The organism is Leucobacter fengyongliangi (assembly GCF_052386045.1).
On the sequence record NZ_CM126356.1, the window covers coordinates 2,176,586 to 2,233,675 of the forward strand.

Sequence of the window (57,090 nt, forward strand, 5' to 3'; positions counted from 1 at the left end):
TACCCCTGGTAGGCGGCGTCGATCGTGCCGCGCATGGCGAGCCCGCGTGCGCGACCGAGCTCGCGAGGAGTGGTGCCCGCCAGCTCGAAGTGAGCGCGCGAATGGCGCGTGTTAGCGGGGGCAGCGGTACCGGGTGATGAGTCAGTCATAGTCTGGTGGCTGGCTTTCCGATCAAATCGAGGGTGGATCACCCCACGCTCTCACACTCAGCCGACTGATCAGCGGAGCTACTGCGTGCGCTGCAAGATTCAGCCCCTACGGAACGCTACGCACATGTCGACAAACCGATCGAACAAGCCCTGATCCTGCGCGTTCTCAGCCGCATCGTCCTCCGGATGCCACTGCACAGCGAGAACGGGTGCCTCCTCGTGACTCACTGCCTCGATACAACCGTCATCCGCACGCCCTACTACTGCAAGTCCTGCACCGAGTCTACCGAGTGCCTGATGGTGATAAGTGGAGACCGAAATGCGCGACCCTCCCACTGCTCGCGCCACCAACGACCCCTCGTCTAGGGTCACATCGTGGTAGCCCTTTCGATACGGTACCACGTTCACGGGGAGGTCTCCGACGAGGTCTCCTCCCAATGCAACATTGAGCACCTGCATCCCCCGGCAAATCGCGAACACCGGAATGCGCTCTCCGATGGCCCTCTGGAGCAGTTCAATCTCAAAAATGTCTTGCACGCGGTTTGGGGTCCCGTGCGCCAACGCAGGGTCTCCGCCGTACAGGCTCGGATCGATGTCGCCGCCACCGGGAACCACGAGCCCGCTGAAGCGCTCGAGGGGAAACTGCTCGGCGGCGCTGACCGACGTGATCAACACGGGGACTGCACCGGTTCGAGCAATTGCTTGGAGGACAGCGGCAGACACCGCGTGCCCCCCGAAACGCAGCCCTTCGATGCGTTCGGAGGCCATCGCGGTGACCGCAATGAGCGGCAAGGTCACGGAAGGAAGTCCAGGTACTGCTCACGTTCCCAGTCGGTGACAGCCCCGCAAAACCGAGACCACTCATCAGTTCGAAGGTCACGAATGAGTTCGGACATTTCTGTCGGGAACGCGCCCCACACCACGTCGTCCTCGGTGAACTTCTTCACCGCTTCCCCGAGATTGAGCGGTAGTTGCGTTGCCTCCACCGCATCGGGATCAATCTGCCGATCCAGACCATCCTTCATGGCGGCAAGGAGGAGCGTGTGTGAGAGGTAGGGGTTGACTGCGGCATCGGGGAGTTTGTATTCGACGCGTCCCACCGAGGGCACGCGCACTGAGCATGTGCGGTCGTCAAAACCGTAATTCACTTTCGTGGGCGCGAACTGACCCGGATCCCAGTAGCGCTTGTAGCTATTAACGGTGGATCCCATGACTGCCATGGAGTTGGAGGCGTGCGTGAGGATACCGCCCAATGCATGACGTGCTACTTCGGTGAGATGGAAATCCTTGCGGCCCGGCTCTGCAAATTGGTTTACTCCGTCGCGCCACAGGCTGAGGTTGTGGTGACAGCCAGACCCCATCGAACCCTGCATCGGCTTCGGCATGAATGATGCCTTAATTCCCAGTTCCCGGGCAACCTGGGCACAAATGGTCCGATAGGTGACGAGCCGATCCGCGGTAATTTCGGCCCGGTCAAACATCCAATTCAACTCAATCTGGCCGGCATCCTCATAGTCCCCCTCGACCATTTCGAAACCCATGGCGGTCGCGTAGCCCATCACCCGGGTGTAGATTTCACGAACCCGCTCGAGTTCGTTGTAGAGGTACGAGGGTCCGGTTCCAGCACGGGATTTCACCTCTGTTTGTGGTCCAAACCAGGTCATCTCGGGTTCACAGCCCGTCTTGAGCTCATAGCCGGTCGACTGGGTGAAAGCTGCATGCGTTCGCTTCAGGTGCCCTCGAGCATCAGCGGCGAAGGTTCGCCCTCCGATTTCTGGACGGTGATCCGGCTCATAGATCGTGCACATGAAACGAGCAATTCGCGTATCCCACGGGAGCACGGCGAACGTGTCGAGATCGGGCATCGCGACGAACTCGGTTGCCTGGGCTCCGCCCCCGAGCATGACCCCGCCAACGGTCTCCTGGAAGTCCGCAGCGGCGGATCGATGCATGAAGACCCCACGATCGAGATTGCGCTCTAGTTGAGCGGCTGGCACAACTTTTGCCATGATGCGCCCATTGAGGGTCACTGTCTGGTAGTAGATGTACTCCACACCTTGGTCTCGAATCTGTTCGCGGATCTGCTCCGGCACCACACTGTTTGCTTCGCGGTGGAGGTCTAGTTCAGTCATTTGCCTGTTCTTTCAAAATATGTACGTGTCTCACGGTGATGCGGTCGCATCGTTGCAACCAGGAGACGTGAGGGGGTGGGTTCTGGAATTACACGATCCGAATGAGCTTCTTGTTGGCGAATTCGTCCATGCCGCGGGGCCCAAGTTCCCGGCCGAAGCCTGAAAGCTTGATGCCACCAAAAGGAAGTTCTGGTTCGGAGTCGGTGTTACCGCCGATAAAGACCATTCCAGCCTCCAGACGCTCGGCGACATAGCGCGCAGTTTCGGAATCTCCACCGAAGATTGCCGCGCCAAGCCCATACGGTGAGTCGTTTGCGAGTTCAATCGCGTGATCGGGGCTCGCGACTTTGTGCACGATTCCCACCGGACCGAACAGCTCTTCGGACCACGCGCGCATTCCCGGTGCCACATCAGCGAGCAGAGTCGGCATGAGGAAGGAGCCTTCGCCAATTCCTTCTGTGCCACCGTGGATGAGCGTGGCTCCACGGGTGACGGCATCGCCGATCTGTTCCAGGAGATCGGCCCGTGCACCCTCGGTCGACACTGGGCCCATTTTTGTCTCAGGTCTCATTGGATCGCCCGGCTCGAACTCGAGGAGGCCTTGCGCGACAGCGGAAACAAATCGCTCGTACACAGACTCGTGCACGATGAAGCGTTTTGGTGAGGTGCACGCTTGCCCAGCATTCGACATGCGGCCGGAAACTGCGGCCTTCACCGTCTCGTCGAAGTCGCGATCGTCGAGCACGATGAAAGGGTCATTGCCACCCAGCTCAAGCACTACCTTCTTCAGGTGACGGCCCGCCTGTTCGGCGATGATCGAACCCGCTCGCTCGCTGCCGGTTAGTGAGACACCTTGCAACCGTTGATCTGCGATGATCGTGGCGGTCTGCTCATGCGTGGCAAAGAGATTCCGATATCCACCGCTGGGTAGGCCAGCATCGAGGAAGAGCTGCTCAATCGACTGTGCTGACTGCGGACAGTTCGCGGCATGTTTCACGAGGATCGTGTTTCCCAGCACCAAGTTCGGCCCGGCAAATCGCGCGACCTGGTAGTGCGGGTAGTTCCACGGCATGACGCCGAGAAGCACACCAACTGGCTCCGATCGGACGTAGGCGGAGCCGCTCTCCACCGGAATTGGTTCATCCGCCAGAAAGTTCTCTGCATTCTGCGCGTAGTAGTCCAGGATTCGTGCTGAAACCCGGATCTCTCCCCGGGCCTGTTGGATGGGCTTGCCCATTTCGAGGGTGATGAGATGCGCGAGTTCGTCTTCGCGTTCGCGATACAGCTGAGCGGCCTTTGCCACGACCGCGGCACGTTCGGAGAGCGGCCGCGAACGCCAGTCTCGATAGCATGACTCCGCCGTGTCAAGTGCTTCGGCTATCTCCTCGTTTGTGGCATCATGGAACGAGGCCACGACTTCTCCGGTGGCTGGATTTATCGTGTTGTACCGGTGTGTCATTTTCACTCCTTTGTGTGTGCTGGATGGCGTGGCTAATGCCCGGTCTACACGCTGACATTTTCAGATAGTGCGGCCTCGACCACGGGCGGGAACCAGGCCAGCGCCACATCGCTCGGGGCTTCCCAGGTGGATGCGTCATGCCGACCGTATTCACCCACACGAAGCGCTCCGAGACTGCGCAAGAGCCGATCAAGTGCTTCGGACCCCTGACTGTAGGTTTCTTCGTAAAAGGTGTCGCCCAGCCCAAACATGGCATATCTCAACCCGGTGAGGTCGGGCGAGACCTCTACGAGCTTCTCTGCAAATGGAACTGCCGAATTGGGGAGGTCACCTTCGCCGTAGGTCGAGCACACGATGACGTAGAAGGCCCCTAGGTCGAGCTCGGATACGGGGTAATCGCGGAGGTCCGAGAGTTCTGATTCATGTTCAGCGTTGAGCGCCAGACGAAGGTCCTCAGCCACCATCTCGCTGTTCCCTGACTCGGTGCCATACAAAAAAACAAACTTCATCGCCATTCCTTCAATCGTTGGTGAGGGCGAGCGCACGCATCGCCCCATGGTCGGGAAACTTTCGTCGGACTCGTTGCGGTCGCGCGGCAGAGATTTCTGCATGATCGAGCCGCACCCACGCCTGGAAGTCGGTGGCCCGGTCCGTGACTGATTTGGGGAGCATTTCGAGCCCGCGCTGACTCGGCTCCGGCCGCACTTTGCCGGTCGAGAGATCGGCAATGATGGTGGCCGCGACCTCTTGCGCACAGCGCCGATTTTCGGGGATTCCGCCATCCGACCCACGCCGCAGCCAACCGGTGCAGTACAGGCCATCTCGGACCTTGCCCGAGGCAGCACCCGCACCCAGCACGTGCTGCGATTCCGCGTCGAGAAATCCAGAGTGATCGATTCCGTGCTGGAAGCCGATGGCAGTGACCACGGAATCAACCGTGAGCGTGCGGATCTCACCACCAGATGCCTGAATCCCAACCTGCGTACCCGCGAGATTGCGTCCGTAGGAGATCGGGGCCCACCCGAAAAGGAACTCAACCTGCAGGCGAATTGGCTCGGGAACCTCCCGATCACACAGCAGGTCCATTGCTTCGCGTCGGGATTTCGCGCGCGCGGAACTGTCGCTGACCCGGCCGAGTTCGCCGGCGAAAGAAAAACGAACGCCCGGGATCTGCCCCAGTTCAGTGAGCATCACGGGATCGAATTTAGCTGCATCCAGGCCCGAACGACTCACCACTGTTATGGTGTGCGCTGGTCGATCGAAGTACGACCCAAGCGCCTCATCGCAGATATCACTACCGACCAAATCGGCCGGTCGCTTGGCAAGGATCCTCAGGATGTCCATCGACACGTTTCCGGCCCCGACCACAACAACACGTTCCCCGAGATGCTCGCTCTTCGGTGCGGATCCGGGGTAACCGTTCCACTGGCGGATGAGATCTCCTGCGCCAATCGCCGGAAGCGGCTGCGACCCAGGAAGCATAAGCGTCCGGTCTTGGGTGAGTCCAGTCGCCAACACTACGAGGGTGAACGCTTCCTGGAGCTCGGCGAGGCTCACGTCAACCCCCAGTTCCACGTTCCCGACAAGCCCGACTCCCTGATAGGTGAAGAGTCGTTCGAACTGGCGGACGATGCTCTTGGTGTGCTGATGATCGGGGGCCACGCCGTAACGAATGAGACCGAATGGCGACACCAGCTTCTCAAAAATCTGAATCTCCGCATCCGGAGACGCTCGACGTAACGCCTGCGCCATATAACAGCCGCTCGGACCACTGCCAACGATGGCCACGCGAAGCGGTGATGTGAGCGACACGGTACTCCTTTGCACGGGATCGATTCATTGAACATTATCTTAGAAACTTTAGTTTGTATAGGTTTATATTTCAAAAAACATCTTTTCTCGCATTACACGGCACTAAATCGCGGTCCGTCCACCGTCGACCATCAGGCAGTGGCCGGCGATCATCTCGGCCCCTTTTGCGGATGCCAGAAGCAGCATCGCGGCATCAAGCTCGTGAACCTGGCCGGGCCTGCCGACTGGGATTACCGCTTTCGCCCATTCGAGGTAGTCGGGGTCGCTAAGCACCGCACTCGTGAGTGGTGTCTCAAAATCCGTGGGTCCCAGTGCATTGACCCGAACCCCACTACTCGACCATTCAGCGGCGAGCGCGCGCGTCAGTTGCAGTACCCCGCCCTTTGACGCGCAATAGGCGGCTTCCTCACTCACTCCGACCTGCGCGTCCGTGGACGCGAGGTTAATAATCCTCCCGTATCCATTCGCGCACATCGCACGCCCAAAGGCCTGACACGCGAGGAATGTCCCGGTCAGGTTCACCGAGACCATTTCCTCCCACTCGGCCAGCGAGAGGTCGAAGGTAGGCTTCATGTGGAAGATGCCAGCAGAATTGATGAGAATCTCCGCTTGCCCTAGGCGCTCTTCCACCCGTTCCACGAGGGAGTGCACCGAGGATTCTGAGGTGATATCGACCTGCTCGGCTACAGCATGCCCTCCCTCCGCAAGGATCTGTCCCACAACTTCGTCAGCGCGCCTCGCGTCTCTGCCAGCAACGCACACCCGCGCGCCAGCGCGAGCGAGCGTCAATGCTCCGCGAGCCCCAATACCGCTCGTTCCGCCGATGACCACCGCAGTTCGACCCGTGAGATCGAACAGATCTCGGATAATGTCGAATCCAACGGCTGTCGATTGTCTTGATGACATATGTGTCGACTTTCAGTTCGTTTCATATGGACTACTAGCGCCCGTCGCGCGAGAAGTCCCCCTGAGCTTCGAGCAGTGGCATGTGTTTTACCGCCGGATCTGTGCCACTTGCCAGTGTGTGCCGACGGCGCTCGAGGCACCCACTTCATCCGCGTTGAGGGCGATACGATCCCCGGGGCCATAGTCGGCCGATGTCGACGCAACGACCCGGCGATCATCGCCGAACAACACCAATTCCCCAACGAAAGCCCGCAAGATAGGCATGAGGGTTCGCTCCATTGTCGGGACAATCACGTCTGCACCGTACACTCCGATAAATCGATCTCCTGCCACCACTGGCACTGCGAGGGTGAACACGAACTTGTCAGCTCCAGTGAAATCCAAATATGGCCCGACGATGACTTCGGCACCTCGCGAGGCGCCCGCAAAATACGGCATAGTCGTGTAGTCGTATTCGCGGTTCACCGAGAGCCGTCTAGGCACTCCGTCCTCGCTGCGGAGCCACCACTCCTCATAGAGTTTTGCATCCGCAAGCGCTGAGGGATCCGCAACGAACCCCGTGCCATAAAAGGCCGGGATATTCTCAAGGCGACGGAAGATCTCTGGCTGGAGCGCATTGAGCTCATCCGCCATAACACGCCCGTCTATCTGAACTCGATCGAACAACAGTGAGGCGGTCCGGGCACCCTCGCGAAGCGGCGTGAATGCTTGCTCCTGCACATTCACCAGAGATTCAACGATGCTCCGCAATTCTTGTCCTTTCCCCATCAGCTCACCTCCTTTGGTGCAAACATGTTCGTTGCAGAAGTGGATTCAACTTCCGCCGAAGCTCTCCCAGCGATCAGGCGAGTATTGAACTGTACATGTTCCTCCGCCAGTTTCCGCGCGAGCGCTTCGTCTTCATTCGCCACCGCGTCCACGAGCGCAAGATGAGCAGCACGCACCGAGGACACCTCGAGTTGTTCTTCCCCGCAAAACCAGACGAGCTCGGTCGATTCCGCCTGCAGCCTCACCTCGATTTGGAGCAGCCGTTCAGACTGTGCGGCAACCGCGAGCGCGACATGAAACCGACTGTCCGCGCGTTGACGCTGAGCGCGGCTCACCGATCCATCGAGTTCAGCCGCAAGGTTTCTGAGACGCTCTACCTCGCTGGGCGTGGCTCGCCGCGCGGCGAGCCACGCGATCCGCCCACTGATCGCTATGTGTTCTTCCCCGAAGTCCCTCCACTCCGCGGAAGAGCGCTCACGAAGCCGCTGCAGGAGATCTGCCGGCGATTGGTCGTCGACGAACCGCACGAAACTTCCACCGTTGCGGCCGCGTCGAGTCTCGATGATTCCGCGTTGCCGCAATCGACCGAGTGCCTCCCGCAAGGTGACCGTCGAGACGTTGAGCTGCCCTGCAAGATCCGTCTCATTAGGGAGTTGCTCACCGTCAACCATGAGCCCCAGGCGAACCGCCGCAGACAGCCGTTCAACGACCGTGTCTGATCGGACGCCTGCGGCCAATGGCATCAGCAGAGCAGCTTTACGCAGGTCTCTTGGTTGTTCCATAATATGTAGCATTCCATAGGTATCACGCGTACCGACAAGATGACCTAAAACAGACGGGTACGGAGCTACATCGCGACTACCCGGTGAGACCAACCAGTGCGTCACGTTCAGTGATCGCACGAGTGAAGACTTCAAGCCCTTCACGAAGGAGATCCTCGGGGATTACCAGGGGTGGCAGGAGGCGAATGACGTTTCCGTAGGTGCCCGCAACAAGCACCACCACTCCGGCGGAATGACAGGCCTGCGCTACCGCTGCGGCGTGCTCCGGTGCGGGTACCTGCGTGACAGGATCCACGAATTCGATCGCTTGCATCGCTCCGATTCCGCGAACATCACCAACAATCCCGAGCGTCTCCTGCAGATGTTCGAGTTGAGGGCGGATCACGGATCCAATCCAGGCCGCACGGTCGAGCAGCCCCTCGCTCCGGATCGTCTCAAACACGCCGAGCGCGGCCTCGCAGGCGAGGGGGTTGCCGGCGTAGGTTCCGCCGATCCCGCCCTTTTGCGGCGCGTCCATGATTTCCGCGCGCCCGGTGACGGCAGAGAGCGGAAGCCCACCCGCTAAGCCTTTGGCAGTGACGACCAGGTCGGGCTCGATCCCGAAATGCTCGCTGGCAAACATCTTTCCTGTTCGGGCAAAGCCTGCCTGGATCTCGTCAACGACAAACACCACTCCGTGCTCATTGCACCATTGCTGCAGTCGAGGAAGGAACCCCTCTGCAGGCACGATAAAGCCTCCCTCACCCTGAATCGGTTCAATGACAAGTGCGGCGACGTTCGGTCCACCGATCTGCTTGTCGAGGTATGCAATGGTTCGCTCTGCGGCTGCCACCCCATCCGTCTGACCGTCACGATAAGGATAGGACAGCGGCGCGCGGTAGACCTCCGGCGCAAACGGCCCAAACCCGGATTTGTAGGGATCATATTTTGCAGTGAGTGCCATCGTCAGATTCGTGCGGCCGTGGAATGCGTGCTCGAAGGCCACCACCGCATTACGTCCTGTAAACGAACGCGCAAACTTTACGGCGTTCTCAACCGCCTCAGCGCCCGAGTTGAAGAGTGCAGTGCGCTTGACGAAGTCGCCCGGGGTCGCCTGATTGAGTTCTTCGCACACGGCGACATAGCTCTCGTATGGTGCGAGCAGGAAGCATGTGTGAGTGAGCTTCGCAGCCTGCTCCTGCACGCGTCTCACAACGGCCGGAGCAGCATTCCCGACATTTGTGACGGCGATTCCCGAGCCAAAATCGATCAAGTGGTTCCCGTCAACGTCAACGAGAATTCCTTGCCCTCCTGATTCAATAAAGACCGGGAGAGTCGGGGTAACCGCGTGGGCCACCGCCTCAAGGCGACGCCGATCGAGTTCCGCAGAGCGGCTACCCGGCATCTCGGTGACGAGCCTTCGCTGCTGCTCCGGCGTTGTGTGATTGAGCAAGTGAGATTCTCCTTTACAGGTGGGTTTTCGGAGCGACTACCTCGCTCCGTTTACTCTCCGATGACCGGGATAGCGTCGGTGTACGGTGCGGTGCTGCGCTCAGCTCGACCAGAGATCAGCATGTAGACGGTGCCACCAAGGACAACGATCGCGACTAACAGGAGCACGATGTAGTTATCCCACCACGGCGCATCGGGTGTGCGCGGCCACACGATATTCACAATCGCTGCGACACCCCAGACGAGTGCGGCAATATTTACGAGTGTTCCCCAACGCCCCATCGTGAATTCGCCCTTGGGCTTCCAGCCCTTGACACGCGCCCGAAGAGCGGCAAGAACCACCATTTGGAAACCGATGTAGATTCCAGCAGTCGCGAAGGAAACGATCTTGAATAGGCCGTCTTCAGAGAACAGAGCAATGAAGGTAATCAGCGCAGGCACGATACCCGCCACGAGGATCGCAGCCACTGGCACGCCGTGACGCTCAGAGAACTTCGACAGGATTTTGCTTCCAAAGATCATGTTGTCGCGAGCGTAAGAGTAGAGTAGCCGACTGGTTGCAGCCTGGAGGCTCAGTCCTCCGGAAATGAAGGAGATAACCACAATGCCGAGCACGATGGGTGCGAACGGTCCGAATGCGTCAGCGAGAATCGTGTTGATCGGGTCTGCGTTTTCACCACTGATCACCGCACCGAAGTCACTCACCGAGAGGATTAGCGCTAGCGTAATGAATATCGCTGCGCTTCCGCCTACATAGATCGTCATGCGCATCGTCTTCGGAATGACACGACTCGGGTTCTTGATCTCTTCCGCCACATCACCACACGCCTCAAAGCCGTAGTACTGGTAGACACCAATCAAACCAGCGGCGAGAAATGCCGCCACGTATGAACCAGGCTCGCCAGCTCCCTGCGTGTCGAAAATCACTCCGATGTCGTGGTAGCGGTTTGTGGTGAGCAGCCACACACCGACCGCGAGCGCACCAATCAGTTCTGCCGCAAATCCGAACTTCAGGAAGGCGGAGAGGACCTTAGTTCCAAAGAAGTTGATTACGGTCACAATCGTCAGGAGTACGAGTCCAAGCGCAACATTCAGTCGCGAAGAGGGCTCAAGTCCAAAGAGTGCAGCAATGTACGGTCCAGCTCCGTACGAGAGCGCTGCGATAGTTGCCCACAGCGCAAAGAGGTAGATCCAGCCGGTCACCCAGGCCCACTTGCGACCCCACAGACGCCGCGCCCACGGGTAGACACCACCGGCAACCGGAAACTGCGAAACAACTTCGCCGAATACGAGAGCCACCAGCAACTGACCGAGGCCTGCAATAACCAGCGCCCAGATCATGGGCGGACCACCTGTGGCGAGTGCGATGCCGAAAGTGACGTAAATACCGACGACCGGCGAAAGGTAGGTAAAGCCGAGAGCGAAGTTAGCCCAAGGACTCATCTCTCGCTTAAATTGCTGCTTAAACCCAAGCGAAGCGAGCTGATCGTCGTCGCTTGTACCGATTGCGACTCTGTCATGTGTTGCCATGTTTCGTCCTCCATTGGACTCTCAACCGAGAATTTCTATTGACTTTCGGAAGGTGGAGTCGATCAACTTCGATCGACTCCATAAATTATCCTTATTCATTAAAGTTATGAAGTCAAGGTTTTTATCGGGACTGCGATTCGTGAGTTCCTCCCGCACGGCCCGCGCTGATGGAAGCCCAGCGGGGTGGGTCTGAGGCAAGTTCCCACTGTTCCGCGCGTGAGAAACTTACAGGCGGGTTCTAAGGTCGCTCGCGTGCGGCCAAGGTCTCCGCCTGTTTCGAGGCCTCGTAATCCGCCGCATCTTCGACATCCATGGCGGCCGTCGCCGAAATACTCTCCTTGATCAATCGAGCGAGGCCCGGTTGCGCTGCAGCTCGTCCAGCAAGACGAAGCGCCTCGTGCTCCACCGATTCGGCGGGCACCGCACGACTGGCTAGTCCCCTCTGGGCGAATTCTGAGCCCGACATCGGGTTGTCAAGTACTGCCAGATACGTGGCAATTTCGATGCCACCTAGGTCTCTGAGCATACGTAGGTGCGCCCCTCCCGGGTGAATCTGGTTCGCGATGAACATCGAACGGAAATAGGCATCGTCGGCTACGACACGCACGTCCGCGGCCAGGGCGATGTTGAACCCGGCCCCAACTGCCGGCCCGCACACCGCCGCGATGATCGGCACGTGCAAGGCACGCATGTCAGAGAAGACTCCGTAAACATCACGCATGTCCGTCAGCGCTCCGGGTTCTTCCCTACCAGCAGCCTCCAGCAGCGACCGATGTGCTCCGGCGCAGAAAGATGCTCCCCCCGTAATCACCAACGCTGCGATGTCCAAGTCAGCTTCCAACTCAGCGAATGCAGCGCGAATCTCACGCGCACTGTCACCGGTCAGGGCATTCTTTCGGTCCGGCGCATCAAGCCGCAGAATGGCGAGCCCCGGAAAGTTCTCGGGATGCTCAATTCGTACTTCGCGTGTCATCAAAGTGACCTCAAAACTTCCAGCGCACATGCGCCGAGCGGGTCTTGGTGAAGAATTGGTGCGCTGCACCCAACTCGCTCGGCCCAATCGCCGAGGCTTTCGATCCACCAAACGGAAGATGCGGCTCGGCACCTACCGTCGGGCGGTTGACGTGCACCATTCCGGTGTCAGTTTCGAAAATGAACCGGTTGGCGGCTTCGAGGTTGGAGGTGTAGATCGACGCGGAGAGCCCGTACTCAACCTCGTTATTCAGTCGGATCGCCTCATCGATGTCTTTGATGGAATGGAGTGACACGATAGGCCCGAAGATTTCCTCGCTAAACGCTGCTCCTGTGGCCGGGCCGGTGAGGAGCGTGGGCTGCAAGAACCAGCCATTCGCCAGGTCGCTGTCCTCGGCCCGGCTTCCCCCTGCCACCACGGTGGCTCCGTCAGCGACCGCGCGTTCGAGGCCCTGCATGACATCTTCGAGCGCAGATTCTGAAGCGAGCGGGCCGGCATTGATCCCTGCCGTGAGACCGTGCCCCACGCGCAACTGCCCGACCGCCTCGGTGAGTCGTCGCTGAACCTCCTCAAACACTGCCTCATGCACGAGGATCCGACTGCTAGAGGTGCAGCGCTGGCCGGATGTTCCGAACCCTCCGACCATCACTGCCTCTAACGCCTTGTCGAGGTTGGCGTCATCCATGATCACGAGCGCATTTTTTCCGCCCATCTCGGCTTGTACTCGTTTTCCGAGCCCAACCGCCGTGGCTGAGATCTTTCGCCCCACCTCAGTCGACCCGGTGAACGTGACCCCCGCGATCTCAGGCGCAGTAAGCAGTACGTCACCAATTTCTGAACTTTTTCCGATCAGCAGTGAGAGCGCGGAAGCAGGCACTCCAGCATCGAGATAGCACTGCACGAGGAGCGTGGCGGTGACCGGCGACACTTCGGCGGGTTTCAGAATGACTGAGTTTCCGTGCGCCAACGCTGGCGCAATCTTCCAGTTCGGGATCATGATCGGAAAGTTCCAAGGCGTGATCACTGATACCACACCGATAGGTGAGCGCAGAGTGAACGCCTGCGCATCCGGTTCGTTGAGATTAGCGGTGTATCCCTGGGCCTCACGCCCCACAGTCGAAAAGTACCGCGCGTGCTCAACCGCGCGTGCGGCTTCTCCACGAGATTCCGCGATGGGCTTCCCCATTTCAAGTGTTGCTGCGACGGCGAGCTGCTCTGCACGTTCGGCGATGATCTCACTCGCTCGACGAATCACCTCGCCACGCTGAATCGCAGGAACTGCCCGCCACTCGAGTGATCCGCGCACGGCAACCTGCACCGCCTCAATCGCCTGTGCACGCGTAGCGCGAGGCGCGGAGGCCACAATGTTTCTCGTGTCTGCTGGGTCACGCACCTCTGCGTTGTGGGAGTTCTCGATCCACCCACCGATATGAAGCCGAGCGGGTGGAAGCTGAGGAAGAGTGTTAATGATTGTCGTCCTTTCGTGTGCCCGGGGCAGAGCCCATGGGAAGTGTGTTAGTACTCAATCCCGGCGACATCGCGCAGAACCTGCTTGGTATCAACCCCAAGCGCTGGAGCGTCGGCGACCCCCTGAGGAGAGGGCATCCCACTCACCCGGGTGGTGAGGAGGCCGGGATGATCCACGCCCTCAGCGATCAGACCTAACGCCCTCGTGTCCGGGTCAGCGAGCATTTCAGTAACCGTTCGGATCGGTGCCGCGAGCAAGCCGCGCGACTGCAAATGCTCGAGCAGGCCCACCGTAGTAAAGGCGCGGGTCGCTTCGCCGATCCGCTTCTCCAGCGATTCACGCTGTCGCACTCGTCCAGCATTCGTGCTGAGGGCGTAATCTTCGCTGAGTTCGGGCAGGCCGATGGCCTCACAAAACGCCGGCCAAGTGCGATCATTTACCACGCCGGTGATCACATCGCCATCGCTCGTGGGGAAGCCACCATAGGGGACGATCGAAGGATGATGCGAGCCCCATCGCTCCGGGGTCCTACCGTTGATGCTTGCGCCGGCCACCAGGGTCCCAAGCGCACCAATGGCCGTCGCGTAGAGCGAGGTATCGATGTGGCTACCGGTCCCCGACTCCCGCGCACTCAGCACTCCAGCGACAATGCGAGTTGCCGCAGTGAGTCCTGTGGCTATGTCGGTCATTGCTATACCGAAACGAACAGGCTCTCCTTCTCGTGAGCCAGTGACACTCATCAAGCCCGACATAGCTTCCACCACGATCTCAGTACCTGGCAGCGAGGCAAACGGACCCTGCCGCCCAAATCCTGAAATGGCGCAGGTAACGATCCGAGGATTGACATCCCGCAGCGCGTCGTAGTGGAGCCCATATCGCTCGGCCACTCCGGGCCGGAAATTTTCGACCACCACGTCGCTGTGTGCCACCAGGGCCCGAAAGGCATCGAGGTCTTTCGGGTTCCCCAGGTCAAGTGCGACGCTGCGCTTCCCGCGGTTGAGTGCGGAGAAATACGTGCTGAGACCAGCCTCTTCGTCCACAAATGGAGGCCCCCAGGCTCGGGTGTCATCACCGCCATCGGGGCGTTCGATCTTGATAACTTCGGCCCCCAACTCGGAAAGGAGGAGCGTGCAGTACGGGCCGGAAAGGATCCGAGTGAAATCCAGTACTCGGACACCCGCGAGCGGCAACGGGGGTTCGGGAGTCTCGGACTCCATAACGGCAGCGAGATCAGACATCACCCTTGATCCTTTCTGCGTGTGCGGCGACCGCATCAGCGAAAGCGGCAAAGAGGCGCAGCCGCAGGTTACGGTCTGCCTTGTCGTGTTCGGGGTGCCACTGCACCCCGATGATCCACCTATCGTCGACCTCTATTGACTCGATGATGCCGTCATCGGCTCGTCCGGTACACACGACTCCCGCACCCAAACGATCGATCGCCTGGTGATGACCGTTCATGACGGTGAGTTCGTCAACCTCGAGAATTCCGGCGAGCTTGCTTGTCGTGTCGAGACGAACGCGTTCTTCAACGAACACAGTGTCTGGGGTGGCTCCGCGGTGGATGTGCCAGTTCTCGATGTCCGGCACTAATGTTCCGCCCAGTGCGACATTCACGAGCTGCGCACCGCGACAAATCGCGAGAATTGGCGTCTGACGGTCGATTGCCTCACGGATAAGTGCGAGCGCGGCGGCATCAATTTCCGGGTGAACGCCGTAGAGATTTGCGACCGGCTCATGATGACCGTAGGACGTCGGATCGACATCCCCGCCCCCGAGCAGCACGATTCCGCCCGTCGCGAGTTCTAAGAGCTCTCCCATTGCGGGCAACGGCTCTGCGGTATCAACCATTCGATACCCAAGACCCACTGCGGACAACGTCTCATGCACGTTTCTGCCAAACGACCGAGAGAGATCCAGGTAAGGCCTCGCGAGGCTCGTGTCGTTCACCGACCCGAAGACCAAGACCTCAGGAATGGCGCTCATCCTTGCAGCACCAGTTCTGGGTATTCAATCTCCGGCATCCATCGCTGCCAACTGCGCTTAAGATCGCCGTCTGCGATTGCTGAACCGAGCGCCCGGTCCAGTTCACTGAGCAGCTCGTCATTCCCCGGATCCACAGCGATTGCCCACCGGTTTGCAGTCGGCGAGGAAAACGCCACTTTCAGCACCCCATCTCGACAAATCGGATGCAAGACGACCTCGTCGTCCACTACCGCGTCGACCGCTCCACTTGTCAACTCTCTCACCAAGTCGCCGAGTACGTCGTCGCCCTCCGCAGCGAATGGAATGACTTCGGCACCCACAAAGGTGTGTGCGAGCTTGAGGTTGGTAGATCCATCGATCGCGAGGACCTTCTTCCCTACCAGGTCGTTGGGACCTGAGATGCTGCTACCAGCGAGTGTGAGAACCGCCTCGTCGAAAACCGCATAGGGCCGGGTGAAGCTCACGAGCCGCTGACGCTCAGGCGTGATGCCCTGTCCACAGAGAATCGCATCCGCCTGACCGGCAAGGAGATCCGGGATCATCCGACTCCAGGGACGAAATTCCCACCGCACCTCACGACCCAAGCGGGTCGCGACCGCCTCGGCAACATCCACTTCGTAGCCTTCACGGGGGGATCCAGGCTCAGCCTTTGTAAAGAGGGGGGCTGAAGGGAGATCCACGCAAAGCAGTCTCAGCGGTGTGCCGTTCACTGGTCGCCCCGAGCACGAAACCGGATGGGGAGGGAAGTCGGCCCGGTATTCCCCGTTTCTGGGAGCCATTCGGCCCCCGGAGTAAGGGTCACGTCCGTAATCCGTCGCGTCAAGATCGTCAGCGCCTCAGCCATGTCAGCTCGAGCAAGGTAGTGTCCGAGGCACTGATGAATGCCGCCTCCGAAACCGAAGTGCGATTGACTCTCCCCAGCGATGTTAAAGGTTGTTCGGGATCCCGCGTGCGGGTCCGTACCGGCCGATTCTGTGATGAGGTGGATCGTGGTGCCCTTCTCGATCTGTGCGCCTTCGAACTCGAAGTCCTCAATCGCCTCACGCGTGACCCAGGTGACCGTCGGTGCGACCCTCATCGCTTCCTCAACCGCGGGCCGGGCGAGGGATGAGTCTCGTCCAAGAAGCTCCCATTGGTCAGAGTGTTTGACCAACATGTAGATGGCAAGTCCGAGCTGGTTGCGTGTCGTATCCATCCCAGCAAAGACTGCGTTGACGACCGCGGTGCGCAACTCGAGCTCACTCAGGGCCTGCCGTTCGTCAGCAGCCTCGACCAGCTTGGTGACGAAGTCATCCTGCGGGTTGGCGCGACGGCTCGCAATGACAGCATCTGCGTAGGCATTCAACTCGGCCATCGCCTGCTCAATGTTGGGGAGTTCTTCTTTAATCGTGACGCCCAGCGCCAAACCGATAGTGGAAGACCAGTCGGCAATCGTCTTCCATTCCACCTCGGGGAGGTCGAGCAAAATGCAAATGATTCGTGCAGCGTAGGGCTCGGTGAATTCAGCGACAATGTCGCATTCCCCGCGCTCGATGAAGCCATCAATCAGTTCTTCCGCGATCTGCTCAAAGCGAGGCTTGAGGCTCTCAACGACCTTCGGGGTGAAGGCCGGATTGTGCACGCGACGCAGCCGGGCGTGATCTGCGCCTTCGTAATTGATGAGCGTGGATCCCCAGAAATCGTAGAAGAGCCCAGAATGAACACCGTTGTGATCTGGCCATGCCCAGCTCCCCTGGCGCAGTCGCTTATCCTTCAGCATCTTGTTCGCCTCCGCTTGACGCAACACGGCAATGCCATAGGGCGTCTTCGCGTACCAACTCTTATCTCGCGCCGCTCTCGCCTCAGGCGATTGCAGGGAGAAGTTCGGGTCTTTCATGTCGAGAAACGGAACTTCGGGTTCGGCTGTTTGTGTGCTCATGCGGCTTCCTTGCTCACTTGGCTCTAATCGAGTTTCACATTAACGTATAGTCTTAATGTATTAGTGTCAAGGAGGACAGGAACACCATGACTCTCGCTTCAACGAAGTTTCATCAAAACGGTCGAACCGCAGCCATTTCTCTCGATCGCGTCCAAGGCCACAATGCGCTCTCCGGGGACCTGTGCGACGCCGTCGCCCACGAGCTCGAGGAGGCGGTCGCACAAGGCTCACGAGCCGTGGTGCTGCATTCAACTGCTGTGCACTTCAGCGTCGGCGCGGACCTGCGGGAACGCCAAGGGCTCGACAAGGCTGGCTTGCTGCGTGCGCGCGAACGTTCAGCTGCCCTTACTCATGCACTCGTCACTTGCCCAGTTCCCGTGATTGCTGCGGTGCACGGTTTCACGATTGGTGGTGGGCTTGAACTCGCGCTCGCTGCCGACATCATCATCGCCGAGGAATCGGCGATACTGTCGCTACCGGAGGCTGGAATCGGGATTGTGCCCGGCGGCGGCGGGACGCAACTGCTTGCCCGCAGGGTCGGTTGGGGAGCCGCAAACCTCATGGTCTACACAGGCCGCAGGATCGAGGCCGACATCGCGGAACGCATGCACTTGGTCGACGAGGTAGTCGCAGTGGGCGAAGGATTGCGCGCGGCCCTCGAATTAGCCAATGAGATTGCCAGCAAGAACCCGCAGAGTGTTCGCCTCATCAAGGAGGTCACGCTCCTAGGTGCCGGCCATTCAGTGGACGAGGCGCTCAGGATAGAAGACCGTGCGTGGCGGGTGGCCGCGATGTCCGAGGACTACCAGCAAGGCCTCGCCTCTTTCGCAGGGAAAACCACGCCACCCTGGGCCTAAGCCCTCGGACAGAAGACAGGGGGCGAGTGCCGAAGCACCCGCCCCCCCTCGCGATCCGCGGATCCACCCCAAGCAGGCTGACGCAGGAGCGTCACCACGCCTGGAAGCGAGAGCAATGCTTTCGCACTAAGCGAAACGTGATTGCAGGTTCTTGTCGATGGTCTCGAGGAACACCTCGGTGGTCTGGTAGCCCTGCTCGGGGCCGACCAGCATCGCGAGATCCTTGGTCATCGCACCCGACTCGACGGTCTTGATCACGACGTCTTCCAGGGTCAGCGCGAAGTCGATGAGCTCCTGGTTACTGTCGAGCTTGCCACGGTGCGCGAGCCCGCGAGTCCACGCGAAGATCGACGCGATCGGATTGGTCGAGGTGGGCTTGCCCTGCTTGTGCTGGCGGTAGTGACGGGTCACTGTGCCGTGTGCGGCCTCAGGCTCCGCAACCTTGCCGTCTGGCGTGGCCAGCACGGAGGTCATGAGTCCGAGCGACCCAAAGCCCTGCGCCACCGTGTCAGACTGCACGTCGCCGTCGTAGGCCTTCAGGATGGCGTTCTTCGTCGACAGTTAGACGGGGTAGTTGCGCGACAGCCCGTAGTTCGGCGAGACGTACGCGAAGGCGTGACAGCCGATGATGATCGGCTCGCGGAAGATCACGCCGCCGAGAATGTTGCGGATCGTGCCGTTCCGGCTCCGCCACATCTTCTTCAGGCCGAACTCCTCGACGCGGGCCTCGTCGGGGGTAATGGTCGCGCACTTCACGCCAACGCCGTGCTTCTGAATGGCGTGCGCCGCATCGATCGTGATCTGGTCGTCCGTGTCATCCCGGTGCTGAATCCCGAGGTCGGTGTACTCGAGCGTCAGGTCGAGGTAGGGGTGGATCAGGCGGTCCTTAATGAACTGGCAAATAATTCGTGTCATCTCGTCACCGTCGAGCTCGACGACGATGCCTTCTACCTTGATCTTCTACATCGCTTCTCCGTAATCTGTGCGATGGAGCCTGGTGGGCGGGGCGGCGAGCATGGTGAGCTCAGTCGAGAGGACGCGAAGCGCCTCCGCCGTACCAGCCCCCGGAAAGGGCCGCGATGCGCCCAAAGCGGTCATCCCAAGCTTCTGAGGTATCTCGACGTCGAGATACCTCGATCCACAATGGTGGATCACCACACTTGCGCTCGCGGCGATGCACGCTAGCCTGAAAGCATGAGCCACCTCAGACTCGAAGAACTGTCCGCCTCCACGATCGTGCACGTCAACAGCCTTGGGCTGAAGCCAGGCCAAGAGCAGTTTGTGAGCCCCGTGTCGTACGCGGCGGCCGCGGCTGTGACCCCCGTACACACCGCCTGGCAGCGCGTGGTGCTCGACGATGATCGGGTCGTCGGATTCATTCACGGCAACTTTGACCCCGACGCTTTGCAGGAGGAGTTCAAGGCGGCGCTGTGGCGCATCAACGTCGACGCTGACGCGCAGGGCAAGGGCGTGGGTAGGTTCGCGGTCGAGGCCCTCATCGAGGAGGCGCGCCGTCGCGGAGTCGAGCGCCTCACCGTGCTGTGGGAACGGGGCGAGGATGGCCCTGAGGAATTCTTCCTCCGGATCGGCTTCAAGCCCGTGGGCGAGACCGAGTATGGCGAGGTTATCGGCGCGATCGACCTCTAGCGCAAAGCTCTCGAAGCCTCCGGTCCACGCGTTGGGGCCGGAGGCATTGTCGCGCCTTTTGCTTGCCACGTATCACCCGCATGAAAGCTGAACGTGAACACCACCCAGAACCACCGCGACGGCGCTCCTGTTGTGGCCGGCACCACAGGCATCGTGGTATCGGTTGCGTCTTCGCTGACCTTCTCGGTGCTGTATTTCCTCACCCCGCTTCTGGCGCCGCTTCCCGCTGAGGCAATCTGGGCCATGCGCTCGTTGATCGCGGTGCCCATTATTACTGGGGTGCTGTGGTTCACTCGCGGCTGGTGGCAGACTGTTGAAATTGGGAGGCGAATCAGGCGCGAGCCCTGGCTACTGCCCGGCATCATGCTCGCTGGGGGGCTACTCGCGCTTCAGGTGTGGATTTTCGGCTGGGCCCCGCTCAACGGCAGCGCCATGCAGGTGGCCCTCGGGTACTTTCTGCTGCCGCTCGTCTTGGTGCTCGTGGGCCGCTTTCTCTACGGCGACCGCATGGTCTGGTGGCAGTGGATCGCCGCGGCTGTCGCCGCGACCGGCGTCGTGTTTGAGATCGTGCGGGTTGGCGGCATCTCATGGGAGACGCTCGTCGTGGCGCTCGGCTACCCCGTCTATTTCGTGCTGAGACGTGGGCTAAAGTTCAGCAGCGTCGGCGGGATCTGGTGGGAACTCGTCGCGATGGCACCGCTCGCCTTGGTGGTGTTGGTACTCGAGTTGTCGACCGGTTCTGCGGCGAGCGTGAATCCGATGCTGTGGTGGGCGGCGCCCATTTTCGGCGTGGTGGCCGGGTTCGCACAGTTGTTTTATCTGCTGGCATCTCGTCTGCTTTCCATGAGCATCTTTGGGCTGCTGAGCTACCTCGAGCCGGCCCTGCTCGTGGTCGCGGCGGTGCTGATCGGCGAGCGGATCGCGCCGGGCGAGTGGTTCACCTACGGCGCGATCTGGACGGCTGTGCTGATTCTCGTGGTCGGCGGGGTCGTCGGGCTGGCGCGGTCGAAGCGGCGCCGCCCGGGCGAACCGCCGCCGACCACGCAGCCGATTCCCCTCGCGTGAGCACCCCGAAGCGTCACCCGGGCCTGGTACCGTGCGAGGTGTGCGTGAGGATCCACCCGTAAACACACCGGCGACCGCAACTGGCCCGGCGCCGCGCGGCAGTGTCGGCGAGGTGTTTCGCGCGTTCCTGAAGCTCGGCCTCACCTCCTTCGGCGGCCCGATCGCACACCTCGGGTTCTTTCGCGACGAACTGGTCACCCGCCGCAGGTGGGTGCGCGAGAGCGAATACGCGGATCTCGTCGCGCTCGGCCAGTTCCTCCCCGGGCCCGCGTCGAGTCAGGTGGGGTTCGCGCTGGGTCTGTTTCGCGCGGGGCCGCTCGGCGCACTTGCCGCGTGGATCGCCTTCACCCTGCCGTCGGCGATCCTGCTCGTGGCGTTCGCCTACGGGGCCACGCTCTTTGACAACGCGATCGGCGCGGGGGTGCTCGCCGGACTGAAGGTCGTCGCGGTCGCGATCGTCGCCCAGGCGGTGTGGGGCATGGCCCGCACGCTGACGCCGGACGCGCGTCGGGCATCGATCGCGGTGGTCGCCGCGATTCTTGTGCTGTTCGTCGCCGGCCCGGTGGGGCAGGTCGGCGCGATCGCGCTCGGCGCCCTGGCCGGATACCTGCTGTGTCGCGACGCTCCGGCGGGTCTCCCGACCAGTGCTCCCGCCCGAAAGCCGGCCAGCCCAACCGCTGCGGAACCCGCTGAGGCAGAAGACAGCCTCGCCACCGGCTCACCCAGCGCCGCCAACGCCAGCTCCAACACCACCACCCTGCGCATTCCGGTCTCGCGCCGCGCCGGCATCGTCGCTCTCAGCCTTTTCGCTGCGCTACTCGTCGCGCTCCCGGTCGCCGCGGCCGCACTCGGCACCCCGCCAAGCACCAGCACCGCCAACCCTGCCGGCAGCAGCACCGCCAACCCTGCCGTCAACACCGCCGGCAGCACCGCGATCCACGTGGCCGACTCCTTCTATCGGGCGGGCGCGCTCGTGTCCGGCGGTGGGCACGTCGTGCTCCCCCTTCTGCAGTCCGAGGTCGTGACCGGAAACCCCGTCGGCTGGGTCACCCCCGACGCGTTCCTCGCGGGCTACGGCGCGGCGCAGGCCGTGCCGGGTCCACTGTTTACGTTTGCCGCGTACCTCGGTGCGCTCGCCGAGCCCGGCCCCGCGGGCCTCGTGACGGCCGCGATCGCGCTGGTCGCGGTGTTTCTGCCGGGGCTGCTGCTGCTCGTCGGGGTGCTCCCCTTCTGGAATAACTTCCGCACGAAGCGCCCCGCCCAGGCGATCATGCGCGGCGCGAACGCGGCGGTGGTCGGCATCCTCGCGGCGGCGCTCTACGACCCGGTTTTCGTCACCGCAATAGTGGATCCCGCGACCTTCGCCCTCGCCCTCGTGTGCTTCGCGCTGCTGGTGTCGTGGCGCACTCCCCCGTGGGTGGTCGTGCTCGTGGGTGCTGCCGGCGGGGCGCTCCTCGCGCTCCTCGCACTCCTCACGAATTCCTGACTCCTTCCGCGTCCGGGGTCGCGTTTCCCGGTGCCTTATTCACACCAGGGTGCCCAATTTGCGCAAATAACGCACCTTGAACCAAACAAGGCACCGGGGGTGCGCGGCGCCGGGGGTGCGCGGCGCCGGGGCGGCGGGGCCGCGCGGGGCGGGGGTGCGGCTGGCGCGGATCACTCCGCCTCGTACACGACCTCTCCGGCAAGCACGGTGACCCGATTGCGGGTGAGGTGGATCTCGGCTGCGTCTGCCGCGAACGGGTCGCGATCCGCCACCGCCACATCACACACCTCGCCGACCGCGATGCGCCCGCCCGGCATGCCGAGCAGTTCGTGCGACCCCCGCGTGTACGCGGTGAGGATCGACGACAGCGTCAGCGCCTCGTCGGGCAGCAGCGGATCAAACTCCGTGATCCCGGGCTCGCGGCGCGTCACGGCCACGTGCATCGCCTGCCACGGGTCGGGGCTTGAGACGGGCCAGTCGGAGCCACAGGCAAGCGCGGCCCCCGCGCGCTCGAGCGACGCGAACTGGTACTGCCACCCGGCCCGCTCCGCGCCCATGAGGGGCATCGTGAGGGTGAGCATCTGCGCGTCGAGGCACGCCCACAGCGCCTGCAGGTTGGCGGTCACGCCAAGCTCTGCGAAGCGAGGCAGGTCTTCGGGATTGATGATCTGCAGGTGAGCGATGTGGTTGCGCACGCGGGCACGATCCGCCTCGGGAACCGCGGCCACCGCGTCGAGCGCGTATCGCACCGCACGGTCGCCAATGGCGTGGAGGTGCGCGGCGAAGCCGCGGGCGTTGAGCAGCGGCACGAGCTCGAGCAGTTGCTCGCGGCTGAAGTAGGCGAGGCCCGATCCACCGGTGCAGGAGCACTCGGCGACGTAGGGCTCCTCCATCGCGGCGGTCTCGTTCTCGGGCACCCCGTCGACCATGATCTTCGCGGTGTCGAGCCGCAGCCCCTCGCGCTCGTACTGCGCGCGCCGACGCTCGAGGTCGGCAACGAAGCCTGCGATCGAGAGCCCGTCGAAGTCGCGCGAGACCCAGAGTGCCCCGCTCGCCCGCCCGCGCAGCTCGCCCGCGTCGAGGAGCGAGCGGTAGATCGGGGTGAAGTCGGAGTACCCCGCGTAGCTTCCGAGGATCGCCTCCTGCCAGCCGGTGATGCCGTAGCGGAACATCACCTGTTCCCCGGCAAGCAGCCCGGCCCGCATCTCGGCATCGGTCGTTTCCGGAATCACCGCGGCGATGAGCTCTGCGGCCCCCTCCTGCAGCGTGCCCGCGGGTGCACCCGAGGCGTCGCGCTCGATGCGCCCGTCGCTGGGGTCGGGGGTGTCGGCGGTGACCCCGGCGAGCTCGAGCGCGCGCGTGTTCGCCCACGCCCCGTGGTGGTCGGCGTTAATGAGGTAGGCCGGGCGGTCGGGCACCACGCGGTCGAGGTCTTCGCGCAGCGGCGTGCCCCCCGAGAACTGCGGCATGCGCCACCCGCCGCCCAAGATCCATGGCAGCTCGGGGTTCGCCGCCGCGTACCGCGCGATCTCGGCGTATACCTCCTCGGCGCTCGTGCACGCCGTCAGGTCGCAGCGCAGCGACTCGATGCCGCCGATGGTGGTGTGCACGTGCGCGTCGACGAAGCTCGGGGTAACGAGCCCCCCGCGGGCGTCGATGACCCGGCTGGCCGCGAAGCGATCCACAATTTCGTCGCCACCGAGCGCCACGATGCGCCCACCCGCTGCGGCGAGCGCGGTGTGCGGCAGCACCTCGCCGTCGCTGAAGATGCGGGCCGAGTGGATCACGAGATCGGCCGGGGCGCGCTCGCCCGGGGTCGCGGCAGGCGGCGCGGTAGTTCGCGCGGCAGTCGGCCCGGCCGGGGTGGTGTCGCTCGCGGCGGCAGGTGCGTGGGCGTGGGACGGGTCAGGGGTGCTCATGGTGCGGTCCTTTCGATTCGTCAACCTCGTGCCGGAACATTTCGATGTGCCGGCCGAGCAGGTTCATGAAGGTGTGTTCGACGTCGCTGGCCTGGTCGGTGCGATCCCGGGTGACCTCGGCGAGCAGCGGGGCACCCTGCGCGGCAACCACCGCGGGGTCCAACATGAGGTCCTCCGCGTTCCACTCGTAGGCGAAGCCGAGCGCCAGGTGTTCGAGCCCGAGCAGCGCCTCGAATGCCCGCGGCAACTCCCAGCCTTGACCCACCAGCGTCTGCAGAAACGTCTCATACATGATGAGGGTGTCGCGGTCGCGCACCGGGGTCATACTCAGCACCTGAATGGTGTTGGGGTGCCCCGAAAAGGCCCGGTAGTAGGCGATGCCAAAGCTGCGGATCGCGTCGTCCCAGCGCATCCCTTGAATCGCCGGGTTGTGGATCTCGCGCACCACGAGTGCGCGGACGAGGTCGACGATGCCCTTCTGCCCGTCGACGTGGTGGTAGAGCGATGGCGAGCGCACGCCGAGGCGGTGCGCGAGCAACTTCATGGTGCAGGCGGGCCAGCCGAGCTCGTCGATAATCGCGAGCGCCTCGCGGGCGATGGTGTCTTCTGTGAGCGCGGGGCGCGTCGGACGTCCGGGCCTACGGGGTGGATCCACCACCGGCATCTCAGCCATCGTTCACCTCCCATCGCATCGTCGCGTGTGGTTGTTGCTTAAAGATTTCAAGTTGGTAACCAAGCGGAAAAGCTGGCATGGCGACCCTTGCGCTCCTTATCTAACCGCATTAGGTTTATCGATCACAAGGGTCCGCACCGAAGCGGGCCACAACCACACAGGCTCGCGGCAACGCGGGCCACAACCACACAGGCTCGCGGCAACGCGGGCCACAGCCACACAGGCTCGCACCGATGCGGGCTCGGGTTTTCAGGAAGCAGGCGATTTATGACCACGCCCATCCCGACAATCAGCGGGCACGACCGCGTCAATCCCACCGATTCCCCTTCGCGCGAACTCACGATCTCGCACGCACGCAAGACCTTCATCACCCCCGAGAAGACGCACGTCAACGCGATCGACGACGTGTCGTTCACCATCAAACAGGGCGAATTCTTCGTGATGCTCGGCCCGTCGGGGTGTGGCAAGACCACCCTGCTGCGCTCGATCGCTGGCCTTGACACCCTCGACGGCGGCGAGATCCACCTGGGAAATCAGCGCATCGACCAGCTTGCCCCGCACGCCAGGCCGGTCAACACGGTCTTCCAGTCGTACGCGCTCTTCCCGCACCTGACGATCTCGCAGAACATCGCGTTCGGCCTCGAGATGGAGGGCCGCAAGAAGGCGGAGGTCGATGCCCGCGTGACCGAGATGCTCGAGCTCGTGCAGCTGTCGGAGATGGCGAACCGCAAGCCGGCGCAACTCTCGGGCGGTCAGCAGCAGCGCGTCGCCCTGGCCCGGGCCCTCGCGAAGCAGCCGCAGGTGTTGCTGCTCGACGAGCCGCTCGCCGCGCTCGATCTCAAGCTGCGCCGCGGCATGCAGTCCGAGCTGAAGCGCCTGCAGCGCACCACCGGCATCACCTTCGTCTTCGTCACGCACGATCAGGAGGAGGCGCTGAGCATGGGCGACCGCATCGCGGTCTTCAACCAGGGCCGCCCCGAGCAGATCGGCACCCCCGAAGAGATCTACGAGAAGCCGGCGAGCCGCTTCGTGGCCGACTTCATCGGCGAAACCAACTTCGTGACGACCCCCGCGCAGCGCGTGGGCGGCAGCGGGAGTGGCGGGCACGGCAGCGAACATGCCAACGAGAGCGGCAGCGAGAACGGCCGTGAAAACAGCGGCGCGGATCAGCGCCTCGTGGTGACGCTCCCGGGCGGTGATCCGGTGACCCTGCCCAAGGTCGTCGACACCCCGAATGGCGAGGTGACCCTCACCATTCGCCCCGAACGGGTGAGCCTCACCCCGACCGGCGTGCGCTTCGCGTCGGGCCGCATCTCGAAGCTCGTGTACATGGGCACCGACCTGCGCTGCAACGTGATGTTGGCCGACGGCACGGAACTCGCGGTGCGGGTGCCGCCGCCGTTCCCCGCCGAGGTGCAGCCCAATGCCGGGGTGTCGCTCTACGCCGACCCGGTGGCGCTGCGGCCCCTCACCCCCGAGACCGCCGCGGGGCACGGGGCACCCGGCCGAGCCACGGTGCACGCGAAACCCGCGACGCCCGCCACACCGCAGGCCGCGCAATGAGCCTGCACCTCGGCACCGGCACCGCCCCCGAGGCGCCCACCGTGCGCGACGACCGCACGGGCGTAAACCTGGTGCCGCTCGCGACGAAGCGCAAGAAACAGCCGAAGGTGCCCGGCCGCTTCCCGTGGATCGCCGTAATCCCGGCGCTCATCGTGGCCGCGCTCTTCACCATCGGCCCGCTCGTCATCATCGTCATCTTCTCGTTCATGTCTCGCCCGCCCACCGGCGGCGGCATCATCTACGAGTTCACGCTCGAGCCCTACGTCAACTTCCTCTTCCAGTCAGACTTCCTCGGCAACACGGCCTTCGACCCGCGCTACCTGTCGGTGTTCGGCGATTCGCTGTGGCAGGCCGCGGTCACCACGATCGTCTGCCTGATCCTCGCGTTTCCCATTGCCCTGTGGATCGCCACTCGCCCCGAGAAAAAGCAGAACCTGCTGGTGATGCTCATCACGGTGCCCTTCTGGACGAACCTCCTCGTGCGCACCTACGCGTGGATGCTGATCTTGAACGACAACGGCATCGTGAACACCGGGGCCGCCGCGTTCGGCCTCCCGCAGATGGATCTGCTCTACACGCCGATGGCCTCGCAGCTCGGCCTGATCTACACGTTCCTGCCGTTCATGGTGCTGCCGATCTACGCGTCGCTCGCGGGCTTCGACTTCCGCCTCGCCGAGGCCGCGTACGACCTGGGGGCGCGCAAGTCGACGGTGATCCGCCGCATTATCTTGCCGCTCGCGACCCCGGGCATCATCTCGGGCATTCTGCTCGTGTTCATGCCGGCGTTCGGCTCGTACGTGCAGCCCGTGTTGCTGGGCGGCGGGAAGGTGCTGCTGATCGGCAACCTCATCGCGTCGCAGTTTGGCGACTCGCGCAACTGGCCGTTTGGCGCGGCGCTCTCGGTGATCACCCTCGTGCTGCTCATGGTCGCGCTGATCGCGATTGCGTTGTACTCGAGAAAGTCGGGCAAGAAGGTGGAGATCTCACTATGACCGCACCCACCACCAGCAGTGGATCCGCCGAAACGACCGGCGTTCCCGGCGCTGCCGCCGCTGTGCCATCCACCGCGGCAGCCCAGCCTGTGACACAGCCCCGCAAACCCCCGCGCGCGCTGCGGCTGCGCGACTTCCCGGGCATCGCCCCGATCGCGATCTTCGGCGTCGTGTTCCTCTACGTGCCGATTCTCATCACCACGATCTATGCCTTCAACGATGGCGACTCGGCGCTCATCTGGAAGGGCTTCAGCGTGCGCTGGTTCGGCGAGGTGGCGCAGAACGCGAACCTGCTGAGCTCGGTGTGGGTGTCGCTGCAGATCGCGGTGGTCGCGACCATCGTGGCGACGGTCTTTTCGATCCTGTTCGCGCTCTCGGTCGAGCGGCTGCGCGCGAAGGGCAGCGCGATCGCGACCGCGATCCTCACGGCCCCGCTCGTGATTCCCGAGATCGTGCTCGCGGTCGCCACCCTCGGCTTCATTCGAATGATCGGTCTGCCACCCGGAATGACCGCACTCATGCTCGCGCACACCTCGTTCTGTATCCCGTTCGCGCTCATGCCGATCCGCGCCCGCCTGCGCAGCCTCGGCACCACCTATTTCGAGGCGGCGACCGACCTGGGTGCTAACACCTGGCAGATGTTCCGGCGCATCACGCTGCCGCTGCTGGTGCCGGGCATCATCTCGGGCGCGATCCTCGCGTTCGTGATCTCGCTCGACGACTTCATCATCTCGAACTTCCTGTCGGCCTCCGGCGCGACCCCGCTGCCGGTGTTCCTGTTCAGCTTGATCAGGCGCGGCGCGAGCCCCGCGGTGAACGTCATCGCGACGATGCTGCTCGTGCTCGCGATCGTCGTCACCCTCATCACTTTCTGGCAATCACAACGAAGGAGTAAGCAACATGCGTAATACCAAAACGGGGCGCAGGATCGCCTCAGCACTGGCCATCTCGGCCGTGGGCGCGCTCGCCCTCACCTCCTGCGGCGGCGGAGTCTCCGACTCGGGCGGCGGGGAGGCTACCGCGTCGACCGAGTACGTTGAGGCAACGAGCGGCGAGGTGAACCTCTACACGTGGAGCGACTACTTCCCCGACGAGCTCGTGAAGAAGTTCACCGACGAGACGGGAATCAAGCTCAACGTAGACTTCTTCGACTCGAACGAGAGCCTGGAGGCGAAGCTGCGCGCGTCTGACGGTGCCGGCTACGACGTGGTCGTGCCGAGCGACTACATGGTCGAGATCCTCGCGAACGACGGCATGCTGCTCGAATTCGACTCGCAGAGCCTGCCCAATGGCGGCAACATCAAAGACGACTTCATGGATGTCTACTTCGACGAGGGTCGCAAGTACACGACCCCGTATCTCTATGGCACCACGTCGTTCATGTACGACACCGCGGTGATCACCGAAGAGCTCGACTCGTGGGCCGACTACTTCAACCCGCCCGCCTCGGCCGGCAACGTCGGCACCATGAACGATCAGACCGAGGTCGTGAACTCGGCATTGCGCGTGACCGGCGGTGAGTTCTGCACCACCGACGGCGCCGAGCTGCAGGCCGCACAGGATCTGCTCATGCAGTTCAAGCCGCGCGTCGACACCATCAACAGCGACGGCATCTTGGAGCGTCTCGCGAACGGCGAGCAGTCGATGGCAATGATCTGGAACGGTGCCGGTCACCGCGCCGCACAGGATCGCCCGAGCCTGAAGTTCGTGTACCCGAAGGAGGGCATCGCACTGTGGCAGGATAACTTCGCGATCCCGTCGGGTGCGAAGAATGTGGATCAGGCCAAGACCTTCCTGAACTGGATGCTCGTTCCCGAGAACATGGCCGTCGCGGTCAACTTCCAGGCGTACGCCTCGGGCGTTGAGGGCACCGACGAGCTCATGAGCGACGAGTTGAAGAACAGCTCGGCGATCGTGGTTCCCGAGGGCTACGACGGCGCGAGGCCGGTCACTCCCTGCAACAACGAGGAAATGTCGAACTACACGAAGATCTTCGAGACCTTCAAGGGTTAATTCCTCTGATGAGGTGGCCCCCGCGATTTCCCCAGTGGATCGCGGGGGCCACTGCCATTCCCACCCTCCTTCGCGCCGATCCACCAAGCCCAGTCAAATGCACGATCGCGCAGATTCAATGACACCAGACGCCTCGGACGGCACAAAACCAGCACAATATGCACAATCTTGCAGATTCCAGGCTCCGCGGCTCAGACCCGCGCTTGGCAGCACGAACTCCACCACCGCCGCCGACTTCTCGAAGAATGAAAAGATCACAGACCCACCACAGTCGCGGTACGGAATTTCACCGTACACTGGGTGCATGAGTTCCCCCACGAAAAACGACCGGATTGACCTCCGCGTGTCGGTCGAGCAGAAGGTCGAGATTTCTGAGGCCGCGGACCTGCTGGGCGTCTCCACGTCTGCATTCATCCAGCAGGCAGCGCTCAGCGCCGCCCGCGAGACGCTGGCGGCGAGCCGCAAAATCACCCTGCGGCGTGAGTCATGGCAGGTGTTCGCTGACGCAATCGACACCCCCGCGCGGGTAGACCCGAAACTCGCCGGCCTGCTTGCCCGTGAGAACGTGTTCGAGGCTTGAGCCGCTTCACACCACCCCGACACCTGTCAGCAGATGATGATCGTTCGAACTTTCGATGCGGCGACGCTTCGATCGATGCCTGGTTCGCGCGTCACGCTCTCCGCAACCACGTTCTGGGCCATTCGCGAGTGTTCGTGACGGAGTCGGTGATGGTACCGGTACCTGCCACAGATCCACCCAACCACACAACGCCTCAGTCGGGCATCGCTGGCGTCTACGCGCTCTCTATGCACGACGTGGCTCGCGAAGATGCTGGGCGGATCGGCCGCGGCGCCCCTCGTGAGATCCCGGTCGTGCTTATTGGCAAGCTTGCGGTGCACGAGGCGTACCAGGGTCTGGGGCTCGGCGCAGGTCTCTTGCGCGACGCGATCCTGCGCAGCGTCTCGGCCGCCGATGCGGTCGGCGCGGCGGCCATACTTGTACATACGCAAGACCCCAGCGTGGTGCCGTTCTACGAGCAGTACGCATTCGAACGTCTCCCCGGAGATCACGCGAGCCTCCTGCTCCCCATGTCCGTCGCTCGCGCGACCGTCGAGGCGGCCAGCCTATGACCGCAATGTTTCGCTCATTCGCGTCGTTCAATTACCGCGTGTGGTTCATCGGCGCGCTCGTCTCGAATGTGGGCACCTGGATGCAGGCGACCGCGCTGAACTGGGTCGTGCTCACCGAGGTCACCGACTACGATGCCACCGCCGTCGGAATCACCATGGCCCTGCAGTTCGCCCCGCCGCTGCTGCTCGTGCCGATCACAGGGTGGGTGACCGACCGCTTCGATCGCCGCCACGTGCTGTACGTCACGCAGTTGGCGTTCACGCTGCTCGCGGTACTGCTCGGCTTGCTGCTGCTCAGCGGGCAGGCACAGCTCTGGCACCTGTACCTTTTGGCGTTTCTGTTCGGCGTGGTGATGGCGTTCGACAACCCTGCGCGGCAGACCATCGTGACCGACATCGTGTCGCTGCAAAACGCGTCGAACGCGGTCGCCCTGAACTCGGCGGCGTTCAACACCGCGCGGCTCATCGGCCCGGCGGTGGCCGGCTTCACCATTGTGGCGGTCGGCTCCGGCTGGGTATTTCTCGCCAACGCGGCCACGTTCATCATCATGCTGATCATGATCAAGCTGCTCCGGGTGGATCAGCTTCCCGCCCGCGTGCGCAGCACCCAGAAGCGGAATCTGCTCGAGGGGTTTCGCTACGTCTCGAAGCGCCGCGACCTGCTCGTCGTGTTCGGCATCGTCTTTCTGATGGGCGCGTTCGGCATGAACTTCCCGATCATCGCCTCGACCATGGCGGTGGAGTTCGGCAAGGACGCCGACGGCTTCGGCCTGCTCTCCTCGATCCTCGCGATCGGGTCGCTCACCGGCGCGCTGCTGGCGGCCAGGCGCGACCGCGCGCGCATCAGCGTCGTGATTGGCGCGTCGGGGTTCTTCGCGGTCGCGAGCATCATCTCGGCGTTCATGCCGAGCTACTGGTTGTATGCCGCAAGCCTCATGCTGACCGGGTTCGCGGTGGTCACGCTGCTCACCACGGCGAACGCGGTGGTGCAGACCACGACCGATCCCGCGCTGCGCGGCCGTGTGATGGCTCTCTACATGGCAATTCTGATGGGTGGCACCCCGATCGGCGCGCCGATCATCGGGTGGGTGGCCGACGCGATGGGCCCGCGCTGGGCGATCGGCGTGGGAGCGATCGCCGCTCTGATTGGCTGCATCGGCGGCCTGGTCTGGTTGGTGACGTCGGGGCGGATCCACCGTGGTGAATCGAGGTGGCGGCTCACCCTCGACCGCACCCAGTCGATTACGGTCGTGCACCCCGAGGAATTCTCGGACGAGATCGCGTCGACAACCCCGATCTCCCTCTCCCCCGATGAGAAGAAGCGCTGAACTACTGACGAGTTTCTTTTCTCCGACGACGCGCAGCAACGGGGATTAGTATATGAGTCATGAACGGCTCGATCCTCAATCAGGTAGTTCGGCCAAGTAGGCTGGATCTGGACAGTCGCGCCTCCGTCGGCAGTGACGGCCTTACAGACGCCGAACGAGAAAAACTCGCCAAACTCTACGACGCAAAGACCACTCCAACAGACGACGATCATCTGAAGTTCTCGCGATGGCGATCACAGCAGAGTGAGGCTTGAATGGCAAGAAGCAGACCGTGAAACTCGTGGGGAGCTTCAGCAGTTTGCTTGTGCCTATCCATCCAAGGTAAGCAGATTTCGCTCACGACCTCACACCCACCCACGCAAGTGGCAAGTGGAGGTTCAGAGTTACATTCGGAACTTGAAGTACCCGGTTCCCATTCCTGATCACGTTCTCGTGGGTCGCTCACTAGGGAAAATCGCGGTGGTGGTGATCTACGAAACTGCGACTGGAGCAGATATGGGTTCGCCGCATTTCATAAAAGCCCTTGCCCGTTCAAACGACTTCCACGGCACTGATGTCGCGGATCAAGCGATGCGAGAACTTCTGAAAGTGCTGCGTGAGCATGACGCTGCGTCGGGGCTCCAACGCGGCGTTTTCGCAAAAGTTCATGTTGACAATAGATCCGGCAAGGCTCTCATGCGGAGGCACCATTTCGGTCAATTCGGAAGGGACGGCTCATATTCTTTGTGGGGCAGAGCCTAGTCCCGCTGAGGCGCCGGCTTACTCCTCGCGGGTGAGGCGATCCATCTTGTGGATCTCGCGAAGTTCTGCCTGCAACTTCTTCGTGAGCGAGGCAAACACCAGGGCATACGACTCTTCGATGAGTTCGGCCAGGTGCTCGCGGCCGAGCGAGGACGCCTCGAGGCGCACCGAGTTCCAGTGTTTCTTGTTGACGTGGTAGCCGGGTACGACCTCGGGAAACTCCTGCCGCAGCGCCTCGTTGTCGAGCGGATTACCCTTCAGCGTGAGGAGCAGCTCGCCGCTGCCCACCCCGAAGATGCCGAAGATTTTGCCCGCGACGGTGAGCACGAAAGTCTCCCACTCGGGCTTCTCCGCGGCCTCGGCCCCGGGCCACGCGGCGACCAGCTCGGTCAGCCACGCCTCGTCGATGATGTGATCACTCATTGCCGCTCCGCTCTCGCATCTGTCTCGCATCTGTCTCGCATCCTATTTCCGTCATTCACCCGACGCGGGAGGCGCGACAACATGATGGACTAGATAAATCATGACAGACACCTCTTTCTCCCTCCCTCACCGCGTCATCGTCACCGGCGCACAGTCAGGCATTGGCCGTGCGGTCTCGCACGCGGTCCGCAACGCGGGCGGTACCGTGCTCGGCCTCGATCTGCACGCCCCTGCCGCACCAGTCGATTCTGCCGCACCATTCGATGCTGCCACGGAGGGCGACGCGGGCCCCGGCCGACTCATCACTCGAGCTGTCGATGTGACCGATGCCACCGCGCTTGCGCATGTGTTTGCTCGCTCAGAAGACGACCTCGGCGGCCCGCCGGATGCGGTGATCCATAGCGCAGGCATTTACCGGCAGGCCCCGGTCGGCGACATGTCGCTCGATGAGTGGGAGCACAGCATGCGCACCAACAGCACCAGTTCGTTCCTCGTGGCGCGTGAGGCCAGCCGCATCATGACCAATGGGTCGCTCGTGTTGCTCACGTCCATCGCCTACGCCCGGGGTGATTTTTTTGAACCGTGCTCAGCCTACGCCGCGAGCAAGGGCGCGGTGGTCTCGCTCACAACCCAGCTGGCCGCGGAGCTCGGCCCGCGCGGCATCCGCGTGAACGCGGTTGCGCCGGGAGTCATCAACACCCCGATGACGACGATCACGCAGCACGAAGACGCGACGGCTGGCCTCCTGCAGCGGCTCCCGCTCCGACGCCTCGGCGAGGCAAACGAGGTCGCGGCCGCCTGCCTCTTCCTGAGTAGCCCGGCGGCGAGCTACATCACGGGTGTCGTTCTGCCGGTTGACGGCGGTTTTCTCGTTTCGTAGTCAGTGGATCGCGGCCGCGTGCGGGAGCACGTGCGACCTCACCGGGCGCGCTCTGCCGTCGCATCAAACCACGGCGGCAGTGCGAAACTCTGGAGGTTTCCAAAGGGCTCAGGATGCAACAGCACATGCTGCTGGTCTTGAATCTGGTACACGAGATGGGCTTGGCTCAGCGCCGCATCGGAGGTGGTATCGGGGTAGAGCCTGGGCGCATGCCCGGTCTCGCCGAAGTAGTACACACCGTTGACGCCCCGGTACGGCCACCGCCGCAGGTACTGCACGACGGCTTCGACGTTGCGCGAATCCACTGACGACCACGCCGCGGAAAGCATCCGCACCTGGTCGTACACCGCCCCGGCCTGCGACCACCCCGGATCTTCGCCGAACTTCGTTGCATACTGGTGGCGAAAGCGCCGCCCCAATTCGTCGTCGTACGTGCCGGTGGTGGTCGACCAGATCACACCGTTTGCTGCCGCGCCCAACTCCCGCAGGTAGGAGGGGATGGACGGTGAGTAGATGCTGTAGACCAGCGCGGGCAGGGGCGAGTGGGCAAATGCGCGCTGAAACGAGACCAACTCGGTCTCAACATAGTTGGCGATCAGGATCACGTCAGGGCGCAGAACGGCGAGGTTGGCAACAGTGGCCGACCAGTCGGTGTTTCCGACCGGGGTTTCGATGGTGGCGGCGACGGTCCATCCCGCGTCACTCGCGCGCTCCAGGAAGGCTGGGGTCGCCAGATGCATGCTCACTGACTCCATTTCCAGGCACACGATTCGCCGCTCACGCGGAGCCCACAACCGTGCCTCCTCGAGGCGTTTGAGCACCCTGAGCATTCCGGGCCCGTAATAGGTTTCTGAGGCGCAGGTTTGAAACACCATGCCGTACCGCCACGGCTCAAGCTCGGCCCGCAGCACATCAGCTTCGAATGTCGCGGTATGCAGGAATGGCTTGCCGTAGTCGGCGATGACGTCGAGGAACTGTGGATGTTCGGCGCTCACGTAACTCGTGATGATCGCGTCAACGTCGGCCTCGATGACCCGGTCGAGCCCACGTGCGACGCTCTCCCAATCAAAAATCTCGACGGTTTCGATGATCGGTTCGATGCGCCGCCCCCCGATGCCGCCCTGCGCATTGATCTCGTCGATCGCGAGCAACGCACCGTTGAGCGTCTGCGCGGAGTCGGTGCCGAGGCCCCCCGGTTCAATGATTCCCAAGCGAATGGGCACCCGCGCCGCGAGCCCTCCCCTCGCAACAGAGAGGCTGGGATCAAATTGCGCGTGCAGAGCCAGTTCGAGCTCTGCAATTCCGATTCCGCCGGATTCGGGAGTGCCTCCGGGAAACGGAAGGCGCAGCAGCCCGAGGTCGACGGCGACGGCGGCCAATCCACCTCGCGATGTCTGACCAAGCTTCTCGAGCAGTCGCTCCAGCTGACTCGACACGGTACGTGCTGAGGTGCCGAGCCGTTCGGCGATGCCGCCGTTGGTGAGGCCGAGTGCCACCAGCGTCAATACGTCGAGTTCTCGCACGGTGATGCCACGTGGCATCTCGGTCGGCGAGACCAACACACGCACGTGATCGTGGCCGTGGTTGCCCACCCCGCTGCGGTTCTCGCGACTAAACTGCACATCGATCCACTGCTTGTCGTCTCTCCACACAAAGCGGAGTGTCGGGCGACGCAGGTGGAGAAACGCGAGGGCGTAGCGCCAAATCTCGGCGGGAACCTGCCGGGGCAGGTCGCGTTCGGGCGTATCGACGGAGATGGTTCTCTCAAACACCTGGTCTAACACCAAAGCCCACCCTCGCTACGTCGAACTGTGTACTCGCGAACGATCATTCAGGCTCTGAATCAACTGGCGTGATACCCCCCGTCAACGGGCAAGACAGCGCCGGTGACGTAGGAAGATGCGCGACTCATCAGATAGTAACAAGATTCAGCGAGTTCGCGTGGATCGGCCACCCGTGCGAGCGGAACTCGGCGCAGCAGTTCCGCGCCACGGCCGGTCAGGCCTTCGGTAATGCCGAGGTGCACCGTGTTGACCCGAATGCCAAACGGCCCCCACTCGACCGCGAGTTGGCGTGCGGTGCCGGCGAGCCCGCCGACTGCCGCAGACATGGATGCAGTGCCAAAGCCCGGCGCGCTGTGCGCCACCCCGACATCGACCACGAGCACGACGGCACCATCTTCCACCTGTTGACCGCCGCGCAGTCGCAACATTTCGCGTGCGCCTGACTGCGCGAAGAGAAACCCCGAGAGCGGGTGATGCGACTGGGTCGCTTCCCAGCCGTCGGCTGACTCGGTGACCGCGAGCCGTGCGCGGGCATCGGGCGTATCCGATGTCGCGAAGTACACGAGCGCCGAGGCGGGATGCCCCCAGTTCGAGGACACCCTCGCGAAGCACTCTTCAACTGCCTGGGCATCCGACAGGTCCACGGGATAGGTCGGAGTGTCGGGCAGGGTGCCCCAGCTCTCATGCGGATCGCTGAAGACCGCAATCTTCCACCCGCGTTCGCGGGCGAGTTCAACGAGCGCCTGCGCGGCGGGGCTTGCGGCACCAGCAAGCACCAAGCCCGGCGCAGCTGTCAGCGTATCCGTGATCACGCGAAACTCACTCCACCGTTCACCGCAAGATTCACACCGGTGACGTAGGAGGCTCCTTCTGAAGCGAGCCAGGACACAGCCTGGGCAACGTCATCGCTCGTGCCATGCCGACCCATCGGCACCTCAGCACGCAGTTGCGCAAAGCGGGTCTCGACGGAGATTCCGCGTGCCGCCGCCTGCGCAGCCACCTCCGCTTCGTGCATCGGAGTGAGAATGTAGCCGGGGTCAATGGCGTTGCAGGTGATCCCTTCCTCGCCGAACTCGAGCGCCATGAGACGCGTGAGACTGTACACCGCTCCCTTGCTCGCCGAATAGTCGCCACCGTTGGGTGCCGGATCATGCGCGAACAGTGACGCAAGGTTGATGACGCGCCCCCGCGACGATCGCGCCAGGTGCGGCAGGGCGAGCTGGGTCATACCCACCAGTGCGACCACGTTGATTTCGAGCGTGTCACGCAGATCTTGCAGCGCAAGGTGGGCGATCGGCCCTCCGGCGCCCCCGGTAGCGGCATTGTTGACGAGCACATCGATTCCCGCGAATCGTTCGGCGACCTCCGAAACGAACGAGGCACGAAAGAGCTCGTCGCCAACATCGCCCACCCGAACCACTGCGGTGCCCGCGATGAGTTCGTCTCGCCAGGTGGTGAGCAGCTCAGGGTTGCGGTCACAGATACCGAGGAGAAACCCATCGCTGTGCAGGCTGCGGGCAATCGCGTAGCCGATGCCAGACGCGGCCCCGGTGACCAGGGCTACCGGGGCCGCCTCGTGCGGCTGGTGCGCCGCGGGTGCTTCTGAATGAGTCATCGTGCACGCTCAGTGCGCGGGGACGAGCGGAACCAATTCGGCCGCGCGGTCTACTGCTACTTGCTGCCAGGGCTGCAACGCGAGCTGCGGGTACGCGCTCAAGAACGCCATGTTGGGGTCGTCCACTCCCGATGACTTGCCGCTGAGCGCTTCAAGCACCGCCATGCCACAAAACGGCACATAGCTGGCGGAGTACCCGCCCTCGTGCGAGAAGACCAGGCGACCCTCGCACAGCTCTTCGGCAGCCTCAACCATCTCGGCCGTCATCGCCCGGAATCCCTCGCTGGTCACCACCATGCGTCCGAGCGGGTCGGTCGCCGCAGCGTCCATGCCGCTGCCCACAATGATCAGCTGCGGGCGGAAGCGTTCCAGCGCAGGCCGCACCACGCGGCGGATCGCGTCGAGGTATCCCCCATCTCCGGTTCCGGCGGGCAGCGGGATGTTGATCGAAGTTCCGCGCGCACGCTCGCCACCGTTTTCCTCGCGGAAGCCAGAATCCACCGGATAAAGCTGCTCCTGATGCAGTGAAATGTTGAGCACCGAGGGGTCGTCCCAGAATACGGCCTGCGTGCCGTTGCCGTGGTGCACGTCCCAGTCAACGATCGCTACCCGTTCGATACCGAACTCGGCCTGAGCCATGCGTGCCGAGATTGAGGTGTTTGCGAAGATGCAGAATCCCCGCCCGCGATCGGGCTCGGCGTGATGCCCGGCAGGCCGCACCAGCGCATACGCATTGCGCACCTCGCCCGTGAGCACTGCTCGCGTGGCGGCGAGCGTCGCACCCGCCGCAAGCCTCGCGATGGGCAGCCCTTGCGGGCCAAAGACCGCAAACTCGCCGGCATCGCCACCGGTCGGATTCAGGTCCACCACTCGTTGCAGATACTCGGGAGTGTGAGCTCGCAGAATCTCTTCATCGGTCGCCTCGTGGGCGCGAATCGCGTGCAGCTCTTGGTCGAATCCGGAGACCTCGACCAGCGAGGCGAAACGCCCCTTCGTGTCGGGGTTATCAAAGGGCTCGCCCGGCTGCACGAACCCGCCCGCCGGGAAGAAACCCGAACCATTCCCCGTGTTGTGCCAGTTAAAGGCCTCGCGCCATACCCAGCCTGTACGTGAATTAGTCATCTCGCTTACCCTTCCGTTCTGCCTGCGCGGCGTATTCGTCAGCCACGGCAAGCGCCTGCGTGGTGGAGTCTTTTCCAGCATCAAGCTCGGTCAGAGCGAGTCGACCTCGCTTCGCCCAGGAACGCTTGAGAATCCGCTGGATCGACTCGTCCAGGCTCACCGCGATAACCAGGGTCAGACCGACAATCACGGTCTGCAGGAAGGCAGAGGCCTGCAGAAAGATGAGACCGCTGCGCAAGACGCTGAAGAACAGCAAACCCGCGAGCACCCCTCCCATACGACCGTAGCCCCCGGCGAATGCCACACCACCGAGGAGGACCACCGTCAGCGCCTGCATCTCCATACCGAGGCCGATTGCGGGGCTCACCGACTGCACCTTGGCACTGAGCATAATGCCTGCGAGCGCGGCGAAAACACCGGAAATGATGTAGAGAGCGAAGCGGGTTCCGACGACGCTAAGACCCATGAGGTGAGCGGCGCGCTCATTGCCACCGATGGCGTACACGGTGCGGCCAGCGCGATGGCGCGCAAGCACGTACCAGGCAATTGCGGCGACGACCAAAATAATGAGGAGGCGCAGCGGGATCGGACCGACCATGAACGAACCGATGGAGCGGAAGGCCTCAGGCAGGTCGGTGCGGGTGATCGTACGCCCGTTCGTGAAGAGCATGGCGAGACCGCCCCACACGCTCAAGAAGCCGAGCGTGATCACAATCGGGTTCAGGCGCAGGTAGGCCACCAAGAATCCATTGATCGCCCCTGCCACAGCACCGAATGCCAAACCGGCCAAGAAGCCGAGTATGACGGAACCGGAGTTGACCATGGTGATGCCGGAGGTGACCGCCGCAACAGAGGCAATCGACCCGACTGAGAGATCCACGACGCCGGTGATCAGGAGGAACGCCATCGGAATGACGATGAGCCCCAGCTCCGCCACCTGCAGCAGAATATTCAGACCGTTCTGCGGCGAGAGGAATCTCGGGTTGACAATACTGAAGAGGATGATCAGCGCGATGAGAGCGACAAAGATGCCATTCTTCGCAAGCTCGGTTTTGAAGTCAAAACGGCGAGTTTTCATGAGTTCCGGACCTTCCCGGTGGTTTCGGCAAGAGAGAGCAAAGTGGTGAGGAGGGTGGCTCCGAAATCTTCGCTGCGCTCGACGGGCGAGTAATTCGTGTCTGCGATGACATAGGCGCGATCGCAGAGCAGCTCGATTTCGTCGGATTCGGAGGAAGCGACGAGCACAGTGGTTCCGGTCTCGGCAATAGCCCGCACGGCGCGCACGATGTCGAGGCGAGCCCCGACGTCCACGCCTTGGGTGGGCTGGGCGAGGAGGAGCAATTTCGGCGGCTGAACGAAGGCCCAGCGAGCGATGAGGTGCTTCTGACGGTTGCCACCGCTGAACTCATCGATCGGTGCAGCACCATCGGGCCCCAGAATTTGCAGTTCAGACCGCGCGAGGTCGTAGGCTTCCTTCCCCGTCCCAGAGTAGATCCACGCACCGCGACCAGGGATCGTGCGATACCACGGCAGGAACACGGTGTCGAGCGCCGTGTTGCCACTGATCAGGCCGTCGCGCTCGCGGTCAGCGGGCACGAGATGCACACCCGCGCGCACTGCCGACTGCGGCGAAGTGCTCTGCACTCGGGCACCGTCAACGCTGAAGTCGTAGGTACCCTGTAGCCCGAACATGCACTCGAGAATCTCGAACTGACGACCGCCAGCCATCCCGAAGAGTCCGACGATTTCGCCTGCACGCGCGGTGATTCCCTCGAACGTCCCGTGGAGCGCGACGGCCTCCGGCTGCTCGGCGAGGTGGCGGCGTGCGAGATCGTCGAACTCGGCGTCGGGGGCGAGCGCCTGCGACAGGGTGCGCCCGTCATACGCTGACGCGAGGCCGTCGGCCTGCACGCGACCCGCTCGCAAGATCACGATCCGGGTGCACACATCCAGGATGTCGGGGAGGCGGTGTGAGACGTAGATCACCGTGACCCCGTCGGCGGCGAGCTGGCGAATGAGCGCGTGCAGCGCGTCGGTCTCGGCGCGACCCAGTGCCGCGGTCGGCTCATCGAGCATCAACACGCGCATGTCGCCGCGCACGAGCCCGCGGGCAAGATCCACAAGCTGTCGTTCGCCGAGTCCCAGCGAAGCGACCTCGCGGTCGAGGTCAAGGGTCGCGCCGACGCGCTCGAGCGCGGCCTGGGCCCGCGCGCGACGCGTGCCGCGAGGTGCCAGATCCTCTTGCCCGAGAAAGATGTTCTCCACCACGGTCAGGTTGTGAGCGAGAGCGGGTTCCTGGTGGATCACGGTGATGCCCAGCTTCGCCATCTGGCTGGGCGAGGGCTTCACCGGCGCGGATTCGCCGCCGACTGAGACGGAGCCACTGCTGGCCGCGAGCGCCCCCGAGACGACGTTGAAGAGCGTCGATTTGCCGGCACCATTGTGACCGAGCAACCCCACGATTTCGCCCGACCCGAAGGAGAGCGACACATCGTCGAGCGCTCGGGTGGCCCCGAAATCGACCCGCAGGCCGACCAGCTCAAGCTGGGCGGCCTGCGGCTCTGCGAGGCGGTGACTACTCAACGCGGAAATCATCAGCATTCTCCGCGGTCACACGGGTGGAGGACATGTTGATGTTCTCGGGCGTACCACCATCAGCTGCGTCGAGCAGCAGCTTCACGATGTTGTCGGCGAGCTCAGCCGCGGGCAGGATGTACCCGAAGCGCCAGATTGAGTTCTCCTCGACAATGATGTCGAGCGATTCGTTGGTCGCGTCGAGGGCACCCAGCATGTAGCTGCTGTCGTCGGGTGCCACGCCACGGTCGGCGAGGGCTCGGTAGGCACCGATAAGCTGATCAGAGCCAACGGAGAGCCACAGTTTGGTGTCGGGCTCTGCGGAGAGCTGGTTGATGGCGGCGTCGTAGCTCTCTTCAACGCTCAGGGTCGAGGCCTCAGAGATCTTCACGTTCGCGCCGGCCTGAGCCAGGCCTTCCTTGATGCCTTCGGAGCGATCTCGGCCGAGATCGGTCTCGTAGTAGGAGTAGAGGAAGAGCCCCACCTCTTCGTCGCCGTAGTTTTCGACGATCCACTCGCCAGCTTCAGTGCCGAGCGTCAGCCCGTCCTGATAGTTGTCGATGAGCAGAGCGGCCTGAATGCCCTCCCACTCGGTGGCGTACCCGAGTACCGGGATCCCGGCAGCATTTGCCTGCTCGGTCACTGGGAAGACCGAATCTGATTGCACGGGGTATCCCATCAGTGCCTTCAGATCGCCGCGCACAATCCACGACTCCCAATCCTGCACCTGCGTCTGAATGTCCCACGCGGGATCGTGCGTGAGGAACTCGTAGCCCGCTTCTTCAATTTGGGGTTCGATCATGCCGAGCATGTCTACCCAAATCTGGATGTTGAGGCCAGCGAAGCTCATCGCAATCGCGCCCTTGCTTTCACCGCCGCCCGAATCGCCACCATCTGCGCTGGGGCTGCACCCAGTCAGGGCTGCAGACACTCCAAGCGCGCCAGCAAGTGCGAGTGCCGCAAATTTTTTCTTCATCATATTTCTCCTTGAGAATGCGTCTTCATTGACCATCAGAAGCCAAACTATGCGCCGCCCGCTGGCCACCTCATCGGCAGATTGACGTATTTCTTGATCCACGTGTGCAGGCGCGCCTCCGACGCTCCGCATTGACCTTCATAAATGTACGTCGAATGACGCATGAACCGGGCGACGCAGTCGGCCGAGAATGGCTCCAGGCCACCCGTGCCGCAGTTACTCAGGCGTGTTATCGCCTGCCATCACAAGACACTCTGGGGAGTCATCGATGACTGAACCGAATACGATTTCACCGTCCGAAGCCGCACCCGACCATGCTGCAGGAGCCGCTAGCACACCCGCCGGAGCCCGGTGGACGATCAGTATTGACACCGGCGGCACGTTCACCGATGCGATCGCGCGCAGTTCGCACGGTGAGATCCGTGAGGCGAAGGTCGCCTCCACGCCTGAGGATCCGTCGACCGGGCTGACACACGCGGTGCGAGAACTCGCAGCAGCCGGTGTACGTCTCGCCGATGTGAATCTCGTGTGTCACGGCACGACCGTCGCCACGAACGCCACCCTCACAGGCAGCCTGGCTCGCGCTGCCCTCGTGACCACGGCTGGTTTCCGGGATGTACTGGGGTATCGCCAATCCAACCGCCCCGACGTTTACAGCTTGACGCCGAAGCGGCCTTCCGACCTCGTCCCTCGTGGCCTGCGCTTTGAGATCACCGAGCGTCTGAACTCTGCGGGCGAGGTGCTCACCTCCCCCAGCAAGGCAGACATCGACGCGGTGATCGCGCAGCTTCGCGTCGCTGACCCCGATGCGATCGCGGTGTCATTCCTCTTCAGCTATCTGAACGATTCCCACGAACGGCAGGTCGGGGCCGCAATCCGAGACGCGTTCCCTGATCGTCCGGTGACGCTGTCTTCTGAAATTGCCCGTGAGTTCCGGGAGTATCCCCGAACCGCGACGGTCGCCATCAACGCAGCGCTGCGCCCCATTGTTGAGACCTACCTCAACAATGCGAGCAATGCGTTGCGAGATGCCGGAGTGGCTGCCCCCTTGCTCGTGATGCAATCCAACGGTGGCAGCGTGCCTGCGATGCGCGCTGGCGCTGAGGCGCACAAGCTAGTGCTCTCGGGCCCGGCAGGGGGCGTCGCTGGCCTCCAGTCGCTCGCCGAAACGCTCGCAGAGCCCAACCTGATCAGCCTCGATATGGGCGGCACGTCCACCGATGTGTGTTTGTTGCGGGGAGCGACGATTCCGTTCATTACGACACAAGAGATTCAGGATCACACCCTGCTCGCCCCGACCGTCGACATTCACACAATTGGAGCCGGTGGCGGCAGCATCGCCTGGCTCGATCCTGCGGGCAGCCTGAAGGTTGGCCCCGCGTCCGCAAAGGCGGTGCCCGGGCCCGCGTGCTACGGGCGTGGCGGTGTCGAGCCCACGATCACGGATGCGCACACGGTACTCGGTACCCTCGGCGCTGGGGAGCTCGCCGATGGCCTCACGATTGATCGTGAGCTTGCGGTGGCCGCGGTGAAACGGATTGCGGATCCGCTGGGCATGAGCGTGGAGGAGGGTGCACAGGCGATCATCGCGATCGGGCTGGCCCACATGATTCGCGCCGTGCGAAAGGTGAGCGTTGAGCGAGGGCTCGATCCACGAGAATTCTGCCTCGTGCCGTTCGGGGGCGCAGGCCCCCTGCACGCCGGACTCATCTTGCGCCACCTGGCGCTCAAGAACGTGATTGTGCCGCTGCGGCCCGGGCTCTTTTCTGCCGATGGCCTACTCGTTGCCGGCCTCCGCATCGACCGGTCGCAGACGATCCTGCGCACCGTGTCGGAGGAGAGCGCGACAGAGATCGCCGAGTGGCTGGATCTCAGCTCGGCCGAGTCCCTCGAACAGTTCGCCGCAGATGGCATTTCGCCCGAGCAGATCCGCACCGAGGCCTCGTTGGACTGCCGATACCGCGGCCAGGGCTTCGAGCTCGGCATCACGCTGCCCGATTGGACACCCGAGACCCTGCACACGGTCTCCGAACGGTTCCACGCTGCGCATGAGGAACGGTACGGCCACAGCAACACTGATGAACCGGTTGAGATCGTGACCATCAGGCTCGCATCTACGGGGGCCATTGATCGCGACCGCGAGACACTCACCGAAGTACCCCGAGCTTCCTTGCCGGGTGACGCGGTGCTCAGCACCCGACGGGTGCTGCTCGATGACTTCGGGTGGATCGACACGCCGATCATTGACCGCGCAAGCCTGCCGGTGGGGTGTGAGTTTGAGGGCCCCGCAATTATTCAGCAGATGGATGCCACGACCGTGATTTTGCCCGAGCAGCACGTGCGCGTGCTGAGCACCCGAGATCTCCTCATCACCGACGCACGTCAGAACGGGAACGCAGCATGAACGCCACCACCGCACCGAGTGAACACGCACCGAGTGAACACGCACCGAGCATCGGTACGGTGACCTTCGAGGTCGCCTCCGCTGCGTTGCAGTCCGCCGCCGAAGAGATGGGCAGCGTGCTGAAACGCTCGAGCTACAGCCCCATCATTCGCGATATGGATGATTTTTCGTGCGCGATCTTCACTGCGACGGGCGAACTTGTCGCCCAAGCCGACTACATCCCCGCGCAGCTCGGGGCGATGTCGCTGGTGGTGAAGTCGGTGCTGCGCCGCTGGGAGGGACGCATCAACGAGAACGACGCGTTTATCTGCAACCACCCGTATCAGGGCGCGATGCACCTGCCCGACGTGAACATCGTGACGCCGATCATGGTCGATGGCGAACTCATCGCTTGGGCGGGCACCGCCGCCCACCACATCGACGTCGGCGGCGTGAACCCTGGCAGCGAGGGGCCTGAACTGACCGAGATCTACGGCGAGGGAGTCATCATTCCCCCACTCCGTCTGTCGGTCGCCGGGGTTGAGAACGAAGAGCTGGTGGATCTGCTCACCGAAAACTTCCGTGATCCCCTGAGCACGCTCAGCGATCTGCGGGCTCAGCGGGCCTCGTGCAAGCTGGGCGAGGAGCGCGTGCACGAACTTGCCCGGCTGTATGGCACCGCGCAGTTGTTGCAGATCATGCAGCGGATGCTCGATGTTGTTGAGACCGCGGTGGCCAAGCTCTTGCAGGGCCTGCCCGACGGTGTGGGCGAGGCCGAGGGGGCGCTCGATGATGATGGCCGGGGCGGTGCCCCCACGCGCGTGCACGCACGCATCGAGAAGCGCGGCGATCGGCTCCACATCGATCTGTCGGGTTCCGACCGGCAGACCGCCGGCGCGATGAACATTCCGTGGGCGAGCGCTCGCGCGGCGTTGGTGTATGCGGTGCGCTGCGTGGTGGCGCCGGGGCTCGGCTCAAATGATGGCCTGCTGCGGGTGCTCGACATCACCGCGCCCGAGGGCACTGTGGTGAACCCGATTCCGCCGGCTGCAGTGTCGATTCGTCACAACAGCTGCCAGCGTTTGGCTGACACGCTCATTCGTGCGATGTATGCAATCTGGCCAGATCGCGCGGTGGCGTCGAGCACAGTGAGTTTCTTCTGTTTCAACGCGGGATCCACCAACCCCTCAACCGGGATCCCCTCGGTCATGGCCGATGTCGTCGGCGGCGGCACGGGTGCCAACGCGTGGGGCGACGGGCTGGATGGGGTCGACACCTACATGTCGAACGTAGGGGTGATGCCCACCGAGGTGGTCGAGACGAACTACAACATTCGCATCAGAAAGACTGAGTTTCGGGCGGGCTCGCAAGGGCTCGGCGCGTTCAATGGCGGGCTCGGTCTTGTGCGCGAGTATGAGATCCTCGCGCATCCGCAGCACGTCACGTTCTATTCCGAGCAGACTGACGCGCGCTTCGCCCCCGAGGGCGCGTCGGGCGGCAGCCGCGCTGCGGCGACCATCATCACGGTGATCGGGCCAGACGGGGAGGAGCTGGACACCCCCATGAAGGCCTCTCGCATTCTCGAGCCCGGCACGATTGTGCGGGTGGAGACCGCGGGCGGCGGCGGATTTGGCGACCACGCCCAGCGCGAGCCTGAGCTCGTGAAGTGGGATACGAGCGAAGAGCGGATCCACGCATCGTGAGCCTGGAACTGCATGCCGAGGAGGAACCGATGAGTGCGTGGCCCGAGAACCGACCGTTCGCGGCAACCATCAGCTTCGATTTCGATGCCGAAGAAGTGTGGATCGGCGAGAACCCGGCACACGCCAACGCCCCGGGCGTGCTCTCGCAGGGTGCGTATGGGGCGAAGGTGGGGGTGCCGCTGATTCTCGATTTGTTGGCGCAGCATGAGATTCGAGCGACGTTTTTTGTGCCGGGAAAGGATGCCCTGCGGCATCCCGATGCGGTGCGCAGCATCATCGCTGCCGGGCACGAGGTGGCGCATCACGGCCACTCGCACCGGTCACCCACAGCGCTTGCGTCGGGGGAAGAACGAGCCGAACTCGAATCGGGGTTGGCTGCTCTGCGTGAACTCGGTGCTGAGGTGGTGGGGTACCGCTCGCCCTCGTGGGAGTTTACCGATGACACTCTTGATCTCTTGCAGGAGGCCGGGTTCGACTACAGCTCGAACCTGCTTGATGATCTGGTACCCTACCGTCACGCTCAACACGACCTCATCGAGGTGCCCGTGTCGTGGATACTCGATGACGCGCCCCACTTCTGGTTCGCGAATGATACGTGGGAGAAGACCATGCGTTCGACCCGAGAGGTGCTCGAGGTGTGGCTGCCCGAGATCGATGGCATTGCACAGATTGGTGGTCACGTGATGCTCACGATGCACCCCATGCTCATCGGGCGCCCCTCGCGCCTGGCGATGCTCGATGAGGTACTCACCCATCTCAAGCAGCAGGGGGCTTGGATCGCGACGACTCGCGAGGTGGCCGCGCATGCTCGCGCGAGTGGCCCGATCGCCCTGCGTCGATGGCAAGGAGGGGCGGCGTGACACTCCCCCGTATTCGCATCAGTGGATCCCCCGCAGAACGCAGTGAACAGTACGGGCGACTCGCGCGCGAACAGATTCTGCACATTCGTGCCGGGTACGAGCATGCGTTTGCCGCGAAGGGGACGAGCTGGGAGCACGCGGTCGACTTCGCGCGCCAGTTTCTTCCGTTCATTGACGCGCACGCGAGCCATCTGCGGGGCGAGATGGAGGGAATCGCCGCGGGCAGCGGTCTGAGCTTTGACGAGATTCTCACGCTGAATTGCCGGTCAGAAATCTTGTACGCAGCGACGGTTCGCACGCACGCGAGCATCAAGGCCGGAAGCGCGTACCCTGCGATGCCGCTGCTTGGGGAGTGCAGTGCGATGGCGTTGGAGGGAGATCGCACGTCGACCGGGCAGCCCCTGGTGGCTCAGAACTGGGACTGGCTTGAGGCGCTCGGACCCGGAGTGATCCTGCTCGAAGTCGAGCGAGAGGACGGGCCCAACTATGTGACGCTGGTTGAGGCGGGGCTACTCGCCAAAATGAGCATGAATGCGCACGGGGTCGCGATGGGCATTACGACCCTCGCGTCAACGCGCGATGGCACGCCAGCCGGGCTTCCGTTTCATGTGTTGATTCGTATGCTTACTGATGCGCCTCACGTGTCGGCGGCTGTTGAGATGCTTGCGAGCGTTCCTCGCGCGACCGGGGGTAATTTTATGCTGGCGACGGCGACGGGGGCTGTGCTCAACATCGAGACGTCTCCGGGAGCTGCCGAGAATATCTCGCCACAGGTGAGTCTTTCGGGCGCGCTGGTGCACACAAATCATTTTCTTGACCCGGTGCCGGGGGGCGCAGATCTCGCGGCGCTTGCGATGCCCGACAGCTTCGTGAGGTACGGCCGGCTGTGCCGCGCGGTGGATCAGCACGAGCGTCTCTCACACACGGAGATTCAACGCGCGCTGAGCGATCACGGCGACTTCCCCAATTCCATCTGCTGTCACCCCGATGTCGTGACTGACCCGCGGAGCCGCTGGGCCACACTCGCGTCGGTGGTCATGCACCCAAAATCACGCGCGCTCGAGGTCGCACAGGGTACGCCGTGCAGTTCTGGATGGGATCAACTTGACTATTCGGAGTTGCTCGCTGCAACCTAAGCGGGACTATCGGTTGGCGCACTTCTCCCCTGGCCCGGCGCCGGTGGCGGCGGTGGCGATGATCCCTGTGCTGGCGGTGATCCCGACGGTGGCGGTGCTGGAGGGGGTGGAGGCGGCGGTGCCGGCTGTGGTGGCGGAGGCGGCGGCGGCGATGCCGATGCCGATGCCGATGCCGATGGCGATGGCGATGGCGACCCGGCATAGGCGTACTCGGGGCGGTCGGGATGATCCACCCCGAGCGGGCTCGTCCAGATCAGCGTGCCACCCGGTTCTTGCCGCACCGACCAGCGTGCCGTGTCCAGCAAGTCGGGATGTTTCAGCGCGTGGTGGCGTTTGCACATGAAAGCCTGATTCTCGAGACTGGTCTTCCCACCGTTCATCCACTCCACCGTGTGGTCAACATCGCAGAAGTGGGTTGGCATTCGACACCCTGGGAACCGGCAGTGCTGGTCTCGGGCCTCGAGCGTGCGCCGCATCGCTTCCGTGAGCCGATACCGGTCGGTGCTTGTCACCCCGCCGTCTTCGTTGAGGCCCACACGGTTCCAGCCCGGCGCGACCGCGGAGAGCTGCCTCGCGGTGACCGCGTCGATCGGCCCGTACCCCGACAGGGTTGCATGCTCAGCGTGCTCCCCGGTGGGAAGCAACACCGTGATCGTCGGGGCAACACCCAAGATCCCGGCCCGATGCGTCGGAGCCCGCCAAACACGACCGGCACCAGCACCCGATTCGTCATCGTCGGCGAGGCCCGCACACCGCTCCGCGTCGATCTCACAGGGGTTCCCGGTCACACCGGTGAGCAGCAGATCGGCGAAGATATCGGCACGGAGCTGATCCATGCCCCGCACATCCACATCAGGATCCGCGGCCCCCGTCGCACCGATCGCACGCTTCGTGGCGCGTGCACCCTGCGTCAGACGATCGAAAATGCCATACGCCAGCACCGCCGACACCTCCGCCCCGATCTCCGCCATTCCGTCTTCAAGCTCCCGCACCCACACCCGACGGCACGCCACCGCCGCCTCGTGGCGCACGTCAAGCGACACCGGGTCGAGCGATTCTGCGACCTGCCGCAACTTCGTACGCAACCTCCCCGGGGTGAGCTCGCCCGCGAGCTCCAACGCCCGCGACTCGAACCCGGCCCGCACTGTGGCGCCCTCGGCCCCGCCCGGCAGCTGCGCCCCCGCCGCGACGATCGCGCGCACATGCGCCGTGGTGATCTGCCCTACCCCCAACGCCGTCAACACGGTCGGGAACCGGGTCGCGAGATTCCATGCCTGCGAGCACTGCTCAAGCAACGCACGGTCACTCACCTGCACCCGGGTCGCGCACTCCGCAACGAACGACCGCAACACCACATCCTGCGTATCCGAAGCCCCCGGCGCCACCTCCTCGCGCACATGCTGCGACAACGCGACGATCTTCGCGAGCGCCCGCGCCTGATCTGCCTCGGCCTCGGCCTTGCGCTTCGTCGCCGCGACCCAGTCGTCGCGATACCCGGCGAGCAACACCAGATCGTAATCGTGGATCGGACCGGGCCCGCCAGGCTTCCCACGCCCACCACGGCCCGCATTCGCGCCGCCACCCCCCGGGGCAACAAATCGCACCCGCGAGGCCCGCGCGTCACCCGCACCGGGCGCCGAACCGGCAGTGCCAGCGGACCCGGCTTCGCCGCGAGTGAGGGTTTCTTCGAACATATGTACAGTCAACCAGGCACCACCGACATTCACGACCCGCGAGCACCGATTTGGGCCCAAAAATTCCACCACGTCCGTATTGCGCACCCTGCATAACGACCGGAGCTGAGATCTAAGCGGCAGCCCGGCTACTCCCCTGGCACCAACTCCGCAAAGCGCTCGTAGTACGCATCATGAAACGACCGAAACGTCTCACGCAGAAAACCCGGCTCGTTCGCATACTCGGCGAGGCCGCTCTAAAAGAACTCCTTCTGGGCTTCGAGCACGATGAACGGCATCACACCGTTCTGCAAGCACTGCTGAAACATCACGATCCGCCCAACGCGCCCGGTGCCCGCCTTGAGAAGGCGGTGATAGTTCTTCAGTGGCTCAGCGGTGATAGTCGCGTCGTGGCTGTCAATCATCACGTCAAAAAGTTCACAACTGTTCATCGTTTCAACCACATCGTCGACCCGCACAGCATCGCCAGTCACAGTGCGAGTTTCGTAGATGCAGCGCGTCTGATCTTCGTCGAGCAGACTGCCTTCGATGCGGTTGGTGTTTTAAGCCATCAGCACCTGGTTCAGATGGTAGAGCCCACCCTTAAGCCGCATCGCGCGCTGCTCCCGGAGCGCCTGCGCAAAGCGCTCAGACCCAATGGGGTGCTCCTCGTCGCGAGGCATGATTCGCCCTCCCAGCCCTGGCGTCAAGTCGATCTTTCCACCTATTTCGGCAGTGGATCATCACCGGTTTCGCGCTCTGCCCACAGGCGCGCATACATCCGTGCAGCGCCGGCCCCGTCAAGCCCTTCCAGCTCCTGCTGGGTCGCTCCAAGCTTCACGAGCTCACGAACGAGACCGAGCGGGATTGACTTTCGAGGTGGCTCGATGTGCGCTTCTCCGCGGTCTGGAAGCGCACCGCCGGTGACGCATCTCCAGAATGTCCCGTCGTCGACCTCGAGCTGGTTCCTCAGTATGTGTCGCCAGACTTTCGCCGAGTACTGAGTGCCGTTCACGGGACGTGAGATGCGCGTGCGAAGCACTCGACCGTCCCAAAGCACCAGCTTGTAGGTACGGTGATGTGTCACCGGCTTACCGGTTGCACCTCTCACAATCTCCCAATGCTCATTCACACAGAAGGTGTCGTGGTCGTCGCGAGACGCGGGTGGGTGCCTATTCACTGCCGCGTTCCAGCCATTCCAGAAGTTCGGCGTCGCTCGAAAGCTTGATCAGCTGCACAAGTGCCCAAGCGCCCGCGTGGTTGGGTGCCGGTTGAAGATGGTCTTCCCAGTCTTCTGCGTACTCTCTGAGCGACAGGATGAGGTCGCTCAATGCGTCTTCAACAGTGAGCCCCTCCGACGCAAATGGGCGACCTTCCATGAGTGCGATTGCACCGCCATTCTCGAATGAGACCTCTACTCGCGGCGAAACAGTATCGAAGAAGTACTGGCGAAGTCGTTCTGCGCCCATAACAACACTCACGGACTTGGAGTCGCGGCGCATCGTGACCGTACGGCCATGTTCTACTGCGTCAAAGACTTCGCGCAGGTGAATGCGCGTATCTGTGTACGACGGGTAATCCACTGCAGGGACGGTCATGACGATTCCTTAAGCGACGGGGACACCTTACACGAGAACGTACGTCACGCCCGTCACGTACGTTGAGTACGCCCAGCCTACCCTCGCCTGCCTCTGGCGTCCAGCCAAAAAATGGCGCACACACCGCACACACCGCACCACACACAGCAAAACCGCCGCACAGCCAGAAGGCTGCACGGCGGTTTCGAGGAGAGAAAGTGGAGCGTTACTCTGCGAGCTTGCGCTGCTTGCGCACTGCGCTGGCGACGAGCACGCCGCCACCGACGAATGCGAGTGCGCCGCCGGCAACCCATGCCCAGAGGAGCTGGTCGCCCGCTGCACCGGTCGTTGCAAGGCCGGTGCCAGCGCCGCCTGCAGCAGCGCCACCTGCGCCAGCGCTGCCCACGGAGATGGCAACGGATACGGTGCCCTTCGAGGGGGAGCTTGCGTTGAGCGAGTAGGTGCCCGACGCATTGGCCGGCAGCGTGACCGCCACGGGAGTGCCGCTTGCGCCAGCAACCTTGTTGATCGACGGGGAGTTGTTCACCACGGTGCGGAAACTCGCAAGAGTGGCACCCGCGGCGTTCTCGCCGGTGAGGAAGAAGGTCACGGTTTCACCGGGCGTAAAGAGGGTTGCCCCGAAAGTAATGGTAGTGGTGCCACCCGGCGCGACCACGGTCTGACCCGTGTAGCCGTCGGACGGGGCCGGCGGGTAGGCGTCGACAGCCATAGCGGCGGCGGGCACGGCGACAAGTGCGGCCACGGCCAGCGCGAAGCCAGCGACTACTTTCCGAATACGTGAAGTCTTCATTGATTCTTTCCCCCCATTTTGACTGAGAATACGCTGAAGCGTCTCTCGGTCACATTAAACACATAGCTCCAACGTAGTTGACTTCGTCCAACATTGCGAGTCCGGCAGGTTAACATCGCGTAAAAATCGGGGCATCATCCACGCTGAAGCAAACATAAACCTACGAAATCGCCCGACTAAGCCCGCATGAACCGACGAAATCAGTAGGATCCGTCGCTCTTCACGACGGCCTTCGCGGTTTTCCACAATATTGCGAGGTCACCCGCAATTGACCAGTTCTCGACGTAATACAGGTCGAGCCGCACCGACTCCTCCCATGACAGGTTCGAGCGGCCGCTCACCTGCCACAGCCCGGTGATGCCGGGTTTCACCAGGAATCTGCGGTGCACGTGCGTGTCGTAGAGCGCCACCTCGCTCGGCAGCGGCGGCCGTGGCCCAACCAGCGACATGTGCCCGGCGAACACGTTGAACAGCTGCGGCAGTTCGTCGATGCTGGTGCGGCGAATGATCCGCCCGATTGGGGTCACTCGCGGGTCGTTCTTCATCTTGAACAGCACGGTGTTCTCGCCGAGCGTCTCGTCGCGCTGCAGCGTGGCGAGCTTCGCCTCGGCATCGATCACCATCGATCGAAACTTCAGCATGGTGAAGGTGTTGCCCTGAAACCCCACCCGCTGCTGCCGAAACAGCACGGGTCCGGGCGAAGTGAGGCGAATGGCGAGCGCCGCCGCAAGCATGATCGGAGACACGAGCACGATGATGAGGCCAGTGAACACGAGATCCGTCAACCGCTTGATGATGCGCCCGATGCGCGAGAATCGCGGCATTTCGACGTGGATCAGCGGCAGCCCCGCGACGGGCCTGGTGCTGATGCGCGGCCCACCCACGTCGGTAAGCGCGGGCGTCACCACGAGGTGTTGCCGGCCCGGCTCGAGCCCCCAGCTGATCTCGCGCACCTTCTCGGCGGGCAGCTCTTCGGCACCGGTCACGGCGACCGTGTCGGCACCGGTGAGGGCCATCGCGGTCTGCACGTCGTCGACCGAGCGCCAGATGGGCACCCCGAGCGACTCGAGGTCTTCGTGCGACCCCGAGGGCACGCAGGCCCCGACCACCCAGTACCCGGCGTACGGGTTGCGCGCGAGATCGCGGGCGACGCGCAGCACCGAGGTGGATCGCCCCACCAGCAGCACCCGCGCGCTGTACGAGCCGACCTCGCGCTGGGCGCTGAGCCACTGGCGCCACAGCCACCGAGAGGCCCACAGCGCCACCACGCCAAGCGGAAAGGCGATGAGGAGGTAGCCGCGGGCCACGTCGACGCGCAGCAGGAAGGCGAAGATCGCGATGACGCCGAAAAGCCTCAGGCTCGCGTGAAAGATGCGCTTGTATTCGTCTGAACCCGAGCCGATGACGCGGTGATCGCGCGAGTCGAAGAGGCCGAGCACCCACGCCCATGCCAGCACCAGCCAGGTCGAGAAAAGCCAGTACGAGACAGTGGAGAGGCGACCGTCCTCCCGAATCGCAACGTCGGCGTTGCCGGCGCCAAACCAGTAGATCTGGGTGCCAAACACCACCCAGAAGAGCACGAGCAGGTCGGTGAGCAACAGGCGGCGCGCGTAGCGGTGACGCCAGTTCAGCGCGGACCCAGCCGTCTTCACCTGCTCGGCGGTCATGATTCCCAGCTCACGGTCTCGATTCCCGTGTCGCTCCAGATCCAAACAGTGGATCCCGCGGCCTGCACCGCGAGCACCCCGCTGCCGGGGGTGCAGAGCTGCGCGGTGTTCGCGCCGTCCGCGCCCCACTGCTGCAGCAGCACGCCGTCACACTCGGCCACGGCTTCGCGTGCGGTGACGAGGGCCCCGTCAGCGGTGGCCGAGGCCGCGACCACGTTCGCGAGGGCGATCGGTTGCCAGACGCCGGAGATCCACTGGGCGACCTGGCCTGCGCACACGACGACGGGGGCCGCGGCTGGTGCCCCGGATACCGCCCGCGCGGGTGCCTCGCAGGGCAGGGGCAACTCGGCGGTCGGGGTTAGCAACACACCTGCGACCGCATCGACCGCGGCCGCGCCGGTGATCGAAGCCGGGTAGGCCTGCCAGAAGTCGCCACCGGTGAAGGTGCGCAGCACCTGAGTCTCGCACTCGGGGCCGACGCGCACGACGGCCTCGGCGGTGGCGGCGTTGATGGCCTGCAGCCACAGCACCTCGCGCACGTCGATGCCTGCGGGGGTGACGGCCGCCCAGGTCTGCGCATCGTCTGAACGCTCCATCGCCACCGGGGTGGCCGCAGCCGCCCCAACGGTGCAGGTGGCCGCGGCGGCCCGCCACAGCACCGTCTCGTCGGCGAGGCTGAGCGATGCCATCGAGGGGCTGAGTTCAGGAAGGGCGGGTGGCTCCTCCGTGGGCACGGGTTCGGGGTCGACCAGTTCGACGGCCAGATCCACCGGGCGACGCTCCGGCTGCTCGCCGGCAGCAGCACCCAGCTGCAGCGAGGCCATCACGAGGGCGAAGACCACGACGGCAAGCACCACCACGCCTGCCCACGTGAGCAGCGGCTTCAGCGCAAATTGCACGCGTGCTCGCCCCATTGCAGCCTCTCCCCCAGTGTGTTTGCGCAGTCAGTGTGTTCGTGCAGAACGCGGCGTTACGACGCTGCCGGTGCCTTACTTCGGCGCCCCCGGCGGCCCTTCGGCTCGGCGGCCGCGGTGTACCCGTACCCGTAGTGGCCGTACCCGTAGCGGCCGTAGCCATACGAGTCGGGCCCCTTGGTCGGAATCATCGAGAGCACGAGCCCCGCAACCTTCGCACCGGCCTGCTCGAGGCTTCCGATCGCGCCCTCCAGCTGATGCCGGGTGGTGCGACCCACGCCCACCACCACGATCGCGCCACCGGCGGCCTTCGCCACGACCGCGGCATCTGTAACGGGAAGCAGCGGCGGCATGTCAAACAGCACCACGTCGAACGCGCTCTCGAGATCGCCAATGAGCTGGGTCATGGCCTTCGAACCGAGCAACTCGCTCGGGTTCGGCGGCACGGTGCCGGCGAGCAGCACGTAGAGCGTCTGCCGCCCCCAGCGCTGCACGACGTCGGCGAGCTGCGCGCGCCCGGCCAGCACGTCAGAGAGCCCGGCACCACCCTCGAGGTCGAGGTACGAGGCAAGCTTGGGGCGACGCATGTCGGCGTCGACGAGCATGACCTTCAGGCCCGCGTCGGCCATCGCGACCGCGAGGTTCGCGGCGGTGGTCGACTTGCCCTCCGACTGGATCGAGCTGGTCACGACGAAGCTCTTGCGGCCGTCGAGATCGATGAACTGCAGGTTAGTACGCAGCGCCCGGAACGATTCGGAGCGCGGCGACCGCGGATCCTCTTGCACGATGAGCGGGCGTTCCTTCGCCTTCGGGTCGAAGGCAATGCCGCCCAGGATCGGTGACTCGGTGATCTCGCGCACGTCGCGCTCGTTGCGCACGCGGGTGTCGAGCACCTCGCGCAGCACGGCGATGCCGACGCTCAGGGCGAGGCCGACGAGCAGGCCGAGCGCGAGGTTCACCGGCACGTTGGGGCTGGCCGGGGCACTCGCCACCTGCGCCTGCTGCACCTGCGTGAGCCGCACCGGCGACACCTCCGAGCCCGCCGGGCGCTCGATCGCCTCGACCGTCACGGCCAGGCTCTCGGCGATCGCGTCGGCAAGTTCGGCGGCGAGCACCGGGTCGGAATCCGAGACAGTGATGTTGATGATCAGGGTGTTCAGCGCGGCCGAGGCGCTGACCTTCGCCGCCAGCTCTTCGCTGCTGGTGTTGAGCTCCAGCTCGCCGATCACGGGCACGAGCACCGTCTGCGTCGAGACGAGACTGACGTAGGTCGAGACGCGGGCCTGCGTAAAGGTGTTGCCCTGCTGCAGCTCGGCCACCGACGAGGTGCCCTGCGCCGAGACGAAGACCTTGCTCGTCGATTCGTAGAGCGGGGTGCGGGTGAGCGAATATGCCGCAGCCGCCCCCACACCGATGAGTGTGATCACCACGATGAGTAGCCAGTTCTTGCGCAGCACGCGAATGTAGTCACGCAGTTCCATGCGTGCGACCTCCCCCTTGAGCGGGGTCGAGCCCCGCAAGTCGATGTGCCAGGCGCCCTGCGCCAGCCTGCGTCAATCCTGCCATAGCACCGGAAGTGAGAGCACGCGGGCGACGGCGTCAAGGCCCGGCTGCATCTGCTCGGCAGAGAGGGCGTAGGTTTTTTCGCTGCGCAGATACGGGTCGACAACGTCGTCTTCGGCGGGGTCGCCGGGTGGCGGGGTCATGCCGCGGGCGTCGGAGAGCAGCCCGAGCACCGCGGTGAGCCGCGACTCGGGGTCTGCGGTAACGAACGGGCCGTCGACGGCGCGCGCGAGCGCCTCATCGTCGAAGTGGGCGGCGAGGCGAGCAAACTCGCGCAGTGTGAACGTGCGCCGCAGCAGTGCGGGGGCGAGCGCCACGATCCGGGCTCGGTGCTCGCGTTCCATGCCCAGCACGAGCGAGGCACCCTGCAACACGGCCTCGCCGAGGTACCGGCTGCCGTGGCCGGCGGGTTCGCCGCCGAGGCGCGCGCTCCACCTCGCCGCGGGTTCAGGCATCGACTGTCCGGTTTCGGCGTGCGTGCCGGCGCTCTCGATCACGAGTCGCCCAGAAGTGGCGGCCGGCAGGTGCGCGAGCTTGGCGCGCAGCACCTGCTCGCCCAGCGGAGACCGGCACAGGTTGCCCGTGCACACCATAACGATCCGCACCAGGCCCCCCTCCTGCCGAGCGCCCGACACGGGCACACCGACGAGTAGTCTAGCGGCATTCAATGAACTTCCTATTTCGCGAAAGTTACGCTCGCTAG

General features: G+C 63.4%; 52 protein-coding genes and 1 pseudogene (1 of these 53 running past the window's edge). 16 read left to right on the plus strand and 37 right to left on the minus strand.

Translation table 11 applies throughout. The features are described from left to right. The 17 genes from ACTNFK_RS10395 to ACTNFK_RS10475 form a co-directional block, all read right to left on the minus strand. A protein-coding gene (locus tag ACTNFK_RS10395; protein ID WP_435936750.1) for a C45 family autoproteolytic acyltransferase/hydrolase crosses the window boundary here: on the minus strand, positions 1 to 149 show its start. Its footprint begins 946 nt before the window's first position; 149 of the gene's 1,095 nt are visible here — the first part of the coding sequence; the start codon lies at positions 147 to 149; its stop codon lies off the left edge, out of view. Between the two features lie 99 nt (positions 150 to 248). Beyond that, positions 249 to 947, minus strand: a complete 699-nt coding sequence (locus tag ACTNFK_RS10400; protein WP_435936751.1) for a gamma-glutamyl-gamma-aminobutyrate hydrolase family protein — start codon at positions 945 to 947, stop codon at positions 249 to 251. Next, positions 944 to 2,281 (minus strand): glutamine synthetase family protein, encoded by a 1,338-nt coding sequence (locus ACTNFK_RS10405; RefSeq protein ID WP_435936752.1) that lies wholly within the window; start codon positions 2,279 to 2,281, stop codon positions 944 to 946. Before ACTNFK_RS10405 ends, ACTNFK_RS10400 begins: the two co-directional genes overlap by 4 nt. 88 nt (positions 2,282 to 2,369) lie before the next feature. After that, complete coding sequence (locus ACTNFK_RS10410; RefSeq protein WP_435936753.1) at positions 2,370 to 3,740, minus strand: NAD-dependent succinate-semialdehyde dehydrogenase; 1,371 nt, start codon at positions 3,738 to 3,740, stop codon at positions 2,370 to 2,372. Positions 3,741 to 3,784: 44 nt separating this feature from the next. Then, a complete protein-coding gene (locus ACTNFK_RS10415; protein WP_435936754.1) occupies positions 3,785 to 4,249 on the minus strand; it encodes a flavodoxin domain-containing protein in 465 nt (154 codons plus the stop codon). Between the two features lie 10 nt (positions 4,250 to 4,259). Further along, positions 4,260 to 5,552 carry an FAD-dependent oxidoreductase gene (locus ACTNFK_RS10420; protein WP_435936755.1) on the minus strand — a complete coding sequence of 431 codons (1,293 nt, stop codon included), beginning with the start codon at positions 5,550 to 5,552 and terminating at the stop codon, positions 4,260 to 4,262. 102 nt (positions 5,553 to 5,654) lie between these two features. Then, positions 5,655 to 6,458 (minus strand): SDR family NAD(P)-dependent oxidoreductase, encoded by an 804-nt coding sequence (locus ACTNFK_RS10425; protein WP_435936756.1) that lies wholly within the window; start codon positions 6,456 to 6,458, stop codon positions 5,655 to 5,657. A gap of 87 nt (positions 6,459 to 6,545) precedes the next feature. After that, positions 6,546 to 7,226 (minus strand): cache domain-containing protein, encoded by a 681-nt coding sequence (locus tag ACTNFK_RS10430; protein ID WP_435936757.1) that lies wholly within the window; start codon positions 7,224 to 7,226, stop codon positions 6,546 to 6,548. Then, positions 7,226 to 8,008 (minus strand): FadR/GntR family transcriptional regulator, encoded by a 783-nt coding sequence (locus ACTNFK_RS10435; protein ID WP_445117160.1) that lies wholly within the window; start codon positions 8,006 to 8,008, stop codon positions 7,226 to 7,228. Before ACTNFK_RS10435 ends, ACTNFK_RS10430 begins: the two co-directional genes overlap by 1 nt. Before the next feature lie 76 nt (positions 8,009 to 8,084). Continuing rightward, entirely contained in the window at positions 8,085 to 9,392 is a 1,308-nt protein-coding gene (gene gabT / locus ACTNFK_RS10440) for a 4-aminobutyrate--2-oxoglutarate transaminase (protein WP_445117219.1), read from the minus strand. A 98-nt stretch (positions 9,393 to 9,490) separates the two neighbouring features. After that, complete coding sequence (locus tag ACTNFK_RS10445; protein WP_435936760.1) at positions 9,491 to 10,969, minus strand: APC family permease; 1,479 nt, start codon at positions 10,967 to 10,969, stop codon at positions 9,491 to 9,493. Between the two features lie 238 nt (positions 10,970 to 11,207). Continuing rightward, positions 11,208 to 11,942 carry an enoyl-CoA hydratase/isomerase family protein gene (locus tag ACTNFK_RS10450; RefSeq protein ID WP_435936761.1) on the minus strand — a complete coding sequence of 245 codons (735 nt, stop codon included), beginning with the start codon at positions 11,940 to 11,942 and terminating at the stop codon, positions 11,208 to 11,210. Between the two features lie 10 nt (positions 11,943 to 11,952). After that, positions 11,953 to 13,335, minus strand: coding sequence for an aldehyde dehydrogenase family protein (locus ACTNFK_RS10455; protein ID WP_445117161.1), 1,383 nt, complete (start codon positions 13,333 to 13,335; stop codon positions 11,953 to 11,955). Positions 13,336 to 13,457: 122 nt separating this feature from the next. Next, positions 13,458 to 14,648, minus strand: a complete 1,191-nt coding sequence (locus ACTNFK_RS10460) for a CaiB/BaiF CoA transferase family protein (protein ID WP_435936762.1) — start codon at positions 14,646 to 14,648, stop codon at positions 13,458 to 13,460. Beyond that, a complete protein-coding gene (locus ACTNFK_RS10465; protein ID WP_435936763.1) occupies positions 14,641 to 15,393 on the minus strand; it encodes a gamma-glutamyl-gamma-aminobutyrate hydrolase family protein in 753 nt (250 codons plus the stop codon). The genes ACTNFK_RS10460 and ACTNFK_RS10465 overlap by 8 nt, the downstream gene beginning before the upstream one ends. Continuing rightward, entirely contained in the window at positions 15,390 to 16,073 is a 684-nt protein-coding gene (locus ACTNFK_RS10470; protein WP_435936764.1) for a substrate-binding periplasmic protein, read from the minus strand. The genes ACTNFK_RS10465 and ACTNFK_RS10470 overlap by 4 nt, the downstream gene beginning before the upstream one ends. Before the next feature lie 26 nt (positions 16,074 to 16,099). Further along, the gene (locus tag ACTNFK_RS10475) at positions 16,100 to 17,311 is read right to left on the minus strand and encodes a cytochrome P450 (protein WP_435936766.1); all 1,212 of its coding nucleotides are present in this window, start codon (positions 17,309 to 17,311) and stop codon (positions 16,100 to 16,102) included. Between the two features lie 86 nt (positions 17,312 to 17,397). Here ACTNFK_RS10475 and ACTNFK_RS10480 point away from each other — a divergent pair, with 86 nt between their 5' ends. Continuing rightward, the gene (locus ACTNFK_RS10480; protein WP_435936768.1) at positions 17,398 to 18,168 is read left to right on the plus strand and encodes an enoyl-CoA hydratase/isomerase family protein; all 771 of its coding nucleotides are present in this window, start codon (positions 17,398 to 17,400) and stop codon (positions 18,166 to 18,168) included. Positions 18,169 to 18,294: 126 nt separating this feature from the next. Here ACTNFK_RS10480 and ACTNFK_RS10485 read toward each other — a convergent pair. Continuing rightward, positions 18,295 to 19,083, minus strand: a pseudogene (locus ACTNFK_RS10485) (isocitrate/isopropylmalate family dehydrogenase). A gap of 279 nt (positions 19,084 to 19,362) precedes the next feature. On the opposite strand from ACTNFK_RS10485, the gene ACTNFK_RS10490 reads away from it, so the two are divergent. From ACTNFK_RS10490 to ACTNFK_RS10500, 3 genes are all read left to right on the plus strand, one after another. Next, positions 19,363 to 19,815, plus strand: coding sequence for a GNAT family N-acetyltransferase (locus tag ACTNFK_RS10490; RefSeq protein ID WP_435936770.1), 453 nt, complete (start codon positions 19,363 to 19,365; stop codon positions 19,813 to 19,815). A gap of 93 nt (positions 19,816 to 19,908) precedes the next feature. Then, complete coding sequence (gene rarD / locus ACTNFK_RS10495; RefSeq protein ID WP_435936771.1) at positions 19,909 to 20,880, plus strand: EamA family transporter RarD; 972 nt, start codon at positions 19,909 to 19,911, stop codon at positions 20,878 to 20,880. A gap of 40 nt (positions 20,881 to 20,920) precedes the next feature. Next, positions 20,921 to 22,366 carry a chromate transporter gene (locus tag ACTNFK_RS10500; RefSeq protein WP_435936772.1) on the plus strand — a complete coding sequence of 482 codons (1,446 nt, stop codon included), beginning with the start codon at positions 20,921 to 20,923 and terminating at the stop codon, positions 22,364 to 22,366. Between the two features lie 170 nt (positions 22,367 to 22,536). Here ACTNFK_RS10500 and ACTNFK_RS10505 read toward each other — a convergent pair whose 3' ends face one another. Both ACTNFK_RS10505 and ACTNFK_RS10510 read right to left on the minus strand, forming a co-directional pair. Continuing rightward, positions 22,537 to 24,285, minus strand: coding sequence for an amidohydrolase (locus ACTNFK_RS10505; RefSeq protein WP_435936773.1), 1,749 nt, complete (start codon positions 24,283 to 24,285; stop codon positions 22,537 to 22,539). Next, the gene (locus ACTNFK_RS10510) at positions 24,272 to 24,958 is read right to left on the minus strand and encodes a TetR/AcrR family transcriptional regulator C-terminal domain-containing protein (RefSeq protein ID WP_435936774.1); all 687 of its coding nucleotides are present in this window, start codon (positions 24,956 to 24,958) and stop codon (positions 24,272 to 24,274) included. The genes ACTNFK_RS10505 and ACTNFK_RS10510 overlap by 14 nt, the downstream gene beginning before the upstream one ends. Positions 24,959 to 25,225: 267 nt before the next feature. Here ACTNFK_RS10510 and ACTNFK_RS10515 point away from each other — a divergent pair, with 267 nt between their 5' ends. The 7 genes from ACTNFK_RS10515 to ACTNFK_RS10545 all read left to right on the plus strand — a co-directional run bounded on the left by ACTNFK_RS10515 (position 25,226) and on the right by ACTNFK_RS10545 (position 31,985). Then, positions 25,226 to 26,521, plus strand: coding sequence for an ABC transporter ATP-binding protein (locus ACTNFK_RS10515; RefSeq protein WP_435936775.1), 1,296 nt, complete (start codon positions 25,226 to 25,228; stop codon positions 26,519 to 26,521). Further along, complete coding sequence (locus ACTNFK_RS10520; RefSeq protein WP_435936776.1) at positions 26,518 to 27,513, plus strand: ABC transporter permease; 996 nt, start codon at positions 26,518 to 26,520, stop codon at positions 27,511 to 27,513. Before ACTNFK_RS10515 ends, ACTNFK_RS10520 begins: the two co-directional genes overlap by 4 nt. Next, positions 27,510 to 28,421 carry an ABC transporter permease gene (locus ACTNFK_RS10525; protein WP_435936777.1) on the plus strand — a complete coding sequence of 304 codons (912 nt, stop codon included), beginning with the start codon at positions 27,510 to 27,512 and terminating at the stop codon, positions 28,419 to 28,421. Before ACTNFK_RS10520 ends, ACTNFK_RS10525 begins: the two co-directional genes overlap by 4 nt. Beyond that, positions 28,414 to 29,526: an extracellular solute-binding protein gene (locus ACTNFK_RS10530; RefSeq protein ID WP_435936778.1), complete on the plus strand. Its 1,113-nt coding sequence runs from the start codon at positions 28,414 to 28,416 to the stop codon at positions 29,524 to 29,526. Before ACTNFK_RS10525 ends, ACTNFK_RS10530 begins: the two co-directional genes overlap by 8 nt. A gap of 304 nt (positions 29,527 to 29,830) precedes the next feature. Then, the gene (locus ACTNFK_RS10535; protein WP_435936779.1) at positions 29,831 to 30,106 is read left to right on the plus strand and encodes a type II toxin-antitoxin system TacA family antitoxin; all 276 of its coding nucleotides are present in this window, start codon (positions 29,831 to 29,833) and stop codon (positions 30,104 to 30,106) included. A gap of 149 nt (positions 30,107 to 30,255) precedes the next feature. Continuing rightward, a complete protein-coding gene (locus tag ACTNFK_RS10540; protein ID WP_435936780.1) occupies positions 30,256 to 30,657 on the plus strand; it encodes a GNAT family N-acetyltransferase in 402 nt (133 codons plus the stop codon). Then, positions 30,654 to 31,985, plus strand: a complete 1,332-nt coding sequence (locus tag ACTNFK_RS10545; protein WP_435936781.1) for an MFS transporter — start codon at positions 30,654 to 30,656, stop codon at positions 31,983 to 31,985. The genes ACTNFK_RS10540 and ACTNFK_RS10545 overlap by 4 nt, the downstream gene beginning before the upstream one ends. Before the next feature lie 759 nt (positions 31,986 to 32,744). On the opposite strand, the gene ACTNFK_RS10550 is transcribed toward ACTNFK_RS10545, so the two are convergent. Continuing rightward, entirely contained in the window at positions 32,745 to 33,149 is a 405-nt protein-coding gene (locus ACTNFK_RS10550) for an MmcQ/YjbR family DNA-binding protein (protein WP_435936782.1), read from the minus strand. Between the two features lie 100 nt (positions 33,150 to 33,249). Here ACTNFK_RS10550 and ACTNFK_RS10555 point away from each other — a divergent pair, with 100 nt between their 5' ends. Continuing rightward, positions 33,250 to 34,029 carry an SDR family NAD(P)-dependent oxidoreductase gene (locus tag ACTNFK_RS10555; RefSeq protein ID WP_435936783.1) on the plus strand — a complete coding sequence of 260 codons (780 nt, stop codon included), beginning with the start codon at positions 33,250 to 33,252 and terminating at the stop codon, positions 34,027 to 34,029. Positions 34,030 to 34,067: 38 nt separating this feature from the next. Here ACTNFK_RS10555 and ACTNFK_RS10560 read toward each other — a convergent pair whose 3' ends face one another. From ACTNFK_RS10560 to ACTNFK_RS10590, 7 genes are all read right to left on the minus strand, one after another. Next, entirely contained in the window at positions 34,068 to 35,801 is a 1,734-nt protein-coding gene (locus ACTNFK_RS10560) for an ABC transporter substrate-binding protein (protein WP_435936784.1), read from the minus strand. Between the two features lie 71 nt (positions 35,802 to 35,872). Then, positions 35,873 to 36,625, minus strand: coding sequence for an SDR family oxidoreductase (locus ACTNFK_RS10565; RefSeq protein WP_435936785.1), 753 nt, complete (start codon positions 36,623 to 36,625; stop codon positions 35,873 to 35,875). Beyond that, entirely contained in the window at positions 36,622 to 37,428 is an 807-nt protein-coding gene (locus ACTNFK_RS10570) for an SDR family NAD(P)-dependent oxidoreductase (protein ID WP_435936786.1), read from the minus strand. Before ACTNFK_RS10570 ends, ACTNFK_RS10565 begins: the two co-directional genes overlap by 4 nt. A gap of 9 nt (positions 37,429 to 37,437) precedes the next feature. Further along, positions 37,438 to 38,550 (minus strand): histone deacetylase-like amidohydrolase, encoded by a 1,113-nt coding sequence (locus tag ACTNFK_RS10575; protein WP_435936787.1) that lies wholly within the window; start codon positions 38,548 to 38,550, stop codon positions 37,438 to 37,440. Beyond that, positions 38,543 to 39,628, minus strand: a complete 1,086-nt coding sequence (locus tag ACTNFK_RS10580; protein WP_433646142.1) for an ABC transporter permease — start codon at positions 39,626 to 39,628, stop codon at positions 38,543 to 38,545. Before ACTNFK_RS10580 ends, ACTNFK_RS10575 begins: the two co-directional genes overlap by 8 nt. After that, complete coding sequence (locus ACTNFK_RS10585; protein WP_435936788.1) at positions 39,625 to 41,151, minus strand: ATP-binding cassette domain-containing protein; 1,527 nt, start codon at positions 41,149 to 41,151, stop codon at positions 39,625 to 39,627. Before ACTNFK_RS10585 ends, ACTNFK_RS10580 begins: the two co-directional genes overlap by 4 nt. Further along, on the minus strand, positions 41,126 to 42,100 hold the full coding sequence (locus ACTNFK_RS10590) for a sugar ABC transporter substrate-binding protein (RefSeq protein WP_445117162.1): 975 nt from the start codon (positions 42,098 to 42,100) through the stop codon (positions 41,126 to 41,128). Before ACTNFK_RS10590 ends, ACTNFK_RS10585 begins: the two co-directional genes overlap by 26 nt. 268 nt (positions 42,101 to 42,368) lie before the next feature. Here ACTNFK_RS10590 and ACTNFK_RS10595 point away from each other — a divergent pair, with 268 nt between their 5' ends. Genes ACTNFK_RS10595 through ACTNFK_RS10610 form a run of 4 tightly spaced genes read left to right on the plus strand, consistent with a single transcriptional unit; the run spans position 42,369 to position 48,182 of the window. Continuing rightward, positions 42,369 to 44,504: a hydantoinase/oxoprolinase family protein gene (locus ACTNFK_RS10595; RefSeq protein ID WP_435936790.1), complete on the plus strand. Its 2,136-nt coding sequence runs from the start codon at positions 42,369 to 42,371 to the stop codon at positions 44,502 to 44,504. After that, positions 44,501 to 46,186 (plus strand): hydantoinase B/oxoprolinase family protein, encoded by a 1,686-nt coding sequence (locus ACTNFK_RS10600; RefSeq protein ID WP_435936791.1) that lies wholly within the window; start codon positions 44,501 to 44,503, stop codon positions 46,184 to 46,186. Before ACTNFK_RS10595 ends, ACTNFK_RS10600 begins: the two co-directional genes overlap by 4 nt. Positions 46,187 to 46,215: 29 nt before the next feature. Continuing rightward, entirely contained in the window at positions 46,216 to 47,046 is an 831-nt protein-coding gene (locus ACTNFK_RS10605; protein ID WP_435936792.1) for a polysaccharide deacetylase family protein, read from the plus strand. After that, positions 47,043 to 48,182, plus strand: a complete 1,140-nt coding sequence (locus ACTNFK_RS10610) for a C45 family autoproteolytic acyltransferase/hydrolase (RefSeq protein WP_435936793.1) — start codon at positions 47,043 to 47,045, stop codon at positions 48,180 to 48,182. Before ACTNFK_RS10605 ends, ACTNFK_RS10610 begins: the two co-directional genes overlap by 4 nt. Here the strand turns inward: ACTNFK_RS10610 and ACTNFK_RS10615 are convergent. The 9 genes from ACTNFK_RS10615 to ACTNFK_RS10655 all read right to left on the minus strand — a co-directional run bounded on the left by ACTNFK_RS10615 (position 48,179) and on the right by ACTNFK_RS10655 (position 57,055). Then, entirely contained in the window at positions 48,179 to 49,876 is a 1,698-nt protein-coding gene (locus tag ACTNFK_RS10615; RefSeq protein WP_435936794.1) for an HNH endonuclease signature motif containing protein, read from the minus strand. The two genes, ACTNFK_RS10610 and ACTNFK_RS10615, sit on opposite strands and share 4 nt — an antisense overlap. A 236-nt stretch (positions 49,877 to 50,112) precedes the next feature. Next, on the minus strand, positions 50,113 to 50,349 hold the full coding sequence (locus ACTNFK_RS10620) for a hypothetical protein (protein WP_435936795.1): 237 nt from the start codon (positions 50,347 to 50,349) through the stop codon (positions 50,113 to 50,115). A 230-nt stretch (positions 50,350 to 50,579) separates the two neighbouring features. Further along, positions 50,580 to 51,035, minus strand: coding sequence for a cytotoxic translational repressor of toxin-antitoxin stability system (locus ACTNFK_RS10625; protein WP_435936796.1), 456 nt, complete (start codon positions 51,033 to 51,035; stop codon positions 50,580 to 50,582). Next, positions 51,028 to 51,453, minus strand: a complete 426-nt coding sequence (locus tag ACTNFK_RS10630; RefSeq protein ID WP_435936797.1) for a hypothetical protein — start codon at positions 51,451 to 51,453, stop codon at positions 51,028 to 51,030. The genes ACTNFK_RS10625 and ACTNFK_RS10630 overlap by 8 nt, the downstream gene beginning before the upstream one ends. Before the next feature lie 205 nt (positions 51,454 to 51,658). Beyond that, positions 51,659 to 52,243, minus strand: coding sequence for a hypothetical protein (locus tag ACTNFK_RS10635; protein ID WP_435936798.1), 585 nt, complete (start codon positions 52,241 to 52,243; stop codon positions 51,659 to 51,661). Positions 52,244 to 52,443: 200 nt separating this feature from the next. Continuing rightward, a complete protein-coding gene (locus tag ACTNFK_RS10640) occupies positions 52,444 to 53,910 on the minus strand; it encodes a sugar transferase (RefSeq protein ID WP_435936799.1) in 1,467 nt (488 codons plus the stop codon). After that, positions 53,907 to 54,824 (minus strand): hypothetical protein, encoded by a 918-nt coding sequence (locus ACTNFK_RS10645; protein ID WP_435936800.1) that lies wholly within the window; start codon positions 54,822 to 54,824, stop codon positions 53,907 to 53,909. The genes ACTNFK_RS10640 and ACTNFK_RS10645 overlap by 4 nt, the downstream gene beginning before the upstream one ends. A 56-nt stretch (positions 54,825 to 54,880) precedes the next feature. After that, positions 54,881 to 56,305: a tyrosine-protein kinase domain-containing protein gene (locus ACTNFK_RS10650; protein WP_435936802.1), complete on the minus strand. Its 1,425-nt coding sequence runs from the start codon at positions 56,303 to 56,305 to the stop codon at positions 54,881 to 54,883. A 72-nt stretch (positions 56,306 to 56,377) separates the two neighbouring features. Beyond that, positions 56,378 to 57,055, minus strand: coding sequence for an arsenate reductase/protein-tyrosine-phosphatase family protein (locus ACTNFK_RS10655; RefSeq protein ID WP_435936803.1), 678 nt, complete (start codon positions 57,053 to 57,055; stop codon positions 56,378 to 56,380). Positions 57,056 to 57,090 lie beyond the last annotated feature (35 nt).

Bases quoted from the DNA above. Each gene is read 5' to 3' on its own strand.
- ACTNFK_RS10405 (WP_435936752.1), bottom strand. From the start codon at position 2,281: ATGACTGAACTAGACCTCCACCGCGAAGCAAACAGTGTGGTGCCGGAG.
- ACTNFK_RS10410 (WP_435936753.1), bottom strand. From the start codon at position 3,740: ATGACACACCGGTACAACACGATAAATCCAGCCACCGGAGAAGTCGTG.
- ACTNFK_RS10415 (WP_435936754.1), bottom strand. From the start codon at position 4,249: ATGAAGTTTGTTTTTTTGTATGGCACCGAGTCAGGGAACAGCGAGATG.
- ACTNFK_RS10425 (WP_435936756.1), bottom strand. From the start codon at position 6,458: ATGTCATCAAGACAATCGACAGCCGTTGGATTCGACATTATCCGAGAT.
- ACTNFK_RS10430 (WP_435936757.1), bottom strand. From the start codon at position 7,226: ATGGGGAAAGGACAAGAATTGCGGAGCATCGTTGAATCTCTGGTGAAT.
- ACTNFK_RS10435 (WP_445117160.1), bottom strand. From the start codon at position 8,008: ATGGAACAACCAAGAGACCTGCGTAAAGCTGCTCTGCTGATGCCATTG.
- gabT (WP_445117219.1), bottom strand. From the start codon at position 9,392: ATGCCGGGTAGCCGCTCTGCGGAACTCGATCGGCGTCGCCTTGAGGCG.
- ACTNFK_RS10445 (WP_435936760.1), bottom strand. From the start codon at position 10,969: ATGGCAACACATGACAGAGTCGCAATCGGTACAAGCGACGACGATCAG.
- ACTNFK_RS10450 (WP_435936761.1), bottom strand. From the start codon at position 11,942: ATGACACGCGAAGTACGAATTGAGCATCCCGAGAACTTTCCGGGGCTC.
- ACTNFK_RS10460 (WP_435936762.1), bottom strand. From the start codon at position 14,648: ATGTCTGATCTCGCTGCCGTTATGGAGTCCGAGACTCCCGAACCCCCG.
- ACTNFK_RS10465 (WP_435936763.1), bottom strand. From the start codon at position 15,393: ATGAGCGCCATTCCTGAGGTCTTGGTCTTCGGGTCGGTGAACGACACG.
- ACTNFK_RS10475 (WP_435936766.1), bottom strand. From the start codon at position 17,311: ATGAGCACACAAACAGCCGAACCCGAAGTTCCGTTTCTCGACATGAAA.
- ACTNFK_RS10480 (WP_435936768.1), top strand. From the start codon at position 17,398: ATGACTCTCGCTTCAACGAAGTTTCATCAAAACGGTCGAACCGCAGCC.
- ACTNFK_RS10490 (WP_435936770.1), top strand. From the start codon at position 19,363: ATGAGCCACCTCAGACTCGAAGAACTGTCCGCCTCCACGATCGTGCAC.
- ACTNFK_RS10505 (WP_435936773.1), bottom strand. From the start codon at position 24,285: ATGAGCACCCCTGACCCGTCCCACGCCCACGCACCTGCCGCCGCGAGC.
- ACTNFK_RS10510 (WP_435936774.1), bottom strand. From the start codon at position 24,958: ATGGCTGAGATGCCGGTGGTGGATCCACCCCGTAGGCCCGGACGTCCG.
- ACTNFK_RS10515 (WP_435936775.1), top strand. From the start codon at position 25,226: ATGACCACGCCCATCCCGACAATCAGCGGGCACGACCGCGTCAATCCC.
- ACTNFK_RS10520 (WP_435936776.1), top strand. From the start codon at position 26,518: ATGAGCCTGCACCTCGGCACCGGCACCGCCCCCGAGGCGCCCACCGTG.
- ACTNFK_RS10525 (WP_435936777.1), top strand. From the start codon at position 27,510: ATGACCGCACCCACCACCAGCAGTGGATCCGCCGAAACGACCGGCGTT.
- ACTNFK_RS10530 (WP_435936778.1), top strand. From the start codon at position 28,414: ATGCGTAATACCAAAACGGGGCGCAGGATCGCCTCAGCACTGGCCATC.
- ACTNFK_RS10535 (WP_435936779.1), top strand. From the start codon at position 29,831: ATGAGTTCCCCCACGAAAAACGACCGGATTGACCTCCGCGTGTCGGTC.
- ACTNFK_RS10540 (WP_435936780.1), top strand. From the start codon at position 30,256: ATGGTACCGGTACCTGCCACAGATCCACCCAACCACACAACGCCTCAG.
- ACTNFK_RS10545 (WP_435936781.1), top strand. From the start codon at position 30,654: ATGACCGCAATGTTTCGCTCATTCGCGTCGTTCAATTACCGCGTGTGG.
- ACTNFK_RS10550 (WP_435936782.1), bottom strand. From the start codon at position 33,149: ATGAGTGATCACATCATCGACGAGGCGTGGCTGACCGAGCTGGTCGCC.
- ACTNFK_RS10555 (WP_435936783.1), top strand. From the start codon at position 33,250: ATGACAGACACCTCTTTCTCCCTCCCTCACCGCGTCATCGTCACCGGC.
- ACTNFK_RS10570 (WP_435936786.1), bottom strand. From the start codon at position 37,428: ATGACTCATTCAGAAGCACCCGCGGCGCACCAGCCGCACGAGGCGGCC.
- ACTNFK_RS10575 (WP_435936787.1), bottom strand. From the start codon at position 38,550: ATGACTAATTCACGTACAGGCTGGGTATGGCGCGAGGCCTTTAACTGG.
- ACTNFK_RS10580 (WP_433646142.1), bottom strand. From the start codon at position 39,628: ATGAAAACTCGCCGTTTTGACTTCAAAACCGAGCTTGCGAAGAATGGC.
- ACTNFK_RS10585 (WP_435936788.1), bottom strand. From the start codon at position 41,151: ATGCTGATGATTTCCGCGTTGAGTAGTCACCGCCTCGCAGAGCCGCAG.
- ACTNFK_RS10590 (WP_445117162.1), bottom strand. From the start codon at position 42,100: ATGAAGAAAAAATTTGCGGCACTCGCACTTGCTGGCGCGCTTGGAGTG.
- ACTNFK_RS10595 (WP_435936790.1), top strand. From the start codon at position 42,369: ATGACTGAACCGAATACGATTTCACCGTCCGAAGCCGCACCCGACCAT.
- ACTNFK_RS10600 (WP_435936791.1), top strand. From the start codon at position 44,501: ATGAACGCCACCACCGCACCGAGTGAACACGCACCGAGTGAACACGCA.
- ACTNFK_RS10605 (WP_435936792.1), top strand. From the start codon at position 46,216: ATGAGTGCGTGGCCCGAGAACCGACCGTTCGCGGCAACCATCAGCTTC.
- ACTNFK_RS10615 (WP_435936794.1), bottom strand. From the start codon at position 49,876: ATGTTCGAAGAAACCCTCACTCGCGGCGAAGCCGGGTCCGCTGGCACT.
- ACTNFK_RS10630 (WP_435936797.1), bottom strand. From the start codon at position 51,453: ATGACCGTCCCTGCAGTGGATTACCCGTCGTACACAGATACGCGCATT.
- ACTNFK_RS10635 (WP_435936798.1), bottom strand. From the start codon at position 52,243: ATGAAGACTTCACGTATTCGGAAAGTAGTCGCTGGCTTCGCGCTGGCC.
- ACTNFK_RS10640 (WP_435936799.1), bottom strand. From the start codon at position 53,910: ATGACCGCCGAGCAGGTGAAGACGGCTGGGTCCGCGCTGAACTGGCGT.
- ACTNFK_RS10645 (WP_435936800.1), bottom strand. From the start codon at position 54,824: ATGGGGCGAGCACGCGTGCAATTTGCGCTGAAGCCGCTGCTCACGTGG.
- ACTNFK_RS10650 (WP_435936802.1), bottom strand. From the start codon at position 56,305: ATGGAACTGCGTGACTACATTCGCGTGCTGCGCAAGAACTGGCTACTC.